This is a genomic window from Aminobacter anthyllidis (assembly GCF_018555685.1).
In the GTDB taxonomy this organism is placed as follows: Bacteria; Pseudomonadota; Alphaproteobacteria; order Rhizobiales; family Rhizobiaceae; genus Aminobacter; species Aminobacter anthyllidis.
Genome location: NZ_JAFLWW010000012.1, coordinates 115,344 through 173,014, shown reverse-complemented (window position 1 = coordinate 173,014; position 57,671 = coordinate 115,344). Strand labels below are relative to the sequence as shown.

General features: G+C 59.0%; 50 protein-coding genes, 6 pseudogenes and 2 riboswitches (2 of these 58 cut by a window edge). Of the genes and pseudogenes, 34 read left to right on the top strand and 22 right to left on the bottom strand.

Annotation, left to right across the window (positions count from 1 at the left end; translation table 11 throughout):
• On the bottom strand, positions 1-648 hold the 5' portion of the coding sequence (locus J1C56_RS29065; protein ID WP_214393417.1) for a porin. The gene continues 516 nt to the left of window position 1, outside the view; the window shows 648 of its 1,164 coding nt (coding positions 1-648); it begins with the start codon at positions 646-648; its stop codon lies beyond the left edge, outside the window.
• A 1,333-nt stretch (positions 649-1,981) separates the two neighbouring features.
• Here J1C56_RS29065 and hemN (J1C56_RS29060) point away from each other — a divergent pair.
• Positions 1,982-3,307 (top strand): oxygen-independent coproporphyrinogen III oxidase, encoded by a 1,326-nt coding sequence (hemN, locus tag J1C56_RS29060; RefSeq protein ID WP_010914012.1) that lies wholly within the window; start codon positions 1,982-1,984, stop codon positions 3,305-3,307.
• Between the two features lies 1 nt (position 3,308).
• Here the strand turns inward: hemN (J1C56_RS29060) and J1C56_RS33150 are convergent, their stop codons facing one another.
• Together J1C56_RS33150 and J1C56_RS33360 are read right to left on the bottom strand one after the other, a co-directional pair.
• The gene (locus J1C56_RS33150; RefSeq protein WP_275945190.1) at positions 3,309-3,578 is read right to left on the bottom strand and encodes a ZinT/AdcA family metal-binding protein; all 270 of its coding nucleotides are present in this window, start codon (positions 3,576-3,578) and stop codon (positions 3,309-3,311) included.
• A 61-nt stretch (positions 3,579-3,639) separates the two neighbouring features.
• Positions 3,640-3,867: pseudogene (locus tag J1C56_RS33360) on the bottom strand (hypothetical protein); the annotation flags it as partial.
• Between the two features lie 34 nt (positions 3,868-3,901).
• Here J1C56_RS33360 and J1C56_RS29045 point away from each other — a divergent pair.
• The 5 genes and pseudogenes from J1C56_RS29045 to J1C56_RS33800 all read left to right on the top strand — a co-directional run.
• Entirely contained in the window at positions 3,902-4,300 is a 399-nt protein-coding gene (locus J1C56_RS29045; protein WP_214393446.1) for a hypothetical protein, read from the top strand.
• Positions 4,291-4,680, top strand: coding sequence for a hypothetical protein (locus J1C56_RS29040; protein WP_214393415.1), 390 nt, complete (start codon positions 4,291-4,293; stop codon positions 4,678-4,680). The genes J1C56_RS29045 and J1C56_RS29040 overlap by 10 nt, the downstream gene beginning before the upstream one ends.
• Positions 4,681-5,144: 464 nt before the next feature.
• A pseudogene (locus J1C56_RS29035) lies at positions 5,145-5,528 on the top strand (TraB/TrbI/VirB10 family type IV secretion system protein); the annotation flags it as partial.
• Between the two features lie 12 nt (positions 5,529-5,540).
• Positions 5,541-5,669, top strand: coding sequence for a DUF2274 domain-containing protein (locus J1C56_RS33805; protein WP_420797439.1), 129 nt, complete (start codon positions 5,541-5,543; stop codon positions 5,667-5,669).
• Positions 5,670-5,682: 13 nt separating this feature from the next.
• Positions 5,683-5,811, top strand: a pseudogene (locus J1C56_RS33800) (DUF2274 domain-containing protein); the annotation flags it as partial.
• 537 nt (positions 5,812-6,348) lie between these two features.
• Here the strand turns inward: J1C56_RS33800 and hemN (J1C56_RS29025) are convergent.
• Positions 6,349-7,698, bottom strand: coding sequence for an oxygen-independent coproporphyrinogen III oxidase (gene hemN, locus J1C56_RS29025; protein WP_097572451.1), 1,350 nt, complete (start codon positions 7,696-7,698; stop codon positions 6,349-6,351).
• Between the two features lie 157 nt (positions 7,699-7,855).
• Here hemN (J1C56_RS29025) and J1C56_RS29020 point away from each other — a divergent pair, with 157 nt between their 5' ends.
• Positions 7,856-8,611, top strand: coding sequence for a Crp/Fnr family transcriptional regulator (locus tag J1C56_RS29020; protein ID WP_136622685.1), 756 nt, complete (start codon positions 7,856-7,858; stop codon positions 8,609-8,611).
• Between the two features lie 3 nt (positions 8,612-8,614).
• On the opposite strand, the gene J1C56_RS29015 is transcribed toward J1C56_RS29020, so the two are convergent.
• Entirely contained in the window at positions 8,615-9,154 is a 540-nt protein-coding gene (locus J1C56_RS29015) for a hemerythrin domain-containing protein (RefSeq protein WP_010914029.1), read from the bottom strand.
• Between the two features lie 129 nt (positions 9,155-9,283).
• Between J1C56_RS29015 and ccoN the strand changes: the two genes are divergently transcribed.
• From ccoN to J1C56_RS28970, 9 genes and pseudogenes are all read left to right on the top strand, one after another.
• Positions 9,284-10,894 (top strand): cytochrome-c oxidase, cbb3-type subunit I, encoded by a 1,611-nt coding sequence (gene ccoN, locus J1C56_RS29010; RefSeq protein ID WP_214393414.1) that lies wholly within the window; start codon positions 9,284-9,286, stop codon positions 10,892-10,894.
• Positions 10,895-10,905: 11 nt separating this feature from the next.
• Positions 10,906-11,637 carry a cytochrome-c oxidase, cbb3-type subunit II gene (gene ccoO, locus J1C56_RS29005; RefSeq protein ID WP_214393413.1) on the top strand — a complete coding sequence of 244 codons (732 nt, stop codon included), beginning with the start codon at positions 10,906-10,908 and terminating at the stop codon, positions 11,635-11,637.
• Positions 11,638-11,647: 10 nt separating this feature from the next.
• Positions 11,648-11,797 carry a cbb3-type cytochrome c oxidase subunit 3 gene (locus tag J1C56_RS29000; protein WP_214393412.1) on the top strand — a complete coding sequence of 50 codons (150 nt, stop codon included), beginning with the start codon at positions 11,648-11,650 and terminating at the stop codon, positions 11,795-11,797.
• 2 nt (positions 11,798-11,799) lie between these two features.
• The gene (gene ccoP, locus J1C56_RS28995) at positions 11,800-12,663 is read left to right on the top strand and encodes a cytochrome-c oxidase, cbb3-type subunit III (RefSeq protein ID WP_019856557.1); all 864 of its coding nucleotides are present in this window, start codon (positions 11,800-11,802) and stop codon (positions 12,661-12,663) included.
• A 203-nt stretch (positions 12,664-12,866) separates the two neighbouring features.
• Positions 12,867-14,432 carry a cytochrome c oxidase accessory protein CcoG gene (gene ccoG / locus J1C56_RS28990; protein ID WP_246592096.1) on the top strand — a complete coding sequence of 522 codons (1,566 nt, stop codon included), beginning with the start codon at positions 12,867-12,869 and terminating at the stop codon, positions 14,430-14,432.
• Positions 14,429-14,926 (top strand): FixH family protein, encoded by a 498-nt coding sequence (locus J1C56_RS28985; protein WP_214393410.1) that lies wholly within the window; start codon positions 14,429-14,431, stop codon positions 14,924-14,926. Before ccoG ends, J1C56_RS28985 begins: the two co-directional genes overlap by 4 nt.
• The gene (locus J1C56_RS28980) at positions 14,923-17,214 is read left to right on the top strand and encodes a cation-translocating P-type ATPase (RefSeq protein ID WP_214393409.1); all 2,292 of its coding nucleotides are present in this window, start codon (positions 14,923-14,925) and stop codon (positions 17,212-17,214) included. The genes J1C56_RS28985 and J1C56_RS28980 overlap by 4 nt, the downstream gene beginning before the upstream one ends.
• Positions 17,211-17,366: a cbb3-type cytochrome oxidase assembly protein CcoS gene (gene ccoS, locus J1C56_RS28975; RefSeq protein WP_136622694.1), complete on the top strand. Its 156-nt coding sequence runs from the start codon at positions 17,211-17,213 to the stop codon at positions 17,364-17,366. Before J1C56_RS28980 ends, ccoS begins: the two co-directional genes overlap by 4 nt.
• A gap of 20 nt (positions 17,367-17,386) precedes the next feature.
• Positions 17,387-17,656 (top strand): annotated as a pseudogene (locus J1C56_RS28970) (alpha-hydroxy-acid oxidizing protein); the annotation flags it as partial.
• 244 nt (positions 17,657-17,900) lie between these two features.
• Here the strand turns inward: J1C56_RS28970 and J1C56_RS28965 are convergent.
• Both J1C56_RS28965 and J1C56_RS28960 read right to left on the bottom strand, forming a co-directional pair.
• A complete protein-coding gene (locus tag J1C56_RS28965) occupies positions 17,901-19,088 on the bottom strand; it encodes a Fic family protein (protein WP_006329252.1) in 1,188 nt (395 codons plus the stop codon).
• 1,262 nt (positions 19,089-20,350) lie between these two features.
• Positions 20,351-20,935, bottom strand: coding sequence for a DinB/UmuC family translesion DNA polymerase (locus tag J1C56_RS28960; RefSeq protein ID WP_338001524.1), 585 nt, complete (start codon positions 20,933-20,935; stop codon positions 20,351-20,353).
• 424 nt (positions 20,936-21,359) lie between these two features.
• Here J1C56_RS28960 and J1C56_RS28955 point away from each other — a divergent pair, with 424 nt between their 5' ends.
• From J1C56_RS28955 to J1C56_RS28910, 10 genes are all read left to right on the top strand, one after another.
• A complete protein-coding gene (locus J1C56_RS28955) occupies positions 21,360-21,815 on the top strand; it encodes an Lrp/AsnC family transcriptional regulator (protein WP_214393408.1) in 456 nt (151 codons plus the stop codon).
• A 302-nt stretch (positions 21,816-22,117) separates the two neighbouring features.
• Entirely contained in the window at positions 22,118-23,077 is a 960-nt protein-coding gene (locus tag J1C56_RS28950; RefSeq protein ID WP_214393443.1) for an aminotransferase class IV, read from the top strand.
• Positions 23,078-23,151: 74 nt separating this feature from the next.
• Positions 23,152-24,339 carry a glycine C-acetyltransferase gene (locus tag J1C56_RS28945; protein WP_214393407.1) on the top strand — a complete coding sequence of 396 codons (1,188 nt, stop codon included), beginning with the start codon at positions 23,152-23,154 and terminating at the stop codon, positions 24,337-24,339.
• 43 nt (positions 24,340-24,382) lie between these two features.
• Positions 24,383-25,162 carry a 3-hydroxybutyrate dehydrogenase gene (locus J1C56_RS28940; protein ID WP_214393406.1) on the top strand — a complete coding sequence of 260 codons (780 nt, stop codon included), beginning with the start codon at positions 24,383-24,385 and terminating at the stop codon, positions 25,160-25,162.
• 553 nt (positions 25,163-25,715) lie between these two features.
• Entirely contained in the window at positions 25,716-26,918 is a 1,203-nt protein-coding gene (locus J1C56_RS28935; RefSeq protein WP_214393405.1) for a M24 family metallopeptidase, read from the top strand.
• 64 nt (positions 26,919-26,982) lie between these two features.
• On the top strand, positions 26,983-28,269 hold the full coding sequence (locus J1C56_RS28930) for a serine hydrolase domain-containing protein (RefSeq protein WP_214393404.1): 1,287 nt from the start codon (positions 26,983-26,985) through the stop codon (positions 28,267-28,269).
• Positions 28,270-28,740: 471 nt separating this feature from the next.
• Positions 28,741-30,003, top strand: coding sequence for a sarcosine oxidase subunit beta family protein (locus tag J1C56_RS28925; RefSeq protein WP_214393403.1), 1,263 nt, complete (start codon positions 28,741-28,743; stop codon positions 30,001-30,003).
• Between the two features lie 10 nt (positions 30,004-30,013).
• A complete protein-coding gene (locus tag J1C56_RS28920; protein ID WP_214393402.1) occupies positions 30,014-30,277 on the top strand; it encodes a sarcosine oxidase subunit delta in 264 nt (87 codons plus the stop codon).
• Positions 30,274-32,982 (top strand): 2Fe-2S iron-sulfur cluster-binding protein, encoded by a 2,709-nt coding sequence (locus J1C56_RS28915; RefSeq protein ID WP_214393401.1) that lies wholly within the window; start codon positions 30,274-30,276, stop codon positions 32,980-32,982. The genes J1C56_RS28920 and J1C56_RS28915 overlap by 4 nt, the downstream gene beginning before the upstream one ends.
• Complete coding sequence (locus J1C56_RS28910) at positions 32,975-33,502, top strand: aminomethyltransferase family protein (protein WP_214393400.1); 528 nt, start codon at positions 32,975-32,977, stop codon at positions 33,500-33,502. The genes J1C56_RS28915 and J1C56_RS28910 overlap by 8 nt, the downstream gene beginning before the upstream one ends.
• 572 nt (positions 33,503-34,074) lie before the next feature.
• Here the strand turns inward: J1C56_RS28910 and J1C56_RS28905 are convergent.
• The 7 genes and pseudogenes from J1C56_RS28905 to ehuB form a co-directional block, all read right to left on the bottom strand.
• A pseudogene (locus J1C56_RS28905) lies at positions 34,075-34,470 on the bottom strand (malate synthase G); the annotation flags it as partial.
• 2 nt (positions 34,471-34,472) lie between these two features.
• Entirely contained in the window at positions 34,473-35,714 is a 1,242-nt protein-coding gene (locus J1C56_RS28900) for a D-amino acid dehydrogenase (protein ID WP_214393399.1), read from the bottom strand.
• Between the two features lie 54 nt (positions 35,715-35,768).
• A riboswitch (glycine riboswitch) is annotated at positions 35,769-35,846 on the bottom strand.
• Positions 35,847-35,848: 2 nt separating this feature from the next.
• A riboswitch (glycine riboswitch) is annotated at positions 35,849-35,938 on the bottom strand.
• A gap of 165 nt (positions 35,939-36,103) precedes the next feature.
• Positions 36,104-37,288: a M24 family metallopeptidase gene (locus tag J1C56_RS28895; protein ID WP_246592094.1), complete on the bottom strand. Its 1,185-nt coding sequence runs from the start codon at positions 37,286-37,288 to the stop codon at positions 36,104-36,106.
• Between the two features lie 265 nt (positions 37,289-37,553).
• The gene (ehuA, locus tag J1C56_RS28890; protein WP_214393440.1) at positions 37,554-38,318 is read right to left on the bottom strand and encodes an ectoine/hydroxyectoine ABC transporter ATP-binding protein EhuA; all 765 of its coding nucleotides are present in this window, start codon (positions 38,316-38,318) and stop codon (positions 37,554-37,556) included.
• Between the two features lie 56 nt (positions 38,319-38,374).
• On the bottom strand, positions 38,375-39,085 hold the full coding sequence (gene ehuD, locus J1C56_RS28885) for an ectoine/hydroxyectoine ABC transporter permease subunit EhuD (protein ID WP_246592092.1): 711 nt from the start codon (positions 39,083-39,085) through the stop codon (positions 38,375-38,377).
• The gene (gene ehuC / locus J1C56_RS28880; RefSeq protein WP_214393398.1) at positions 39,048-39,713 is read right to left on the bottom strand and encodes an ectoine/hydroxyectoine ABC transporter permease subunit EhuC; all 666 of its coding nucleotides are present in this window, start codon (positions 39,711-39,713) and stop codon (positions 39,048-39,050) included. The genes ehuD and ehuC overlap by 38 nt, the downstream gene beginning before the upstream one ends.
• A 111-nt stretch (positions 39,714-39,824) precedes the next feature.
• The gene (ehuB, locus tag J1C56_RS28875) at positions 39,825-40,700 is read right to left on the bottom strand and encodes an ectoine/hydroxyectoine ABC transporter substrate-binding protein EhuB (RefSeq protein WP_214393397.1); all 876 of its coding nucleotides are present in this window, start codon (positions 40,698-40,700) and stop codon (positions 39,825-39,827) included.
• A 748-nt stretch (positions 40,701-41,448) separates the two neighbouring features.
• On the opposite strand from ehuB, the gene J1C56_RS28870 reads away from it, so the two are divergent.
• Positions 41,449-43,419, top strand: coding sequence for an acetoacetate--CoA ligase (locus tag J1C56_RS28870; RefSeq protein ID WP_214393396.1), 1,971 nt, complete (start codon positions 41,449-41,451; stop codon positions 43,417-43,419).
• Between the two features lie 416 nt (positions 43,420-43,835).
• Here J1C56_RS28870 and J1C56_RS28865 read toward each other — a convergent pair whose 3' ends face one another.
• From J1C56_RS28865 to J1C56_RS28850, 4 genes are all read right to left on the bottom strand, one after another.
• A complete protein-coding gene (locus J1C56_RS28865; RefSeq protein ID WP_214393395.1) occupies positions 43,836-45,284 on the bottom strand; it encodes an SMODS domain-containing nucleotidyltransferase in 1,449 nt (482 codons plus the stop codon).
• On the bottom strand, positions 45,281-46,129 hold the full coding sequence (locus tag J1C56_RS28860) for a hypothetical protein (protein WP_214393394.1): 849 nt from the start codon (positions 46,127-46,129) through the stop codon (positions 45,281-45,283). The genes J1C56_RS28865 and J1C56_RS28860 overlap by 4 nt, the downstream gene beginning before the upstream one ends.
• A gap of 351 nt (positions 46,130-46,480) precedes the next feature.
• A complete protein-coding gene (locus J1C56_RS28855) occupies positions 46,481-46,942 on the bottom strand; it encodes a hypothetical protein (protein WP_214393393.1) in 462 nt (153 codons plus the stop codon).
• A 56-nt stretch (positions 46,943-46,998) separates the two neighbouring features.
• The gene (locus J1C56_RS28850; RefSeq protein ID WP_214393392.1) at positions 46,999-47,601 is read right to left on the bottom strand and encodes a hypothetical protein; all 603 of its coding nucleotides are present in this window, start codon (positions 47,599-47,601) and stop codon (positions 46,999-47,001) included.
• Positions 47,602-47,718: 117 nt separating this feature from the next.
• Here J1C56_RS28850 and J1C56_RS28845 point away from each other — a divergent pair, with 117 nt between their 5' ends.
• The gene (locus tag J1C56_RS28845; RefSeq protein WP_338001523.1) at positions 47,719-48,246 is read left to right on the top strand and encodes a helix-turn-helix domain-containing protein; all 528 of its coding nucleotides are present in this window, start codon (positions 47,719-47,721) and stop codon (positions 48,244-48,246) included.
• 123 nt (positions 48,247-48,369) lie between these two features.
• Here J1C56_RS28845 and pmtA read toward each other — a convergent pair.
• Positions 48,370-48,967: pseudogene (gene pmtA / locus J1C56_RS28840) on the bottom strand (phospholipid N-methyltransferase PmtA).
• Positions 48,968-49,277: 310 nt separating this feature from the next.
• Here pmtA and groES point away from each other — a divergent pair.
• The 3 genes from groES to J1C56_RS28825 all read left to right on the top strand — a co-directional run bounded on the left by groES (position 49,278) and on the right by J1C56_RS28825 (position 51,764).
• On the top strand, positions 49,278-49,574 hold the full coding sequence (groES, locus tag J1C56_RS28835; protein ID WP_214393390.1) for a co-chaperone GroES: 297 nt from the start codon (positions 49,278-49,280) through the stop codon (positions 49,572-49,574).
• Between the two features lie 63 nt (positions 49,575-49,637).
• Positions 49,638-51,293 (top strand): chaperonin GroEL, encoded by a 1,656-nt coding sequence (gene groL / locus J1C56_RS28830; protein ID WP_214393389.1) that lies wholly within the window; start codon positions 49,638-49,640, stop codon positions 51,291-51,293.
• A gap of 120 nt (positions 51,294-51,413) precedes the next feature.
• On the top strand, positions 51,414-51,764 hold the full coding sequence (locus J1C56_RS28825) for a hypothetical protein (protein WP_214393388.1): 351 nt from the start codon (positions 51,414-51,416) through the stop codon (positions 51,762-51,764).
• A 172-nt stretch (positions 51,765-51,936) separates the two neighbouring features.
• Here J1C56_RS28825 and J1C56_RS28820 read toward each other — a convergent pair whose 3' ends face one another.
• Positions 51,937-52,674: a helix-turn-helix transcriptional regulator gene (locus J1C56_RS28820; RefSeq protein WP_214393387.1), complete on the bottom strand. Its 738-nt coding sequence runs from the start codon at positions 52,672-52,674 to the stop codon at positions 51,937-51,939.
• A gap of 1,409 nt (positions 52,675-54,083) precedes the next feature.
• Here J1C56_RS28820 and J1C56_RS33145 point away from each other — a divergent pair.
• A complete protein-coding gene (locus J1C56_RS33145) occupies positions 54,084-54,422 on the top strand; it encodes a hypothetical protein (protein ID WP_246592087.1) in 339 nt (112 codons plus the stop codon).
• A 475-nt stretch (positions 54,423-54,897) separates the two neighbouring features.
• Here J1C56_RS33145 and J1C56_RS28810 read toward each other — a convergent pair whose 3' ends face one another.
• Both J1C56_RS28810 and J1C56_RS28805 read right to left on the bottom strand, forming a co-directional pair.
• Complete coding sequence (locus tag J1C56_RS28810; RefSeq protein ID WP_214393386.1) at positions 54,898-55,176, bottom strand: hypothetical protein; 279 nt, start codon at positions 55,174-55,176, stop codon at positions 54,898-54,900.
• Positions 55,173-56,267, bottom strand: a complete 1,095-nt coding sequence (locus J1C56_RS28805) for an acyltransferase family protein (protein WP_214393385.1) — start codon at positions 56,265-56,267, stop codon at positions 55,173-55,175. The genes J1C56_RS28810 and J1C56_RS28805 overlap by 4 nt, the downstream gene beginning before the upstream one ends.
• A gap of 214 nt (positions 56,268-56,481) precedes the next feature.
• Here J1C56_RS28805 and J1C56_RS28800 point away from each other — a divergent pair, with 214 nt between their 5' ends.
• Together J1C56_RS28800 and J1C56_RS28795 are read left to right on the top strand one after the other, a co-directional pair.
• Entirely contained in the window at positions 56,482-56,901 is a 420-nt protein-coding gene (locus tag J1C56_RS28800; protein WP_246592086.1) for a hypothetical protein, read from the top strand.
• A gap of 84 nt (positions 56,902-56,985) precedes the next feature.
• On the top strand, positions 56,986-57,671 hold the 5' portion of the coding sequence (locus tag J1C56_RS28795; protein ID WP_214392401.1) for an IS481 family transposase. It continues 268 nt past the right edge of the window; the window shows 686 of its 954 coding nt (coding positions 1-686); the start codon lies at positions 56,986-56,988; the stop codon falls past the right edge of the window.

Sequence of the window (57,671 nt, the reverse complement as noted above, 5' to 3'; positions counted from 1 at the left end):
GGTGCCGACCAGGCCCGAGCCTTCTTCGAGTGAAACCACAGCCGAAAAGCCGTTACCGGCGTCAAAGTAGTACTGAACCACATTAGTATCGAAGGCGCCGTACGGGATAAGCATCTGATTGAGCACGTCGCCCGCGTAGCCAATAAACATGTCGAAGGCGGACCAGTCCTTGCCAACTCGGAGGCCACCAAGCTGAACCCAGGCAAAAGTCAACGTGATGCCTTGGCTGAAGGCATAGTATCGAGGACTGTCCGAACCGGAATAGGCGGTGTGCTTGCCGTATTTCATGCGGGTCTCGATGTAGGTCTGCAATGTACCGAGTTCGGTCTCTTGCCCGGTCCAAGTTTTGAATGTGAAGCGCGTGTTGTTTTGCCATATGCCCTGGGCCTCGCCAGTCTTCACATCCGTGGTTCTAGCGTGGTCATACGATACGACATCGCCGAGGCCGATGTCGTAACGGACATAGCCGCCGATGCGCAGGCAGGTCTCGGTGCCGGGGATGTAGTAGTAACCAGCGCCGTAAACGTCGCAGATCTTGACGTATTCAACGGGCTCAGGCTCGGCCAGGACGATGGCGTCGGCGGCTCGGGCACAGGAAACGGCGATCAGGGCCGCAGCTGTGCCGAGCAGGAGGCTCCTGATGTTCATTCTTGATCTCCGTTCAAATATTGAAGAAGGGGACGTCAACGAACGAGCCAGCCCTTCCTGTCCCCACAATCGAAAACGATGCACATCGCGCTGCTCCTATCGCAGTGTGACACACGGATCATAATAATTATTCAACAACAGGGGCGATGAAGCTGAATCATACTTTCACACGATAAGTTGTTGTTCTCATATCACCTGCTTGAAATGCCCGGGGAGGAATCAAACACTTCCGAGTCGATCGCCATGATTATCTCCGATAGCTGCGGGCGTACCGTCACAACGGCTTCGAAAATCACCCCGCAAGTGACGTGCCAACCTCACGACCAAGCTACGATTGACACTCAAGTTGCCGTCGGACCTTGGTTTGCGTTTCCTTTTTTGCTCTGAGGGTCAAGCTGAGCACGAAAAGCAAATGTTTCGGACATGGTTCGTCTGTTCGCTTCGCGACAGTATCGTTCAATGGCGATAGCTTTTGTTTGTTTTGAGCCTCGACATTGTTGACATCATGCGAGTGCACCGCTCGGTACGTCAGCCGAGATGCCCCACTGATGCCGACATGCCTAGGCGTAAGCGTCCTCGTTAGGCGAAGGGCCACACCTCGGCGGTGGCGAGGTGCACCAGCTTTCCAGCTAGTCCGGACAAAGTGGTTCCGAAAGGCGGGAAGGTCGAGACGAGCCGTTGTAAGCCCCTCTCTGAATCGGAAGCCGTGCATGGGCCATTTTTGTTTTTACGGAAGCACATGCGAATTCGCTCGATTGTCAGTTGCCAGCGATGCTTGAGTTGCGCTTCACTCCGGCGCTTTGCCGGGCCACAGGAGCGCGATTTGTCGGCGATCATGCGCCTGGCGTAGCGCTACTTTCTAAATTGGTTCATCAGGCTTGCAGCCTTGGCAGGGGCGGACCTGGACGGTCTCCTCGAGCACAATTCCCGCTCTGACAGACGGTGCGCCACAGTGCCGGCAATTAATACGACGAACTCATCGAGATGCCAGGTATCGCTACGTGACGCCGTCTTACGCACCAGCCGGCGAGCAAAAGTCTGGCCCCAACGCCGAATCGACTGGTCGGATGGGGCATGCTGCGTTCCATCGGACGCTGAAGGGAGGGGATAGGATAGGATAGTAGCACCAAACGGTGTGCGGGAAAGTCTCGACGGGAAACCCATGGCGCTTGTCGCTGACCAGCGCGTGCTCATACCATCGCTGTCCAGCCAAGGCTGAATGGGGCTATCGCTGCGAAATAATCGGGCCCAAAGCGGACCGGACTGATATAGCGCAAAGACACAGGAGAGCGCAGTGGTAAGGATGGAAGGCAACAACATGGGACGGTAACTGTTGCAGACCACAAAACATCGCGAAGCCCGCCTGCCTTGGTACACCATCTATCCGACTGTCGCGGAGTTCTCTGGGGCGGTCGGCGCCGACGCTTATGAGGAATGGCTCAGGAACCTACCGGCTAACGATCCGGCGTCACTCTACTTGCACGTTCCGTTCTGCCGATCAAAGTGCTGGTATTGCGGCTTCCCCACCACCATCACCCGCCATGATGCGCCGATCGTTAATTATCTGGCGGCGCTGCGTGACGAGATACGTTTGGTCTCGGAGCACGCGCCGCAGGCGCTGCCCGTGAGCGATGTGCATTTCGGCGGCGGAACGCCAACTCTCATGGGGCCAGTTGAGTTCCTCGCCCTGACGGAATTCCTGCGCCGCCACTTTGCGCTTGCGGAAACAGCTACGATCGCCGTCGAGATCGATCCACGCACGTTCACGGCCGATATGGCCGAAGCCTTGCAAGCAGCCGGCGTGAACCGCGCGAGCCTCGGCGTGCAGAGCTTCGATCCCATTGTTCAAAAAGCGATCAACCGGGTCCAGAGTGAGGCGCAGACGGCGGCTGCCGTCGAAATGCTGCGTCGGCATGGAGTGACAAGCATCAACTTCGACCTCATCTTTGGTCTCCCGCATCAAACGGTGCAGTCTTGCGTCGAGACCACGAGGGCGGCGGTCGCCATGCGCCCCAACCGGCTTGCGGTGTTCGGCTACTCGCACATTCCGTCCTTTATTAAGAATCAGCGCCTCATCGAGGAGGCATCGCTTCCGGGCAGCGCTGCCCGCGCCGAACAGGATGCGGCCATTGCCGTGACGCTGATTGCCGCCGGCTACCGAGAGATCGGGCTCGACCATTTCGCCTTGCCGGACGACGATCTCGCGCTGGCACAGAAAACCGGTCGCCTGCGGCGCAACTCGCTGGGCTACTCGGCCGACACCTGCAAAACCCTGATCGGTTTCGGCGCGTCGGCTATCGGGCGTGTCGGCGAGGGCTACGTCCAGAACGAGGTTACACGGGATTCCTACTGCCGGCACATCGCAGCTGGCCGTCTGGCGACGTCAAAGGGCTACCGTCTCACCGACGAAGACCGCGCGCGAGCCGCAATCATCGAGCGACTAATGTGCGATCTCGAGGCCGATGTGCCGGCAATCTGTGCCGCCCACGGATCTGATCCGATCCATTTTCTCGATTCAGCTGAACGCTTGGCGATGCTTGCCAAGGACGGGATTGTGGACATCGAAAAGGGTTTTGTCCGCGTACGGCGGCAGCATCGCTTTGCGATGCGCGTTGTCGCTGCCGCATTCGACGCTTTTCTCGACCGGGTTGCCCGCTGAGTCAGCCAACCAAGTGTGAGGAGGCCAAGGCGACGCCGAAGCGAAATTTGACGCCCATGCGGTTTCCTTTCTTCGAGGTCAGGATTTCACAGCCGTCGCCGGCGTAGCAGGCCTCAAGCGGCTTCCCGCCCTCGAAGAAAGCCACGGTGTCGCCATCGATCGTGATCCGCTCGAATTGGTGCGATAGCCGATCTCGTAGTAGGCGCGTACTCATCTGCGCTCTGGTCGCCGCTCTCCGCCTTATAAGCCATGACTGGATCGAGGGTTCCATCGTCAGGAAGGGATAGACCAACCGCCAATCCCGGATCCAAATTCGACAGGGCGCGCTGCTTGATCTGGTCGTCCTCAAATGTAGATCGGCTGGACCGCGGGATCGTGGCTATATGCGTGATCTTTCTCAGCTGCTTGATCGTGGATCTTGCCGCTCCCGCCGACGGCCACGATGTGGAAGGGCTTGCCCTCCACGGCGATCTCGCCGTTCCTGGTGAACGATCCCGCCGACACGATATAGGGCTTGAGGGTCGGTCACGACGATGTTGTCCCCTGCCGCGGCGATGCACGGCCGTGCCCGTCCATCGAATAGAGGTCGTGAGCTTGAGCGAGTTGGCGATCTTGCCAGCCACGAAGCTTGGCGTTCTGGCGACGCTCAACAAGGCGACCGCAGCAATGGAACGTGCTGCCAGAGAAGCCGAATCCGTTGAGGCGGGCGGCAAGCTGCGGCCGCGCGTGCAAATCTGTAGGGTCAGGGAACTATTGAAGGGCAGAAAGCCCACGCTTCCACCTGTCTATGACATTATCTCTGCCGCTGCCGCCCGGCAGGTGGCCGCCGCGGTTGCCAACGCGACAGGAAATACGGGACCCGCCGTCCTTCAAATATTCCTTCGCCGGCAGCGGACAGAAAGCCACGAACGATCAGTCGCCGACACCTGTGAACAAGCCGTGTGCGACATTGCAATCATCCATTTATTGGCTCAACTGCCCACATGGCCGTGAATGAACTGGATTTGTTGGTTTTGCAGATGGCAGTGGAAAGCGTCCGCTCACTCTGCTTGAGCTTCAATGACAAAGCGGCGGAGATAGCCGCGAGGAGCCGCGGAAACCTGCTTTTCGATGTGCGGATCGATGATGACGCCGAGGTCCAACGGCTCGCAGCCATCCGATATCGAGGCGGGCAGATTGGTGTGCTGGCGTTGGACAGACAAGGCCTTATTCGCCGCTACTGCGTCGTCGACGGTACCTTCTCCCGCTTCATTGCACCGTTGGAGAATTGGACCAGCATGCCGGTGTCAATGCAGGCCAAAATCGATGTCACTCACCATGCCGGCCTCTTCCTAGGCGCGTTGCGAAATGCCGGTCATATGTTTGGCAACTAGCGCTGGCGGAACGCGTCTGTGGATCTTTGCATCCGCCTGGGCGTTTGAGCCGGCGGCTCATCGAGGTTCTGCAGCGCGCGGATGTGCCACGGCCGGGGTGATAGCCGCCTCTGCCCAACAGATCGCCGGCGAGGGCTTGTCGGACAATGAATGTCGTCAATTCACCGTCCGAGAGATGGTGTCTGGCTCACAAGAAGCACAGCGAATTGAGACTGAAACGCAGTCCAGCTGGGAAACCCAGCGCGAAGGCCGGAAGGTAACTTATCTGCGATAGAGGCAACGGGAAGGCGCCTTCCATATAAGGCAGCGCCCAATATGTCGGTACTCGCCTGAGGAATTTCCATGGCGGGCAGGGCTACCTCGCGATCCGATCTCGATAGGCTTGTTGTACCTCAGACCGGACTCGATGTTCAGAATTTCCTCAGCGGCTTGCCCGCACGCCCCCGCCAGCTCCCCGACCACGTGCTTTTGGGCAGAGGCGCGCATTGCTGGTCTGGCAGCGAATAATCCTGCCCGACGGTTCCTCGATCGAAATCGACAATCTGCCAGCGACGGATACTGCCGGCTATGCCGGGCTTGAGGACAAGGTCGATTTTCACACCTGGCAGCTGATCAAGAGAGTTGCTCTAGCGACGCTACTGGGCGTTGGTACCGAGTTGAGCTTTGGGAAAAACGAAAGCGACCTAGTTAAGGCGATCCGGGAATCCACTCAGCAAAACATCAGTCAAGCCGGCCAGCGCATCACCGAAAAGAACCTGAATATTCAACCCACCATTATCGTCCGCCCCGGTTGGCCCCTACGCGTGATTGTACACAAGGATCTTGTGCTGCGCCCATACCCGACTTGAACAGGAGTAATCATGGCAGATCTGAAACTTGGAAAGCTTCCAGACCGGACACCTTCGAAGATGACCATCCCCGTTAGCGCGGACCTGAACCAAGCACAAGGACTATGCGGCGCTTTACCGCCAGACCTATGGCGAGTCTGAAACGGTAGCGGAACTCATACCTTTCATGCTGGCAGGGTTTCTGGAAGGTGACAGAGCGTTTGCCAAGGCCAGAAAGGAAAGCTTGCCTGCCGCCGGCATGTCAGAGAAATCGCGACGCGTGTCAGGTTCAGATTCCGAGTAATCGAAGCATAAAGTTGGTCAATTGGCGCAGCCGCCCGGGTGCCTAATTTCCCGGCGGTCGCGGCCTACCGATCCGTCATGTAAGGCCTGTGCGCGAACTTCGAGCAGCTGGAGGTCAAGTAAGTGCCTGGGCGGCCCGGAAACCGCGAACAGGCGCAGGGCGTGCTAGCCGCACTGATGCATGGTTTCAGACACGTGGGAACGCCGTTCGGTTGTTACTCAGAATGAGCTCATCTCAAAGGGGCATTCAAGAGCCGCAGCGCTGAGTAGCGGAAGCCGCAATGGGGTGCGTCGCTGACATTCAGTGAAAGACTGGGCCAAACAATCCAACCTGCTTGGGCGGATACGAAGTGGAGCCCTGCCTGCAGGGTTCCGGCGGGTCCCAGCCCTCTGCCATGCGACCCCCTTTGGGAAATACCCGCGTCGTCACAGCATCGTAAAGTGGCGCCATATGCACTATCGAATTGTTAGCTGCTGGTTTCGGCGATTTTGAGGAGGTTCGCGATCGACTGAAGACGGTGACGTTCGTCTGTGGCACTCAGACTGCCACTGAGTGCCTGGCCGTTCCACTTTCGAAATATTTGTCGAACTTCGCTGCAATGCTCCTTACAAAGGGACGACTTTCCGCCGATACGACATAACTGTCACCTTGGAGTTCAAGCGGTCGAGCAGGGTCGCCAATGGCGATGGAGCTTGCTTGGAAAAGAAGCTTTTGTCCGGCTTCCCCGAAGCGTTCCACCAGATCGGCTGCTGAAAAGCCGAAATCGCACATCAAGCGCTCGATGATCCAGCCGCGAACACGGTCATCTTCGGAAAACGCGATGCCGCGGACCGTGGCCAGATGTCCCCCCTCGACCATGCGTCCATATTCGGCTGTCGACGGCATGTTCTGCGAATAGCCCTGTCGAAACCGGCTGATCGATGACGGCCCGAGCCCGATCAGTGTTTCGCAGCGATCCTCGGTGTAGCCCTGGAAATTGCGGCGGATTGTTCCCGCGCGAGCCGAGACTGCAAGCGCATCATCCGGCTTGGCGAAATGGTCTATTCCAATCGCCTCGTATCCGGCGCCCATGATCAGACGGGCGGCAATTTGCCACTGAGCGAACCGTTCGGCCGGACCCGGCAACCATGCCTCGTCGATCATAGTCTGATGCTTCTTGAACCAGGGCACATGCGCGTAGCCGAACAGCGCCATCCGGTCCGGCTCCAGAGTCAGCGCCTGCGCCACGGTGGAACAGACGCTCTCCCTGGTCTGATGCGGCAGGCCGTAAAGCAAATCGAGGTTCACGGACCCTACGCCGCGAGAGCGAATGCCGTCGACAACCGCCTTGGTCTGCAAAAAGCTCTGCTCGCGGTTGATCGCCTTCTGCACCTTCGGATCGAAATCCTGAACGCCGAGGCTCGCCCGCGCCATGCCGATCTCGGCAAGTGTATCAAGGCGGGCTTCGTCCATGTCGTTGGGTTCGATTTCGACGCTGATCTTCGCATCGGCAAGAAAATCGAAGCTATCCCGCAGGACAGTTCCCAAGGCTATCATATCCTCGGGCTTCAGCATGGTCGGCGAGCCGCCGCCGAAATGCACGGCGCGGACATGGGCCTTGCCGCCGACAAGACCGGCGACAGTCGCGATCTCCGCGTGAAGCGAGCGGAGATACGAAGCCACCGGCTCGTAGCGGCGGGTCTGCTTTGTATGGCACGCACAGAACCAGCACAGCCGGTCGCAATAAGGGATGTGCAGGTAGAGCGAGACCTCGTCACCGCTTTCGAGCGCCTTCAACCAGCTTCGATAGACATCAGCGTCGACGCCAGGATGGAAATGCGGCGCGGTCGGGTAACTGGTATAACGCGGGACGTTCTCGCCAAGCCTGGCAGCTAATTCCGGTCTCATTTGGTGGTCCGCCGTTTTTGCCTCGCCGGAAGTCTGGACGCGTCGAAGAGCCAAAGCCCTGATTTCGGTCAGCCTCCAGCACGGACAAACTGCCGCAAGGATTTCTCTGCCATCGCTTGCTATCCTGCCGAAACTTGGGATCGGTAGCGCGAGCGTAATGACAGTACGGCAAGACATTCACAGTTCCGGCATTCCCGTTCTTTGCCTGTCTTGCGCAGCACGACATCGCGGCGTCTGCGGTGCGCTCGATCCAAACCATTTGGTTGGGCTCGCCAAAACTTCGTCGCGGCACAAGCTCGAGCCGGGGGTCGAACTGATCGCCGACGCCGAGGCCGTCGACAGCTATTCAAACTTGCTTTCAGGCGTTGTGAAGCTGACGAAGTGCCTTTCGGACGGCCGCCAGCAGATTGTCGGTCTTCGGTTCGCACCGGATTTTCTGGGACGGCCCTTCAAGGTGAAAAGCACGATCAATGTGGAAGCGGCAACCTCCGTCTCGCTGTGCTCGTTTCCGAAGGCGGCCGTTGAACGGATAATGAAGGAATCACCGGGACTCGAGCATCGCCTGCTCAAGCAGACGCTGGACGAACTCGACGAGGCACTTGAATGGATGGTGACTCTCGGGCGCAAGACCGCACCGGAGAAGGTGGCGAGCTTTCTCCTCATGATCGCCCGGAATATGGATTCCAGTATCGACCCGGCGGCTGGGTCGGCATGCTTCGATCTGCCGCTGACACGTGCCGACATCTCTGATTTCCTTGGACTGACGAACGAGACCGTGAGCCGCCAGCTTACGCGATTGCGGGCTGACGGCGTGATCCGGATCGAGAACAAACGCCATGTAACGGTCGACAGCATGAGCCGGCTGGAGCAGCGCTGCGGCGGCCGAGGCGCGCGGCAACCGGCCTTTGAATGAGACCTAAGCGTCGGGGCCTTCGTCGCTTATTACGATCCGCGGCAGGACATGCTCGCGTTCGAAAGCGATGTGTCGCCGCAAGCCTTCGAAGAAGCCGCGTAGCATGAATCCGACAGCTTCCGCGCTCTCTATCGGATCACCATGACCGATCGCTAGGAGCGTTTCGGCCACCTCGCCAGCGAAGCATTGATCCTCAAGGTGCTCGATGCGCAACCGGCTGGTAGAGGCAAGTTTGGCCTCGGCCGGAGTCAAGTGCGCCTCATACGCAGGGAAAATCACCCTCTCCTCAAACCCATGAATGTCACGGAGCAGCGGAACGATCTTCTTGGCCGTTCCAAGACATTTGAGGCGGTCGACGTTCGGCAGTGCATCGGCAATGCTTTCCAGCGAGAAGCAGAGCTCCAGCTTTTCCCGATGGGCAAGCTTCATGACCTCGCCCGGAATCGCCTCTGTGCCGGCCTGGCGCGAGAAAGCCGCACTTGTCCATGAGCGGGTTGGCCCGTGCTGCGTTTCCTTGTTCAAATCGCCACCTTCTGATTGCACCGAACTCGATGCTGCCCGAAGCAAAATCGTGCGGCTCTGACATGGATCAGGGCGAGCAGGCGGCAACTACGGAATTAATGCACCGCGGATTTGGCGTCCGCGCATTGGAATCCTGGTCGGGGACATGTCATGAAATTCGGCACGGAGATCGTCGTTCTAAGCCTGTTTGCTTTTGCGGCCCTGGTGGCTGCCGGCTTCGGCGTAGAAGGACCTTTTCGCCAGCATATGGGGGTTTTGTTCTTCGCCGTGGCTGGCTTTACCGCGATCCTGCTGCGCAACACAGATTTCAAGCCGGCGGCTCCGATCGACACCTCCGCCTACATGGATGGCCCGATCCGCTACGGAGCCATTGCAACGGTATTCTGGGGCGTCGTCGGCATGCTGGTCGGTGTGGTCATTGCGCTGCAGCTCGCGTACCCCGATCTCAACATCCAGCCCTGGTTCAACTTCGGCCGTTTGCGGCCGCTGCACACATCCGGCGTCGTCTTCGCCTTCGGCGGCAACGCTTTGCTTTGCACGTCTCTCTATGTCGTGCAGCGCACGTGCCGCGCCCGGCTGTTTGGCGGCAAACTTGCCTGGTTTGTGTTCTGGGGTTACCAGCTGTTCATCGTCATGGCCGCGACCGGCTACCTGCTCGGCATCACCGAAGCCCGCGAATACGCCGAACCCGAATGGTATGTGGATCTCTGGCTGACCATCGTCTGGGTCGCCTATCTCATCCTGTTCCTCGGCACGATCCTGAAGCGCAAGGAACCGCATATCTACGTCGCCAACTGGTTCTACCTGTCCTTCATCGTGACAATCGCGATGCTGCATGTGGTCAACAATCTGTCGATGCCGGCCTCCTTCCTCGGCTCGAAGAGCTACTCCGCCTTCTCCGGCGTCCAGGACGCCTTGACGCAATGGTGGTATGGCCACAACGCCGTCGGTTTCTTCCTCACCGCCGGGTTCCTCGGCATGATGTATTATTTCGTGCCCAAGCAGGCGAACCGGCCGGTCTATTCCTACCGCCTGTCGATCGTCCACTTCTGGGCGATCATCTTTCTCTACATCTGGGCCGGCCCGCACCACCTGCATTACACCGCCTTACCCGACTGGGCGCAGACGCTCGGCATGGCGTTCTCGATCATGCTGTGGATGCCGTCATGGGGCGGTATGATCAATGGCCTGATGACGCTGTCTGGCGCCTGGGACAAGCTGCGCACCGATCCGATCATCCGCATGATGGTGATGGCAGTCGCCTTCTACGGCATGTCGACCTTCGAAGGTCCGATTATGTCGATCAGAACGGTCAATTCGCTGTCGCACTACACGGACTGGACCATCGGCCATGTCCATTCCGGCGCGCTCGGCTGGGTTGGCATGATCTCGTTCGGCGCAATCTACTACATGGTGCCGAAACTGTGGAACCGTGAACGTCTCTATTCGCTGCGGCTCGTCACCTGGCACTTCTGGCTGGCGACGCTCGGAATCGTCGTCTACGCCGCGGTGATGTGGGTTTCCGGCATCATGCAGGGCCTGATGTGGCGCGAGTACGACGAGCAGGGTTTCCTCGTCTACTCCTTCGCCGAAACCGTCGCCGCCATGCATCCCTTCTACGTCATGCGTGCCATCGGCGGTGCGATGTACCTCACCGGCGCCCTGCTCATGGCCTGGAACGTGACCATGACCATTCTTGGCCACCAGCGCGAAGAGCAACCAATGCCAGGTTCCGAGCCCGCCCTCCGGCCTGCCGAATAGGGAGCCAGACAATGGGCTTGATGGACAAACACGCGATCATCGAGAAGAACGCCACGCTTCTTCTCGTTGGCTCTCTTCTTGTCGTGACCGTCGGCGGCATCGTCGAGATTGCGCCGCTTTTCTATCTCGACAACACGATCGAGAAAGTCGAAGGCATGCGGCCCTACTCGCCACTGGAACTCGCCGGACGCAACATCTATGTGCGCGAGGGCTGCTACCTCTGCCACAGCCAGATGATCAGGCCTTTCCGGGACGAGGTCGAGCGCTACGGCCACTACAGCCTGGCCGCCGAGTCCATGTACGACCACCCCTTCCAGTGGGGCTCGAAGCGCACCGGCCCTGACCTTGCTCGAGTCGGCAACCGCTATTCCAACGAATGGCACGTTCAGCACCTTATGGATCCACGTTCGGTGGTGCCGGAATCTATCATGCCTCGCTATGCCTTCCTGAAGGACGCGCCGATCGAGGTGAAGGACTTCTCGACGCATCTGGTTGCGAACGCGCGTGTTGGCGTCCCGTACTCCGATGAGATGATCGCGCACGCCAATGCCGATCTGATGGTCCAGGCCGACCCGAATGCCGATGCCTCCGGCGTCGAGAAACGCTATCCGAAAGCCGAAGTCGGTGATCTGGACGGCAATCCGCAGCAGGTGACCGAGATGGATGCCCTCGTCGCCTATCTGCAAATGCTGGGAACACTGGTCGATTTCAAGACCTATGACGATGCAGCCGGCTACCGCTGAGGGGGACGCAATGAGCTATAATTTGATGCGGGAATTCGCGGACAGCTGGGGTCTGTTTGCCATGGCGCTCTTCTTCGTCGGCTGCATTGCCTTTGCCTTGCGTCCCGGCGGCAAAATACAGGCCGATCAAGCCGCCCAGATTCCACTCAAGGACGACTGATCATGAGCAGCGAGCATATCGATGAAGTCTCGGGCATCTCAACGACCGGTCATGAATGGGACGGGATAAGGGAGCTCAACAACCCATTGCCCCGATGGTGGGTGATAACCTTCTACATCACCGTCGCTTGGGCGGTGGCTTATACAATTGCGTATCCGGCTTGGCCGATGCTGTCTTCCGCGACCAAGGGTGTGCTTGGCTATTCCAGCCGCAACGCTGTCAAGATTGAGCTGGCGGCTGCCGAAGCCGCCAAGGGCAAATATGTCGCGGCCATCCAGCAGAAGACCGTATCCGAGATTGCAGCCGACGATGCGCTGCGTGAATTCGCGGTAGCGGCCGGCGGAGCTACCTTCAAGGTCAATTGCGTGCAATGCCACGGCTCGGGCGCCCAAGGGTCGAAGGGCTTTCCAAACCTGAACGACGATGACTGGCTGTGGGGCGGCACGACCGAGCAGATCCAGCAAACGATCGCGCACGGCATCCGTTTCGCATCCGACCCGGATACTCGGCAGTCGGAAATGCCCCCCTTCGGTGACATCATCACGCCCGAACAGATCGCACAGGTCGGGGCCTATGTCGCCAGCCTCTCGGGCAAGGTCCAGGATGCAAGTCTTATCGAGCCCGGCGCCAAGGTATTCGCGGAAAACTGCGTCGCCTGTCATGGCGACAATGCGAAAGGCAACAAAGAGCTCGGCGCGCCCAATCTGACCGATGCGATCTGGCTCTACGCACCCGGCGAGACAGCCATCGCCGTCCAAGTCCGCGCGCCGAAGCACGGTGTCATGCCGGCCTGGATCGGGCGTCTCGGCGAGACCAAGGTTAAGGAACTTGCGGTTTATGTCCATTCGCTTGGCGGCGGAGAATAGGAACGGAAGCCTATTCTCGGCCCTCCCCGCCAAGCGACGGGGCCCGGCACGAGTCGGGCCCCGACACCATTCCGGCATGCGGCGATTGACCTGCAGCAAGGCGGCGCGGCCCACACGGCGAAGCGGGCTCACTGCAGACCGGACGTCTGTCGAAGCAGACAAGTCCGTCGCACAACGATGTCATAGGCCGCGCGCGAGTGGAGATGCACGTGCTGGATAAAACGCAGATGGAGCGGCTCGAGGCAAAAGCGGTCAACTCCGCCAAGACACGACAGCCGCTCTATGCTCCGCGCAAGAAAATCTTCCCTAAACGCGCCTCGGGCAGCTTTCGCCGCTTCAAATGGCTGGTGATGGCGATCACGCTGGGCATCTATTATCTGATGCCCTGGTTGCGCTGGGATCGAGGTCCGTTTGCTCCTGATCAGGCCGTGCTGATCGATCTTGCCAACCGCCGTTTCTACGTCTTCTTCATCGAGATATGGCCGCAGGAATTCTACTATGTCGCCGGCCTTCTGATGATGGCCGGCATCGGCCTCTTCCTGATCACGTCCACCGTCGGCCGCGCCTGGTGCGGCTATACCTGCCCGCAGACGGTATGGGTGGATCTTTTCCTAGTTGTCGAGCGGGGGATCGAAGGCGATCGCAACGCTCGCATGAAGCTCGACGCCGGCCGCTGGACCGCGCGCAAACTGGTGCTGCGTGTGTCGAAACACGCCATCTGGCTGGTCATAGCGGCAGCTACCGGCGGCGCCTGGATCCTCTATTTCGCCGATGCGCCGACGCTGATCGGCGACGTATTCAACGGCACCGCCGCTTCGGTCGCCTACGTCACCATCGCGGTGCTGACGGCGACCACCTACACGTTCGGCGGGCTGATGCGCGAGCAAGTCTGCACCTACATGTGCCCGTGGCCGCGCATCCAGGCTGCCATGCTCGACGAGAATTCGCTCACTGTGACCTACAATGACTGGCGTGGCGAACCTCGTTCGCGGCACGCCAAGAAGGTCCAGGCTGCGGGGCAGCCGGTCGGTGACTGCGTCGACTGCAATGCCTGTGTCGCAGTCTGCCCGATGGGGATCGACATTCGCGACGGCCAGCAACTCGAATGCATCACTTGCGCGCTGTGCCTTGATGCCTGCGACGGCGTCATGAACAAGCTCGGCAAGGAGCGCGGGCTGATCTCCTATGCGACGCTGTCCGACTACAACGCCAACATGGCGGTGGCGACCGCAGGCGGCTCCGGTCCCGTGAACCCTTCACTCGTCAGAACGGCCGACAGCACATTCTCCGCCAGGTTGGCGCATTTCCATATTCGCAAGATCTTCCGGCCGAGGACCTCCTTCTACATGGGCGCGTGGACGGCGGTCGGGCTTGCCTTGATCTATTCGCTGCTGACGCGCGACCGACTCGAGATCAACGTCCTGCACGACCGCAATCCGCAATTCGTGACCCTGTCCGACGGCTCGATCCGCAACGGTTACACCGTCAAGCTGCTTAACATGATCCCCGAGCCAAGGACGATCGTCGTCACGATGCAGGGCTTGCAGGGAGCCGAAATGAGCGTCGTCGGCAGTGATCTGCCGGCAGCTCGCTTCTTCGCCATCGCGGTCGAACCCGACCGGCTGAACATGCTGAAGGTCTTCGTGCGCCAGCCAGCGGATGAGGTTCGGCACGCTGCACAAACCTTCAAGTTCCGCGTCGAGGACAGAGCGAGCTTCGAATCGGACGAATACACCGCCACCTTCAACGCCCCGGAGATCGCCAGATGAGCACCAATACGCAAAAGACGCGTGAGTTCACCGGCAGGCACATGCTGCTCACCATTCTCGGCTTTTTCGGCGTGATCATCGCGGTCAATCTCACGATGGCGACACTCGCCAGCACGACCTGGACCGGCCTTGTCGTCGAGAACACCTATGTGGCCAGCCAGCAATTCAACCGAAAGGCCGAGGAAGGGCGCGCGCAGGCGGCACTCGGCTGGACCGGCAAACTGACGATCGCTCGGGGTGAGGTCCGCTACAGCTTGAGCGATACCACCGGCAAGCCGGTCCCCTTGCATGGCGTCAAGGTGCTGTTTCGCCATCCCGCATACGAGAAAGAGGACAAGTCCGTTACGCTCGCCCTCGCCTCCGGCGAGGAATTCGCGGCGCGGCACATGCCGAAGGACGGCGTCTGGATCGTCGAAGTCGACGCCGATGCCGGCCTGGCGCAACCCTATCGCGACGTCCGCAGGATCATGATTTCGCAAGGAGCGCTGCAATGAGCTGCTGTGCACCCGGCGCGGAACAGGCAATGGATCTGACCGGTACCACATCGGTCCTGCCATCTGGCCAGGAGATCAGGTTGGCGAGCCGCTTGGTTGGCGATGGTCTTCGCCAGACCGACCTTTCAGTACCGACGGTTCATTGCGCAGCCTGCATCCAGGCGATCGAGACGGCGCTGGCAAAGCTCGACAATGTCGAAGACGCGCGTGTCAACTTGTCGACCAAGCGCGTCGCGATCCGGTGGCGAGGCGACGAGGTGCCGCCCTTCGTCGCTGCGCTGAGACGACTGGGCTACGAGGCGCATCTGTTCGCCGCCGAGATCGATGAAAAAGACAAGACGCTTGCCGAGCTGATCCGCGCGGTCGCGGTCGCCGGCTTCGCCGCCGGCAACATCATGCTGCTTTCGGTCTCGGTCTGGTCCGGCGCCGAAGGTGCTACCCGCGACCTGTTTCACTGGGTCTCTGCATTGATCGCCATCCCGGCGCTCACCTTTGCCGGCGGCATCTTCTTCCGCTCGGCCTGGAATGCACTGCGCCACGGCCGCATGAACATGGACGTGCCGATCGCGGTTGGGGTGTCGCTCGCTTATGCCATGAGCCTCTACGAGACGATCAATCATGGCGATCACGCCTATTTCGACGCCTCGGTTTCGTTGCTGTTTTTCCTGTTGATCGGCCGCACCCTGGATCACGTCATGCGCGAACGGGCACGGACCGCCGTGAAAGGCCTGTCCCAGTTGGCCGCACGTGGCGCCATGGTGCTGCGCGGCGATGGCGCGCGCGACTACCTGCCGGTTGGCGAGATCGAACCGGGCATGCACCTTCTGGTCGCCGCAGGCGAAAGGGTCCCTGTCGACGGCCGGATCATTCGGGGCGCCTCGGATCTCGACTGCTCGCTGGTTTCTGGCGAGAGCACACCAAAAACCGTGACGTCCGGGCAACAGGTTCAGGCCGGCACGCTCAACCTTACCGGCCCCCTGACCATCGAAGCGACCGCTGCGGCAAAGGACTCCTTCCTGGCGGAAATGGTCCGGCTGATGGAAGCCGCCGAAGGTGGTCGTGCGCACTATCGGCGGATCGCCGACCGTGTCTCGGCGCTCTATGCGCCGGTGGTCCATCTCACCGCCTTCGTGACGTTCCTTGGCTGGATGGCGGTAACCGGCGACTGGCACCGGGCAGTGACGATCGCGATCGCCGTTCTCATCATCACATGCCCGTGCGCGCTCGGCCTCGCCGTGCCGATCGTGCAGGTGGGGGCGGCGCGGCGCCTGTTCGAAAACGGCATCATGGTCAAGGACGGTTCGGCCATGGAACGCCTGGCCGCGATTGATACGGCGGTGTTCGACAAGACCGGCACACTGACGCTCGGACAGCCCAGGCTGGTCAACGCGTCGACCATCGATCCGGCGATGCTGGCGATCGCAGCCGACATGGCGGCGCACTCCCGTCACCCGTTCTCGAAGGCCATCGCCGTATTCGCGGGTTTTGCCGGCCAGCCGAAGCTGGAAGCCGTCAGCGAGCACCCGGGTCTCGGCATCGAAGCCACGACCGCGGACAGCACCTGGCGTCTTGGTCGGCGCGGCTGGGCCGGATGGAAAGCCCGGACCGGTGGCGAAGGCAAGTATGGCGGCTATGGCGGGACGGTGCTTTCGAAGAATGGGAGGATCGTCGCCTCCTTCACGTTCGAGGACGCTACGCGCGCCGACGCCAAGGCGGCGGTCGGACAATTGAAGGATGCCGGCGTGTCGGTCGAAATGCTGTCGGGCGATACCCCGGACGCTTGTGGCGATGTCGCAAGAATATTGGGCATCGACCGTTTTGTTTCGGCGCTGCTGCCGTCCGAGAAGGCTGAGCGGATCGAAGTGCTGACCAAGGCCGGCCACAAGGTCCTGATGGTGGGCGACGGGCTCAACGACACGCCAGCGCTGGGCGCGGCGCACGGCTCGATCGCTCCAGCCACCGCCGCCGATATCGGCCGCAACGCCGCCGATTTCGTGTTCCTGCGTGAAAGCCTTTCGGCAGTACCCCTTGCGCTGGACGTCTCGCGGAAGGCAGGGCGGCTGATCCGCCAGAACATAGCCATCGCGATCATCTACAACGCTGTTGCCGTGCCGATCGCCATTCTGGGGCATGTCACGCCGTTGATCGCCGCGATCGCGATGTCGGCCTCATCACTGCTTGTCATTGGCAATGCATCGAGGCTGCAAAGTTTTGTGCCAGACGAGCCAAGGAGAACTGCTCCGCCAGACAGGCGCCCCCACACTGGCACATTGGCGCAACCCTCATGACAATCCTGGTTTATCTCATACCTGTTGCTCTGTTGGCGGGCGGGCTTGGACTGTCTGGCTTCCTGTGGGCCTTGAGGTCTGGTCAATACGAGGATCTCGACGGAGCGGCCGAGCGTATCCTCATTGACCGGAACGAGCGGCCGGAACGCTGATTCAAGCCGCGTGCAGACGGTTACGTCGGGCACTGCCAACTGTGAAGCTGATCGCGTCGGGCGGGATCCGCGACGGCGTCGATGTGGCCAAGGCCATCCGCCTGGGCGCGGACATCGCCGGGCAGGCGGCCGGCGTGCCGCGCGCGGCGACGGTGTCCACCGAGGCGGTTGTCGCGCATTTCGAGATCGTCATCCGCCAGTTGGCCGTCGCCTGCTTCTGCACCGGCTCGGCTGATCTGGCGGCGTTGCGTCAGGCGCGCTTGTTGCCCTCGGCGGCCCTCAGAGGCGGAATCCGATCCGAGAAGATTTCGCTTTGTTTCCAAATAGTTGTGATTTGCGCAGCGGCAGCGCTAACCAACATAGGTACCAAAATATTTCTGCGGATTGTTTCGGTTCCCAATATCTATCCATCCTGCGCCCAATCGAACGGAGGTTTAAGCTTGCGGACCACGAACTCACCGAGCGCCCGAGCCGCGGCTGGACTCGCTGGAGAGACAAGGGCATCGGCAACACTATAGGCGCAGTTATGCGACGCTAAGTTTCCGGAAATAGCTTAGGAAACAGTTCGTCCAACGTGTCGACCGGGAAGCGTAGCGATACCGGTCCTTTCGGGGTATCGGACGCAAGCAGGCCAAGCTCGAGCACCTCGGTAAACACGCGGCGGGCCGTACGTTCCGGCAAGCCAGCGATACGTGAGGCCTCACCGCGATCGAACTCGCCGCGCAGAAGCGCCTCCTCGAGCAGCCGGAAAGCTTCTGGCTTCAGGTCGTAGCGTTGAACGAACCGCTGCAGACGCCGGGCAAGTTGGTTCAAATCGAACAGGCTGGACATGAAACTGACCTGATCGATGCATACGCGTAGAAACCATAAGGTAAAATCCGCCAGCGCCCGCATAGAAAGATTACCGCGGCCGTCGCGATCGCCTTGGCGTGGCATGTCGGCGTGATCCATCATGCGTTTATAGTCGCCGCGGCTTTCCAGACCCCGCGCCAGGCCTCGGGAAATCGACCACAGCCCGTGCGCGGCGATTCCTGCCTCATGGGCCATGGCGTGACTCATCAAGCGGCTGACGCGTCCATTGCCGTCTGGGAAGGGATGAATGTAATTGAACCGATGATGCGCGGCCGGAATCGCCAATATCCTAGCCGCTTTGCCCGTACGTTGGAAGCGGTACCGGCTAGCGAAATGCTCCATGAACGCTTCGACGCGATCGCTTGACGGCGGCTGGTGGCGGCCGACAGTGACATCATGTTCGGGCTGTGATCGCCACCGACCCGGAACCATCAAGAATTCTCTGTCTGCGCCGCGAATGCGCAACATCGCCTCATCGGCGTCACGGTAGAATTCCGCATGCAGCCAGCGCAAAAAATCAAGCGAAGCCGGTTCTGGGAGCTGACCCTCTGCGGCCAGGCGATCGATTTCCCCCTGCAGTCGAACATGGGCCGCGGCTTCCACCTGCAGGTTGCGTCGTTCCTGGTCTTTGTCGAATTCGCCGGCGAGGGCGCGTTCGATGTCGCGGGGGCGCGTGTTGTGACCCTCGATCAGGTTGCTGTAATAGGTGTTCATGATGCGCACGAGATCCGCCAGGTTCGCGGCCGTGCGCGGATGCAGCTTGGCGCCGAGAACCGCCGAGCTTGCTGACAGCTCAGCCAGCGCGTCGGAGATAGGCTCCGCAACGTCTTCCAGGCGCGCCGGCTCGATGCGCTGTACGGTCTCTTCCATAATTGGCCGATGTTAGATCGCGCTAAGTACGTATATGTCAACAGAAATTTTAGCTGAGCGCCCATAACTGGCCGATCATTTGGCCGATGTTTAGCGCTACCTCAGCTTCACCGAGACGGTTGATCGACGACGCCAATGCCAATGCCGATGATGGCCGATATTCGCTATGCTTAGCGCATTGATAGCATGTACAAATTTGCGATCGGTAGGTCGATTTGGCCGATCGCTTGGCCGAACTTCGCCGGTCGCGCTGACTAGGATATACGACCAGGAAAATATAGGCGACTCCAAATGATTCTCCAGAGACTGCGGAAGCACGCGACGCTGCGACCAGGCTGCGCGAGGACTCGAACGAGGCAGCCCAATATCTGCTGAGCTCTGCGAGCGCGTGTGGAAACCCGATGCGGGCCGCCAGGTTCTCACGTTTGCGTTTGAGCGCGATCCATTCGCTCTCAAATCGCAACTGGCGTCTTTGACGCTGGATTTGAACCCACAATAGGTACGCGCCGACAAGAGCAAATACGCCTGTAAGCAACGTCTGCCAGTCATAGGCGCGCCGATGAACGGATTATGGAATTTCGGTAGCGGCTCCGCGCAGCGCTCGAACAGGCTCTGAGCAAGCGCGTTTTCGCAAGTTCGGCAGATTCACGCTATACAACCTCTGTCTTCTGCTCACGCGATACAGCTAGGCAGCGTGGGCAGTTCAGTCACCAATTCTGCGAAGCGTCAGACATGCGACGGCTCGCCGGCAATATATTCACCGGCGTTGGATGCCGGCTGGCGTAGCTCCGTTGCGTCGGACCACCAGGCTTGATCTCCGGTCTCTGCCTCCAGCAACCTGAGCAAAGCGCGATTGGCGGGATCGCGCAGAAACACCCGATAGCCTTCGGCAATCTCCGTAGGCAATCGGGTCGCGTTAGCGAGGCTGAGCAAAAGGGCCGAGCTGACGCGGATCGTAGCTGCAGACCGGATTGTCCGATGTGAGGAAAGGCGTGCTTGTCCTGTTGTGGAGCACCAACCACCTCATTCAACGCTGCGAATGCGTCGACGAAGCAGTTTCCTTCCGGAAAAAAGGCAGCGAATGTGTCGACCACACAGACGCCAAACTGCAACAGATTTGGAAACTGCCTCTAAGTTCCATAAGATATGTTATGCGACTTTTATCAGTAATAATATGCTATTTCTTGGAATTATAAAGTATTACTGTATAGATGTGCAGGCGCGGAGACCTTGAGTGAGGCCATCAGGCACACTAAGGCGGCTCAGCGCCGATCGATGTAGTCGTCAACGCTTTCGAGGAAGGGTGATGTCTCTGAGATATCCACGACAAATCCTTTTCCTGATATGTGTCCATGCCTTCCAAAGATGACAGTGTCCCACCCCAGCAAGCGGATGCCTTTCGCGGTCGGGAACAGGTCGGCGAGCATGGTCTGTGCCACCTCAAGCATTTCATTGGCGCCCAGCAAGAGCCTTGGAAGGGTTCGGCTGCGTGTGACCTGCTGGAAATCGGTGAACTTCACCTTCAGCGTCACCGTCCTGCCGGAAAGGTGCTTGGCTTCGCAATGGCGCCAAACCCTTTCGGCCAGCGGTGCCAGCTCGGCGCGCGCCGCATCAAGGGCAAAGATACCGACCGCAAAGGTATCTTCGGCGCCGACCGATTTCCGTGGACGGTCGGGCTGAACCGACCGCTCATCGATTCCCCGGACGATCTGATAATACCAGTTTCCCGACTTGCCGAAATGTTGCTGCAAGAAAGCTAGCGGCTTCTCGCGCAGATCGGCGACGGTCTGGATGCCCAACTTCTCCAATTTTGGTAGCGCGTCCATGTCGGCGCGCAGACCGATCACCGGCCCGGCGCCATGTCGCCCTCTGATAAGTGCAACGATCCCAGTCTCGGCAATGCCGAACTCATTTCAGTGATGGCCGAAGGAAGTGAGCTTCTCGCGGACATAGCGCGCCGTCTCGTTACCAGCGAACCCCAGTTCGGGGAACTCATGCAGATGGCGACGCCACTCGGTGGCCGAGGGTGCCGTTAACTTCGATGAGATCCACTTTGACTCCCCTGGATGCTTCGAACCCTCACTCTGTCGAGAGTGCCCGTACGAGATGACGCACATCCCGCAAAATCACTGGAGATGTGAAACGTTTCGATCTCAAACTGAGGATCAATGGCATGTATCAGCAGGCAGGACGGTTATTCTCTTACGGTCCAACACTTGTCACCGGCCCGGGGAGTAGCTATCGCTCATGAGCAAGGGAGCATACTTTCCGATGCTTGATGATCTCGATCGGCGCCTCGTGGCCGCCCTCCAGAAGAACAACCGGCTCTCTTTCGCGGAGCTAGCCGACCTCGTTGGCTCTTCCGCAGCCTCTTGCATGCGGCGCGTTAACAAGCTCCGCGCGGACGGCGTGATCATCGCCGACATCTCACTTGTTGACCCGAAGGCGTTGGGAAAGTCCCTAACCGTGGTACTGACCGTCGAATTGGACAGGGAACGGCTGGACCTCGTCGACGATTTTAAGCGCGCCATGCGCGCAGCCAAAGAGGTCACCCAGTGCTACATGGTGACGGGAGACGCGGACTTCGTGTTGATAGTCGCCGTCGAGGACGTGGAGGCGTTCGACGTGTTCGTGAAAACCAAGCTCTACACGAACCCGAACGTTCGGAAGTTTCGCAGCATGATCACTCTGGACCGAGTGAAGTTCGAACCACGAGTCCTAGTCTGAAGCGTGACTTCCGCAGCTTTTCCTACATGCCCGCACACTTTTTGAGGTGAGCATTGCGTCTGCTTCGGCAGATTGCTCATTTCTCCCCACCAATTCCTGCGATCAAATGTGTGGTCGGCGGCGTGCCGGGCTGGGGTGGCTCTGCCCTCAACCCGTACGCCGCAGTCGACGGCCGCCGGCTCTACCGGCCAAAGCCGCCAATCGACGAAACATCCGCGGTGGCGCGAGGTGTCTTTGCTGCGCGCTTAGAAGTGGGCGGGCAAGGGATGCTCGATCAGCAGGGGTTCGAAGGAAGGACAATCATGACAATCGCCAACATCAAGCCAGCGGCAGACTTGCCGGCAGTTGACACCGAGCATACAGATCCACGCAGTTATCCTCACGGCGTGGCATATATGGACGGTCAGTACTTGCCGATGTCCGAAGCCAAGATATCGGTGCTGGACTGGGGCTTTCTCCATTCGGACGCCACATACGACACCGTGCACGTCTGGGAAGGGCGCTTCTTCCGCCTCGACCTTCACCTCGACAGGTTTTGGGGTGGCATGCAGCGTCTGCGCATGAAGATACCTTACTCCCGAGAGCAGGTGACGGACATTCTGCACAACTGCGTGGCACTTTCCGGCCACAAGTCTGCTTATGTCGAGATGATCTGCACCCGTGGTGGATCTCCGACGTTCAGTCGCGATCCTCGGCAATCTGAGAACCGCTTCATCGCCTTCGCCGTCCCATTCGGCTCAGTCGCGAACAAAGAGCAGCTCGAACGAGGACTGCATGTATCTGTCAGCGAGATCGTCCGCATCTCGCCGAAGTCCGTCGATCCGGAGGTGAAAAACTATCATTGGCTCGATCTCGTGAAGGGTCTTTTCGATGCCTACGACGCGGGCGGAGAGACTGCCCTTGTCCTTGACGAGAATGGAAATATTGCCGAAGGCCCAGGCTTCAACGTGTTCGTCGTCAAGGACGGTGGGCTGCGTACGCCGGCATTCGGTGTCTTGCCGGGTATCACACGTCGTAGCGTCTTCGATCTTGCCGCGGAAATCAATCTCAAAGCGGTCGCCGAAGACGTTTCCCGGTCCGATCTGTCCGGAGCAGACGAGGTATTCATCACCTCGACCGCTGGCGGCATCATGCCCGTGACCAAAGTAGACGGCACGCCGATCTCGGACGGGTCGGTCGGACCAGTTACGAGGCGCTTGATGGATCATTATTGGAAGAAGCATTCAGATCCGGCCTGGTCGACGGAAATCACATATCCCTAGACTCGCAAAGCAACCCCTGGCGCCTCGGTTCGATTAACCGGTTGAGGCGCTTTCAATTGAACGGCCGCCCTGCAATGACCAGTGCTTTTATTTCCCATATCTCGGGCGAACTTCAGGGGCTTAAACAAGCTGGGCTTTACAAATCCGAGCGGGTCATCTCCTCGATGCAGTCGGCGGAGATCGAAGTCGGCGGCGAGAAGGTGTTGAATTTCTGCGCGAACAACTATCTCGGCCTTGCCGACAATGAGGGTCTGCGCGACGCCGCCAAGCATGCGCTCGATCGCTATGGCTACGGCATGGCTTCGGTGCGCTTCATCTGCGGCACGCAAGAGGAGCACAAGCAACTCGAAGCCACGATCTCGTCCTTCCTCGGCATGGATGACACTATCCTCTACGGCTCCTGCTTCGACGCCAATGGCGGCCTGTTCGAGACGCTGCTCGGCGAGGAGGACGCCATCATCTCGGATGCGCTCAACCACGCTTCGATCATCGATGGTGTGCGGCTCTCCAAGGCCAAGCGCTTCCGCTACGCCAACAACGACATGGCCGACCTCGAAGCGCGGTTGAAGGAAGCCAAGAACTGCCGCTTCCGCCTGATCGCCACCGACGGCGTGTTTTCCATGGACGGCATCATCGCCAATCTGAAAGGCGTCTGCGATCTCGCGGAAAAATACGACGCCATGGTCATGGTCGACGACAGCCATGCCGTCGGCTTTGTCGGCAAAAACGGCCGCGGCTCGGCCGAGCATTGCGGCGTCGAGGGCAGGGTTGACATCATCACCGGGACCCTCGGCAAAGCTCTCGGCGGCGCGTCGGGTGGTTATACCTCAGGCAAGCGTGAAGTAGTCGAGTGGCTGCGCCAGCGCTCGAGACCCTATCTGTTCTCAAACACGCTGATGCCTGCAATCGCGGCCGCCTCGCTGAAGGCGTTCGACCTGATCGACGACGGCAACGCCTTGCGTGAAAAGCTCTACGCAAATGCGAACCGCTTCCGGTCCAAGATGACCAAGGCGGGCTTCACGCTCGCCGGAGCCGACCATCCTATCATTCCGGTGATGCTCGGCGACGCGTCGCTCGCTCAGGCAATGGCCGAAAGGATGCTGGCGCGGGGCATTTACGTCATCGGCTTTTCGTTCCCAGTCGTGCCAAAGGGCCAGGCGCGGATCAGGACGCAGATGTCCGCCGCGCACTCCGACGCCGACATTGATCGCTGCGTCCAGGCCTTCACCGAGGTCGGGAGTGAGCTGGGTCTGCTGGGCTAGCCGGACTTCCCATCCAACGTCCAACTTCCGGGTCGATCGCTCGATGACGAACAGAAGAACTGCAATTATAACCGGATCGACGAGCGGTATCGGTCTCGGAGTGACCCAGGCTCTCGCCGCCTCTGGCGTGAACGTGACCCTGAATGGCTTCGGCGACGCGGCAGAGATTGAAGAAGTACGGTCGGATACTGCGCGTCGGTTTTCCGTAGAGCTCCGGTATTCCCCGGCCGACATGAGCAAGCCAGCAGACATCGCCAGGATGGTACAGGAAGCAGAGGCCGCTCTAGGGCCGACCGACATCCTAATAAACAACGCAGGCATCCAATTCGTGGCCCCGATCGGCGAGTTCCCGGTCGAAAAATGGAACGCCATAGTCGCGGTAAACCTGTCTTCGGCGTTCCATACGACCCAGGCAATAGTTTCGGGAATGAAGGCGAGAGGCTTCGGCCGGATCATAAATATCGCATCCGGCCACGCGCTCGTGGCATCACCCTTCAAGTCGGCCTACGTCGCCTCTAAGCATGGGGTTGCGGGACTGACGAAGACGACCGCACTCGAACTGGCTGCTCACGGCATCACCGTAAATGCGATCTGTCCCGGCTATGTCTGGACTCCGCTCGTGGCAAAGCAGATCCCGGATCAGGCCAAAACCCGCGGTGTCAGCGAGGAAGAGGCCAAGCTTGCTCTGCTTGCAACGCAGCCGACGAGAGGGTTCGTGGAAATCGATGAGGTGTCGTCACTCGCTCTGTATCTCGTAGGCGACATTGCACGGTCGATCACAGGAACCTGCATATCGATAGACCGCGGTTGGACCGCGCAGTGAGGCAATCTCGCCGAAGAACTTCGCGGCGATGTTCTTTCAACAGCTAGTGTCGCGCCTAGATCTTCATCCGGAAGCTTAGTGGAGAGGTATCACCTTGATGGCCCGTTCAGCCGAAAATCCAGATCCGGTAGACGTGCGAGCGGGGAAGGAGTCCGATCCAACAGATTTGGGCTGGATGCAGGGATTCGCGCCAACCCCTGACAAGAGGATTCTTTCCTCACACGCGGCACCAGGCGAAGCTCCCGTTCGCTGACATGTCGCGCTTATGGATCGTGGTCTATCTGTTTCAGATACGCGTGGAGTTTGCGGATAATATTGCACCACCCTGAAGGCAATGATCGAAATAGCATGGCGACGATCTTATAAAAATGTCGTCTGCAGGGAAATGGAGGGTCTGGCAACTGAGGCCGACAAAGCCATTCTCAAACGAAGTGTCAGGAGAGCGCCACAGTGCCGCCAACCAATCCATAGAGCGGCAAAGGTCGCTATTGATTCAGACTAGTACTATCTGGGATCGCTGGCGTCTAGGACGGCCGTGAAGGGAAGGAAAAGCATGAACTACGATCAGTACATTGAAGAACTCGCAACACAGGTTTTTGAAAAAGAACTAAGTTTTTCAGAGTCCGAGTATCGTCTTCGACTCGAAAGGGTGCGAAATATTATGGACGAGAAGGGTTTGGATGTCCTTCTCGTCACATTCACTCCCAACTTGAGTTATCTGAGCGGATACCAAAGCTTCGGTTCGGGTTGGTATAAATGCATGGTACTGCCCCGCGAGGGTGAACCCATACTGCATATGCATCAGTTGGAGGTAGGTCCCGCCCTGCTCACCAGTTGGGTAAAAGACATCCGAAGTGTCCCTTGGACCGATAGCGATGGGATGGCGACCGGTCTTGCAGATATCCTAAAAGAACGGCGACAGGAGAGAAAGCGAATTGGTCTTGAGATTAAGAAGATGGGCCTTGGCGTCGAACTTTACGAGGGATTGAAACGCGCGCTGCCGAATGCCGTTCTCGTTGATGCGTCCGATGTAGTTGCGCAACCACGGATGGTCAAATCGTCAGCCGAAGTCGACTACATGCGTAGTTCGGCCGGTATCACAATAAAGGCGCTTGATACTGTTTTGCCGATGATCAAGGCCGGCGTCACTGATAACCAGATTGCGGCCGTGATCTATCAAACGCTCGTAAATGAGGGAAGTGAGTATTTCAGTACCCAGCCCATTGTGTCTGCGGGTCAACGCAATTGGTTCGGCCACACCACGTTTAGGCGCACCGCCCTTCAGGAGGGTGACACGGCAGCGCTGGAGTTTGGCGCTGCTTACCAACGCTACACTAGCGCGGTCTTTCACACGGTCTCCATCGGTAAACCGTCTCCGCTAGTGGAGAAACGGGCCAAGGTTATTAATGAGACTCTCGACCTGTTGTTTCAGGTAGTTAAGCCAGGCCGTTCCGCTCACGATGTAGCGAGAGAGATTGGTGCCGGGATGGATGAAATAAGCCCTGTACCGAGTTCTTCGCGCATATACGGGTATTCGATTGGACTGGGGTTCCCTCCCACGTGGGGAGAAGAACTATATTTTATCCGTGAGGGCGCTGAGTTGGAGTTGAAGGCTGGGATGACCTTTCATTCGCCGTTGGTGGTCGATAAGCCGGGTACGCCGGCTGTAGGTTTCAGCGAGACATGGGTCGTCACGGAAACAGGATGCGAAATCCTTACAGTGCATGACCGAGAACTGACTGTCGTCGAAGAGTGAGGGCTACAGGCGCTGGCCCGGCACAATCCGTACCAGATCGCATATCCTTGATGAGGGGATTTCAATGATTAGAGACGTTTCCTCTGGAATAAATCCCCTTGGTCTTCCCGATAGTCAGACCTATCTCAACGCTGTGGAATCCGATCCTCGATTGCTTGGATGGATGCAGGGACTTCCACCTCAGCCGGACAAGCGGATTACGTTCGAGAGTGATCAATTCCTCGACTTTCCGCAGATAAGGTGGGCACTTTCGCATATGCGCGAACTCGCACCGACCGTGAACGTACGGCGCGGAAGTGCTCCGATATCTCAGATTGAAAGAGATGATAGGTCTCATGATATCGATGGACTGACATTCGATGCCCTAGATGGGCGGACAATGCGATTTGAGGATGCGCTGTATGCTACCTATACCGATGGCATTGTCGTGGTCCATCGTGGTCGCATAGTTTATGAACGGTATTTCGGGGCGCTGGAGCCACATCTTCCTCACGCTCTGCATTCGGTGACGAAGGTTTATGTTGGAACATTAGCCGCTGATCTTGTTAGCAAAGGTATTCTGGACGAAACGAAAGAGGTCCCTCACTACATTCCCGAACTGCGCGGGACCGCATGGGGTGATGCGACACTTCGCCAAGTAATGGATATGCAAATCGGCGTTGACTACACAGAAGACTACGAGAATCCGCAATCCGGAGTTAGAGCCTACATGCGCGCTTGCGGGATGCGCCCTCGTTCTGGAAATTCGTACGTCCCCGATACGCTTTTTGACTATTTGCGTACGTTGCGTAAGGAGGGTGAGCATGGCGTCGCCTACGCTTACAAAACTGTGAGCAGCGAGGTTATGGCCTGGGTGATGGCGAAGGTAACCGGACTGAATCTCGCTGAATATCTTCACGATAGGATCTGGTCGCGCCTCGGATGCGAGGAAGACGGTTATATGCTAGTTGACCCCGTAGGCACGCCCATGGCCGGAGGCGGTTTGTCAGCGACACTTCGCGATATGGCACGGTTTGGCGAACTCATTCGACGTGAGGGCGACTGGCATGGAAACCAGTTAATCCCTGCCTCTGTCATTGATGAAGTTCGTCGCGGAGACGATCCCGAGAAATTTGCCAAGACTGGGTCAGATTTGCTGCGTGGCTATTCCTATCGCGCCATGTGGTATGTTTCACATAATGAAATAGGCGCCGTGGAAGGTAAGGGTATGAATGGGCAGCGACTCTACATTGCCCCTGACGCGGAAATGGTCGTGGCGCGCTTCGCTTCGCATCCGGTGGGATCGAGCATAGGTAACGATCCGATCACCGTGCCGCAATTGCTTGCCCTTGGCCGAATGCTGAGGGAGTAAGATTGTCGACAATTTGCATATTGATGTCTGTCTGAGCGGCAGCGGTTTTTTGCAGCCTCGAAAAACAAACATGTGTTCCTAGCCGCGCATGGTTAGTGCTTCCGATTTGGGACGCAAGCTTCGGGTCGGAAACGGGAGGTTTATGGACCATATCCCCCGCCCACCGGTTCTGGGAACTCGCTCGTTTGTGGGCCCAGCTGAGTCTTCGCGGAAGTTTGATAGAGGCTCGCGCGAGCGCGGTTGCGTGGCGTGGTCGCTTGAGAAGGATCATTCTACCTCATGAGCTTCGGGCTGATGAGATTGGCAGATCAGTTTTTCACATTTCAGTTCTGTTGGTTTATTGGCGTTGACATTTCAACATCAGGGTAGGTTTGAAATAACAGCCGCACAGAAGCGCTTATAATAAGCTGATTGTTGGGTTGGCCTTGACCGCCTCCGGCTGCACGCGGAGCGGGGTATGGATATGATATAATGCGCCGAAATCGGAGCCGCTATTCCGCACTTTCCCTTATTCGGGAAGGTCTCACCGGCCAAACAGGCTGGACGGCGGCTTGGGCCTCACCTGAGCCAAAACCTACATATGAGGCGATAATTGTGGGCGGAGGAGGTCATGGACTTGCTACTGCTTACTATCTTGCAAAGAATCATGGCATCAGCAATGTCGCAATTCTGGAAAAAGGTTGGATAGGCGGCGGCAACACAGGCAGGAACACTACCGCTGTCAGGTCCAACTACTTCTATCCCGAGAGCGTGGCACTCTATGAGTTCTCCTTGCAGCTCTATGAGCGGCTCTCCAAGGAGTTGAACTACAACATCATGCTGTCCCAGCGAGGCGGACTGAACGTCGCGCATAGCGAGATGGACATGGAGATCGCAGCGCGTCTCGTGAATGCGATGCAGATCAATGGCATCGACGCCGAGTTGTTCGACCGTCGGCAGGTGTTGAAGGTCGTTCCGCTGCTGAATACCGGCCCAAACGCACGGTACCCTGTTTTCGGCGGGGTCTGGCAGGGCAGGGCTGGCATTTGCCGGCACGACGCGGTCGCGTGGGGTTACGCCAGAGCCGCCAGCCATCTGGGTGTCGACATTATCCAGAACTGCGAAGTGCTCGATTTCATCATTGAAGGCGGAGCATGCAGAGGTGTTTCGACTTCACGGGGCGAAATACGTTCGGATCGCGTTGCCATGGCGGTTGCGGGCCATTCATCGATGCTGTCGGCCAAGGCAGGCTTCTCGCTTCCGATCCAGTCCTATTCCTTGCAGGCGATGGTCAGCGAGCCAGTCAAGCCCGTGCTTGATACCGCGCTGCTTTCCATTGGAACAGGAACGTATGCCAACCAATCCGACAAGGGCGAGATCGTCTTCGGTGGCGGGCTGGATCGAATTCCCTCCTATGCGCAACGAGGGAACCCGCCAGCACACGACCACACGATCTCGGGGCTGATCGAGATGTTTCCCGCGTTTGGCCAACTCAAGATCCTGCGGCAGTGGGCGGGCATAGTGGATGTGACGCCGGACTCGTCTCCGATCATCGGTCCATCGCCCATTCCGGGATTGTACCTGGACTGCGGATGGGGCACGGGCGGCTTCAAGGCCATTCCGGCCGGAGGATGGCTTCTCGCCCATCTTATGGCGACCGGCTCGCATCATGAGATCAGCAAGCCCTTCGATCTCGACCGCTTCACAACCGGCCGCCTCATCGACGAAGCCGCTGGTTCGGGCATTGCTCACTAGAGGACGCATCATGCATTTGATCTGCTGCCCGTTCTGCGGGAACCGTGACGAAACAGAATTCCGATTCGCGGTCGAAGCCGGAAAGCGTCGCGGCTCGGTAAGTTCATCGCCGGACGAATGGGCCAAGTACCTTTATTTCCAGAACAACGTCAAAGGCGACACGCGCGAGGTCTGGATGCATCTGACGTGCGGAGAACTATTCATCCTGTCCCGCAACAGCGTCACGCACAGCATTCACGGTTCTGAGCCGGTGCGGAAAGCGGCTGAAGCATGAGACTGCCTAGCGGAGGAACGGGGATCACCCGGGAGAAGGAGCTTTCGTTCGCATTCGACGGGAAGCCGCATCGCGGCTTTGAGGGCGACACGGTAGCGTCCGCGCTGCTCGCAGCCGGGGTGCGCACCGTAGGCAGAAGCTTCAAGTATCACAGGCCCCGCGGCATTTGGGGTCACGGTGTCGAAGAACCGAATGCCATTTTCGACGTGAAACTCGCTGGTTTCCACGAGCCAAATGCACGAGGGACCACGACACCGCTGGCCGATGGACTGGTCGTCCGTTCAATCAACGCAAGGCCGGACGCGTCGCGCGACAGGTTCGGATTCCTGGACAGGTTCGCGAAATTCATCCCCGCCGGCTTTTACTACAAGACGTTCATGTGGCCAAGCTGGGAACGGTTCGAACCGAGGATCCGCGCGATGGCGGGACTTGGCGAAATCGACAGGGAGTGGGCACCGAAAGCGTTTTCCTCGCACGTGCATGACACCTGTGATGTGTTGGTTGTCGGCGCAGGTAATTCCGGTCTGCGGGCAGCTCTCGCGGCCGCCCGTGACGGGCGCTCGGTGACGGTGGTTGATGAAGGGTTCGCACCCGGCGGGCAGCTCCTGTACCGTTCCCGCACCGCGGATGGGGAGCACGCGGAAGAGTGGCTGGCATCGACACTTGCAGAGTTGTCCCGGCTCGGTGTCACGATCATGTCCCGTTCGACCGCCTACGGGATCTACGACCATAATCTCGTCTGTGTCGCCGAACTCAAAAAAGCGACGAATCCGCCTATCTCACACCGGATACGACCGAAACAGATAGTTTTGGCAACAGGCGCCATTGAGCGCCCCCTCGTTTTTCCCAATAACGACAGACCCGGCATCATGTCCGCCGCGTCGGCACTCTTCTACCTTCGACGGCACGGCGTGCGGGTCGGCGAAAGGATCGTTATCGCCAGCAATAACGACAGCACCGCCGAAGTTGCAGAAGCGTTCCGGGTCGTGGGGGCCAACGTGACTGAGGTCTCGTCGGTCGCGAACGTGCGGGGCAAGAACCGCGTAGAAGCAGTCATCGACGAAAATGGGCGGTCCATACCTGCCGACGCGCTCCTCGTGTCTGGCGGCTACTCGCCTACGGTGCATCTCTTCTGCCAGGCAAAGGGCAAGCTCGCGTGGTCTGACGAACGCGCTGCCTTCGTACCCAAGGATGAGGTCCAAGGCGTCAAGGTGATCGGCTCGGCGAACGGAGACTTCCGTTGGCGTGTTCAAGCGTCATGGCCAACCAAGCCTACCAAGGAGCGTGCTTGGATTGATTTCCAGAACGACGTCACTTCAAAAGACGTCGCGTTGGCGGCCCGGGAGAATTTCCGTTCGGTCGAGCACCTGAAAAGGTACACGACTCTCGGCATGGCTACCGATCAGGGAAAAACCTCGAACGTCAACGGCCTCGCCGCCTTGGCCGCGTTTACCGGGCGCAGCATAGCAGAGACGGGAACGACGACGTTCCGCCCTCCTTACACTCCGGTCTCGATGATGGCCTTCACGGGATACAGGCATGGACAGCTGTTCAACCCCGTTCGCCGCCTGGCTCTGGAGACCGAGCACCGGGCGGCAGGCGCCATATTCGGCGAGTACGGCGGATGGCTGCGACCCGCGGCATATGACAGGGACATCCAGTCCGAGGCGCTGCGTGCGCGGGAGGGCGTGGGGATCTTCGATGCAAGTCCGCTCGGCAAGGTTGAGGTCATCGGGCCGGACGCAGGACTGCTCCTCGACTTCAACGGATACGGAAAGGTCTCAACGCTCAAGCCCGGAAGGATTCGATACGGCCTGACGCTCAACGAGAACGGAAGCGTGTATGATGATGGTGTCATTGCCCGGCTCGATGAAACGCGTTTCCTCGTGTCCTGCTCCAGTTCACACGTGACAGGTGTCCATCTCAGGCTGGAGGACATACGCCAGGATCTTTTCGACCCTACCAGATTGTCCATCCATAACGCCACAAGCCGCTGGGCGACCCTTACCGTCACTGGGCCGAAGTCGCGTTCCCTACTCGATTCGTTGAGCCTGGGCCTGGATCTCGGCAACGAGGCGTTCCCTCACATGTCTTGGCGAATGGCCACATTCGAAGGCGGCCCCGTACGCCTGGCGCGCGTAAGCTTCTCAGGCGACCTGTCGTTCGAGGTTTCGGTTCCGCAGTCAAAAGCGGCGTCCCTGTTCTGTGCCCTGAGGGAGGCCGGCGCACGGTTCAACGCCACGATGCTCGGGTTGGAGGCGTTGATGATCCTGCGCGCTGAAAAGGGATACATCGTGATCGGCAAGGACACGGACGGCCTGACGTTGCCGCATGACCTCGGCATCGTTGGACCGCGCGATAAGCGTACGGACGAATTCGTCGGCCGGCGGTCGCTGTTCACCGAATGGGCTCAGGAAAAGAAGCGCCGCCAGTTTACTGGCCTCTCGATCACCGACGGTGGCGGACCGCTCGCGACGGGAGCTCACGCAATCGAGCGTGTTACGGGAAAATCGCGCTCGATCGGGTTTGTGACGTCCAGTTATTTCAGTCCAACGATTGGGAAGCCGATCGCGCTCGGATTGATAGAGAATGCGATGGAGCGCCAAGGAGAGATCATAGAAATGCAGCACCTGGGAGCAGTCAGAAAGGCGAGGGTATCGGCGGCCTGTGCTTTCGATCCCGAAGGAGCGCGGCTAAATGCTTGATTTCGGCCAGAAGTGGGAGCCTGCGTCGTTTGATGAAACTGGCTTCGCCAACACCGATACTCTGAACTTGGTGCGCGCACCAAGCCGACAGATCTTGATGGTGAGTGGGAACGTGGGGCGCGGGCTCGCGTCGCTTGGCATAACGACCCACCCGCTAGGAGCCACCGACGTAATCGTCGAGGAGCCGTATGCAGTTGCCTTGGCGCGAGACAAATGCCTCGCCGTCGTCCCGTCAGCAACCTCGGTTGAAGAAGGATGGCATCCGGATGGCTATGCCGTCACAGATGCTACTGACGGTTACATCGGGTTCGACATCTCGGGAGCAGGGCTGAGCGGGCTTCTCAAAAGGGCTACGGCATTGGACTGGTCGCAGCCGACCCGCTCCAGCGCGATTTCATTCGGCCATGCGACGGTCGTGACGGCTTTTCTTCGTGACAGGGATTCGATTCGCCTTCTGATCGAGACGCCGATGGTGCCATCCATTCTGCTGTGGATCAAAACGACCATCGAGAACCGTTAAAGGCGATCGTCGTCTCACCCCTACGAACGTTCTGAAAATTCGAACGCAGCTCAAACCCGGCGAAGCTGCGCTCAGTGCCTCGAGCAGATAAGCCGCCTTCTGGCCCGCAACGTAGGTTTCATGGCGACACGAACAATGGTGGAGGACCGCACCGCAGACCCGATGTTTGGCCCCAACCATCACAGAGATCGGTTTAGGTACTCCTATCACGGATACGCTTCAGTCCGCGTGATACTTCCCCATCGGTCAAGGACACATCGCTCTGCTCGCTCATAGCCGCGCCCGAACTCATGCTTCGCGCGAAAGACCTCGCTATGATGTCGTTCCTGCCGATGCACCTGTTCGTGCTGGCCGCAGGCATCTATTTCGTCTTGGCATGGCCCAACGCGACACGCGCACGTAGTGTGAAATGCCCCTGTCCTCGGCGGATGGGGGCACCTAAGCTGGGCGTAGGAAATCATCCATCGCTTGGCCGCAGTGTCTCGCGACGAGCGATATCATTTCTTATTGGCGAGTGACTCAATCGCAGACTGGGATCAGGCCTGACGAATGGATTGCCGCAACGGCAGTCAGTAGCGCGCGTTGATCACCGGCACGACGAGCTGCGGCCCGGCGATCGTTGCGATCTCAGGATCGACATTTGTCGTCGAGATAGTGAAATCCTCGCCTTCAGGCACGATGTAACCCATCTCGCGCAGGAACGATTTGTATGCGTCGAGGTCGACGGGTGTGCCGTTCTCGCGGTGCCAGCTATCGATCCTGCTCTGCATCAGCTCGCGGAGTGCGAGCAAATCGCGGTTAGTCGGTGCAAGATCATGGACGATTGAAGAGAATGCCGCCCAAAAGGCTTCAGGCGTGATACCAGTACCTGGAAGGGCCTCCTCCCGGATGAAGTCGCGCAGTTCGCGCGCCACCTTCAGTCCAGCAAGTTCGATGGGAAGGCCGCCAGCCGCAAATATGTCAGTCATCTTCATGCGGCCACTCTCAGGTCGACCGGGATTTCCCCGCCTATGACCTCGGCAAGCGCCGCCGAGGTTGCTGCCGAGAGCGTCCAGCCCAGATGACCGTGGCCCGTATTGTAAAAGACTCCAGGGATCTTTCCCTTGCCGACCTTTGGCATCATGTTCGGCATCATGGGCCGTAACCCTGCCCACGGGATGACCTTACTGGTGGCAACTCCTGGGAAGAGCGTACGCGTCCATTCCACGAGGGGCCTGACACGGTCGTCCCTTATATCCCGGTTCGCGCCGTTGAATTCAGCGGTCCCGGCAACGCGGAACCGGGATGTTCCCAACCTGCTGGTCACGATCTTCGCCCGGTCGTCAAGGATACTGACCCACGGAGCCGAAGCTTGGGACAGTTCGTCAGCGAGATCGACTGTGATCGAGTAGCCCTTGACCGGATAGATGTTGATCCGGTCGCCCAGCATTGCGCCTATGGTGCGGCTATGGACACCTGCACAAACGACGACAGCGTCTGCCTGAAGCTCATCCTTGATGCCACCCTTCGTCGAGAAGGCGATGCGGAACCCGTCACGCTTGGTGATCGAGGTCACGTCGGCATCGTAGGTGAAGCGCGCGCCCCTGCTCTCACAGACCTGAGCGAGTCCGCCTGTGTACTTGTGGATGTCGCCGGTTGAATCCGACGGCGTGTAGAAGCCACCGTGAAACTTGCCGGAAAGCACCGGCTCGATCTCGGCGATTTCCTTGGGGGTGACCGGATGGCGGTCCAGTCCGCCCTCGACAAGCATCTCGTTCACCTTCGACGCATGATCGTACCCTGCCTTGTCGTAATGGACGTGAAGGATTCCCTTGCGCACGTGGTCGAAGTCGATCCCTTCCCGCTCAGCGATGCCGAACATGTGGTGCCTGGCGGAAATCGCCAGCCGCGTGGTAGCGATCGTGTTCTCCCGGTAGCGGCCGATGTTCGCCATGAATTCCGCCAGCCAGCTGTACTTATGCCAGGATGGAGAAGGGTTCATCAGGAGCGGGGCGTCCCTTCGCGCCATCCACTTGATACCCTTGATGACGGTCGACCAATGGTTCCAGACTTCGGCGTTGCAGGCGGAGAGCTGCCCTCCGTTAGCAAATGATGTCTCCATCGCCGCGTAGCGCTGCTTTTCGAGCACGGTGACTTCGTATCCCCGTTCCAACAGGGCATAGGCTGTCGACACTCCGGTGATACCGGCGCCGATCACGACAATTCTGGGCATTTGAGGAACTCCAATGGATCAACGGTTGCAGGCGTGAACCTGCGGCGATCCCCAAATCTGTCTCGGTACCTGAGAGCTTGACCGGATTCCGGCGTTCCCCTTCGGTGGGCGCGAGGCGCCTCTCTCCAGATTGTCCGGCACGAACGGTCACTGGTGCCTGAGAGTTTCCTTGGGGGGTTGCTCCGTCGGCGCCGGCTCTCGCCGATCTCTCCCGTTCCACCTTGTGGACACGGCATTAGTACCGCAGACAGGCGGAGTTTTAGTGCGAAATGTCCGGAGCAACGAAATGTGCCCGGCAAAATGTGCCCGGCAACGAAACGAACCTTTAAGTTAGCGTGGACACTTCATGCCTTCGGGAAAGAGAACGCATGAGGCGATCGCTTGATATCTTAGTAGATCCGAGGCAGTTGGCGTGAGGCCCGCTTGGTCAACAACTCCATGCCGCCTTCGGTCACCAGCACCGTTTCCTCGTGAAGAACGATCTTGCCGGGTTCGTACTCGAGCCCGGGCTCGATGCACAACACCATCCCGGCCTGCAGCACCGTTTGGTCCTCAACTTTGACGGACGGCGGCTCCGTGACCCGCAGGCCCAGGCCGTGGCCCATACGCCCGTTGCTGTTCAGGTCTTCCTCGCCAGAGGAGAGGACTTTCGCCATTGCCTGGAAGACGGAGGCAGCGGAAACCCCGGCACGGACTGACTTCAACCCGATCTCGTTTGCCTGCCAGACCTTTTCGTGCGCCTGCAGTAGCGCATCGGTTGCGTCGCCGACTTGGTAATTTCGATCATAATCGCAGTAGTAACCGTCGAACGTGGTTCCGGTGTCGATGAAGAGAAGGTCACCGTCGGCGATCTTGCGGTCGCGCGGGCCGCCGGTGATCTCGAAAGGACCGCCGATGTCCGAGCGGCAGATCACAACCGGGATCGAACTGGCGCCGCTTGAGTTCAGGCGAGCCCGGAACTCACGCTGGATGCGTTTTTCAGTGTCACCGATGCGAACGAAATCTGGAACCGTATCGTATACGCCCCCGGCGATATCGATGGCCGTCCTGATCCTCGCGACTTCGGCTTCGCTTTTGATCATACGAAGCTGCCATATCGCTTTCGATCCGTCGACCAGTTCGACACCCTGAAGCCCCTTCATAATATCCAGAACCTGGCTCACCGGCATGCCAACGCGCAACTCCATTCCGAGCTCAGCACCGACACGTCCAAAGCGGCGTGGCAACTCCGAGACCGCCTGGATCACGAGCGATGTGCCATCGTCGTCTCGCCGTGGTGACGGCCACGAGCGAATCTCCTTCACCCAAAGCGTTTCCATAATCGAACGGCCGATCTCGGGAACTATGGCGATCGGATCGCCTTCAGCCCGTACGAGAACGAACCAAGGTCTGGCGTAGCTCTCCCAAAAAGTGGAATCGATCCCAGTGAAATATCGGATGTTGTCCATGGACGACACGAGCAGCCCGTCGAGCTGGTGCTCCCTCATCGCCTGTTGAGCCCGCGAAACGCGAGATTGGAATTCTGATACTGTAAAACGCTCCACCTTTGCAATATCTTCCATGTTCTTCACCATGCGCGGCTGACTGAGGAGTACGATTATTCATTCTTGGATTTTGAAAGTAGGCAGTTTGCTTCACTCGGTTCCGATCGATGCCACCGCTCAGAATCAGGGAGGATCGCTTTTCCGCCCTCCGGTCATGCAGAGGATTCGCAGGGCGGCCGGCGCCTTGAAACGAAGCGTTGGTCCTCCACGTCTAGCTTCGACATTTCCATGAAAGCGAAATCTTCGGATGTTCTTCGAGGTCGACACGAGCCAGATCAGTGTGTCAACGACTTCACTAAACGGCTTCGCGGACCGCACTGAGAAACTGCTGAGTCCGCTCTTTCTTCGGGTCGCCGAAGAGTTCGTCGGGAGTTCCCTGCTCTTCGATCCGACCCTTGTAGAAGAAGCTCACCCGATCGGAGATTTGTCGCGCAAAGCCCATCTGGTGCGTGACCATCAACATCGTCAGGTTGTGCTCCGATACCAGCTTTTTGATCACTCCGGTAACCTCCCCGATCACCTCTGGATCCAGCGCCGACGTCACTTCATCGAACAGCATCACCTTGGGGCGCATAGCCAAGGCGCGCGCAATAGCAACGCGCTGTTGCTGGCCGCCGGACAGGCGCGAAGGATGCTGATCCCGCTTGTCGGCCATCCCGACCATCCGCAGGAGCTCTTCCGAGCGCTCGCGGGCTTCCTTTTTGGACAGGCCCAGAACATTGACCGGGCCCTCCATGCAATTTTCCAGTGCTGTCATGTGCGGAAAGAGGTGAAAGTGTTGGAAGCACATCCCGATCTTCGACCGCATCTTACGCAGGTGCCGCTGATTTGCGGGGACGAGTTTCGTGCCGTCGGACATGTGGGTTAGCGGCTCGCCGTCCACGTAAATCACGCCGTCGTTGATCGAATCCAGTGTCATCAAGGTACGGAGAACCGTCGTTTTTCCAGATCCCGAAGGGCCGATGATGGTGACCATTTCTCCTTCGGCGACGTCCAGATCAAGCGAGTCCAGAACGACGAGGCTCCCGTATCGCTTCGTGACCTTTCTGAAGCTGACCATGGGCACGTTGGCGCCTTCGAGGCGAAGCGGAAAAGATGCGTGGGTTTCATCGGTCATCAGGTTAGTCCCAATTTTCTTCGCATCCAGCCTTCGAATGCTCTGATCAACGCAGCGGTCGGCAGCGATATCGCAAGGAAAATGATGCCGACCAGTGTGTAAGGTTCAAGAAACCGGTACGTTTCCGCACCGATGGAGTTCGCTGCGTGCATCAGCTCGGCAACGCCGATGACTGATAGGATCGGAGTATCCTTGAAGATGCCGACTAGATAATTCCCCATCCCAGCGAGTGATGGCGGCAGAGCCTGAGGTATGACGATGCGGAAATACGTCCTGGTCGTAGAGAGGTTCAGAGATGTTGCGGCTTCCCACTGACCCTTTGGTACGGAGTCGATACCGCCTCTATATACTTCCGACAGGTAGGCCGCGTAGTGAACGCCGATAGAAAGCATTCCGGCAACCCATGGCGATAACGTGATGCCGAATTGAGGGGCGACGTAAAAGACGAAGAATACCTGCAGAACCAATGGCGTCGAGCGGACGAACTCGATGATTTCTCGTACGCTGGCAGTGAAGATGGGTGACCGCGTTCGCTGAAGAAGGGCCAGGACGAGGCCTAGGACAACGGCTATCGCGTAGCCAAGCCCAGCCGCAAGTATCGTGTTGACTGTGGCTGATAGCAACCTTGGTAGGATCGTCCAGGTGAAATCCCAATCCCAATTCAGCACGGCCTCACGCCTCTCCCATCTTGCGCGCCATGAACCGTTCAAGCCATCTCATCGAGGGCGTGATCAGGAAGCGAGCGACGACATAGTAGATGATCAGGGCGGTCCCGAAGCTTTGCGCCGAGAGGAAAGTCGAGGAGTTGATCTGTTTTGCCTGAAACGTCAGATCCGCCACGGCAATCAGTGCGACCAGGGCGGTGCTTTTCAATAGCTCAATCATGAGATTGCCCCAGGGAGGGAGCATGATCAGGAGAGCTTGAGGAAGTATAATGCGACGCATGCGCTGTACGCCTGACATGTTGAGTGCAAGCGCGGCTTCCCACTGACCGCGGGCAACCGATAGAATTGCCCCGCGCACCAATTCCGATCCGTAAGCGCCGAGGTTCAAGCCGACCGCGATGAAACCAGCCGTGAATTTTTCAAGAGTGAACCCGAAGAGCGGCAGAACAAAGAAAATCCAGTAGAGCTGCACGAGCAGGGAGGTGCCTCGAAAAATTTCGACATACACGGCCGCGACACTGCGGACGAAGCGATTTGGCGATAAACGCATTAAGCCAGCAATGAGCGCAATCGAAACAGCCAAGGCGGCCGCGATGATCGTCAATATGATCGTGATGAGTGTCCCGCTCAGAATGCGTTCGCCATACTGGCTGATGAACTCAAAATATGACATGCCGCTAGAGCTTTCCCTCCAGCGCCGTTCAACTGGAGCGTTCGCCCGTGAGGGCATTTGCTACCAAATAGGCGCGGCGAACCTAACACTAGGTTCGCCGCATGAGATTGACTACCTGTTTGCGCAGATCCAGTCAGCTTTTTCGTCCCCGGGCAGCAGGGTCTTGCTATAGCCGTACTCAGCTACAGCCTTCATCATCTCGTCAGAACCGAGATATTCCTTAAGAGCCTTGTTGAAAGCCGGGATGAAATCGGCGTCTTCCTTCCGGAAGCCAATCGCGCCCCAGTTGAAAAGTTCCTTCGGCATCGCCGAGGGATCAGTTGCTTCGAGCTCTCCATTCGTGCTGGACGCAAGTTGCTCCACTACGACGGATGTGCTCGCTCCAACGTCCGCACGCCCTGCCTTGACCGCAGCAAGAAGCTCAACGGGGCTCGGCACTTCCATTATCTTGGCAGGATCAACGCCAGCGGCCTTGGCATTTTCAATGTTGGCCGTACCGGTCGCGGCAACAATTGTGGCCCCGCTCTTCTTCACGTCATCGTAGTTGCGAAGACCCTTCGGGTTGCCCTTCGGAACAATAAATGCATCTGACATTTTGAAGATAGGCTCGGAGAAGGCCACATTCTTGCATCGCGAGGCGAGGATGAACATGCCACCGGTGATGATATCGGATCGCCCAGCTTGCAAGGCTGGTATCAGTCCACCCCATTCGGTCTGCACCGACTCGATATTGGTGTACCCCATCTTCTTCAGGATGCCCAAAGTCATTATGTTGACGAAGCCGGTGGGCTTACCATCCTTGCCGAGGTATGCGCCGGGTACTTCATCGGAAAAACCGAGCCGGATCGGCTCGCCCTTCGCTATCCTTTGGGAAAGCGGACCGGGATTGGTTTGAGCTGATGCAAAGTTCGCCTGAAGGGCGATAACCCCCACGGCTATTGCGGAGGCTGCTTGGATGAGGAGTCTGCGGGTAATGATGATCGACATGATATTCCCCTTTTTGATCCCGCTTTTGGCGGGTTTCAGCTTACGCACCGCGTAGCGTTCTTAACGCCCCGGTCGCCTTAACACTGACACCAGATGCTGTAAGTTTTCCTCCAAAAACGAGATCGGGATGCAACGCCTGGCGCAGTTCGCTCCAGTCGGTGAAACATACTGCTCTATCAGCAGCGGAACTTTGTCGCCAGCTATAGGGAGCATCGCGTATTGATAAGTAGGCGCTTCGGGGCAGATGGTCGCCAAATCATCGCCCGTCGCGCAAACGGTAGGCGATTGGTCGGCATTTCACTTTCCGCCGCTGAATGGGGCATTTGTTTCACAATGGCGGCCCTTTTGCGCAAAACGCCCTATCGAACGGCTGTAGCCTTTCTAATGTTAGCTTAGCGAGCTGGTCATTCCCGAAGGGTGCGCGGATCAGGCTGGAGAGCGTTGGCAATGCCATTGAGCAGGCGGAGCGTGCCGGCTATGACGATAGTCGGCAAGGAAAAGCCGTACAAGCCGGCAAATCCCCCCTGAGATTGTTGGCGATCCCGAAATCGATCTCAAGACCTTGCTTGCAGGCTGAGGTCACGGGATCAAGCGGATCAAGCCCACCACTACTGGGTAATTTGACCGACTTGCTCCGTGACCAGGGGGCTCGCCGACCCGCGGGCCAGACAGGCTTTTGTTCGCCCGCGATCTCTAACGTCGGTCAAATCCCGTGCAATTGTTCTCGTAATATTGAGCTGGCTAAACGATGATATCGACTGAAGAAGCACAGGCGCCACTTTGGGCTCCGAAGTCCTGCCAGATCGAGCAGAGCCCACTATCCAGCTTCGCAGCCCAGGCTTCTTCTCGCTTCGACCTCTCTTTGGGGTCGTATTTTACGCTCCATCGCTGGTCGATCGACGACCGCGAGGCGTTCTGGAGCCTTGTCTGGGACTCCTGCGAGCTTGTCGGCCACAAGGGCGAGCGCGTACTTGTCGATGGCGAAAAGATGCCGGGTGCCTCGTTCTTTCCCGACGCGACCCTGAACTTCGCAGAGAATCTCTTGAAGAAGACCGGGGCCGGGGAGGCCATCGTCTTTCGCGGCGAGGACAAGGTCGAGCGCCGGCTCTCCTGGAATGAGCTCCATGCGCTGACCTCGCGCCTGCAGCAGCTGTTCGTGTCGCTCGGGGTCAAAGAAGGCGACCGCATCGCCGCGATGATGCCCAATATGCCTGAGACCGTCGCCGCCATGCTGGCCGCGGCCTCGATCGGCGCCGTCTGGTCGTCCTGCTCGCCCGATTTCGGCGAGCAGGGCGTGCTCGACCGCTTCGGCCAGATTGAGCCGGTCGTCTTCATCGCACCGGATGGCTATTGGTATAGTGGCAAGGCGATCGAGGTCGCCGACAAGGTGCGCGCCGTGGCCGAGAAGCTCGCGAGCGTGCGCAAGGTGCTCATCGTCGACTATCTCGGCACGTCAAGCGATGTCGCCGCCACCATCGACAAGGCGGCCGCGCTCGAAGAGGCGCTCTCGTCCTTCGCCGCCAGGACGGTCAGCTTCGAGCGGCTGCCCTTCGCCCATCCGCTCTACATCCTGTTCTCCTCGGGCACGACCGGCATTCCCAAATGCATCGTCCACTCGGCCGGCGGAACGCTGATCCAGCATGTCAAGGAACACCGGCTGCATGCCGGTCTCCTCGACGGCGATCGCTTCTTCTACTTCACCACTTGCGGCTGGATGATGTGGAACTGGCTGGTCTCGGGCCTCGCCTCCGGCGCGACGCTTCTGCTCTACGACGGCTCGCCCTTCTATCCCGATGGCAATGCGCTGTTCGATTTCGCCGACGCCGAGGAAATGACCTTCTTCGGCACCTCGGCCAAGTTCATCGATTCCGTGCGTAAGGCCGGTCTCAAGCCGATCCGCACGCATGATCTGTCCACGGTGCGCGCCATCTCCTCCACGGGGTCGCCGCTGTCGCCGGAGGATTTTCGCTTCGTCTATGACGGCATCAAGAAGGACGTGCATCTGGCCTCGGTTTCCGGCGGCACCGACATCGTCTCCTGCTTTGTGCTCGGCGTGCCGACCCTGCCGGTCTGGACCGGCGAGATCCAGGGGCCGGGCCTCGGCCTCGCCGTCGATGTCTGGGACGATGACGGCAAATCAATCCGCCAGGAAAAGGGCGAACTGGTCTGCACCAAGGCGTTCCCGTCGATGCCGATCGGCTTCTGGAACGACCCTGACGGCAAGAAATACCAGGCGGCGTATTTCGAGCGGTTCGACAATGTCTGGTGCCATGGCGACTTCGCCGAATGGACGGCCCATGGGGGCATGATCATCCATGGCCGCTCGGATGCGACTCTCAATCCGGGCGGGGTCCGGATCGGCACGGCCGAAATCTACAATCAGGTCGAGCAGATGCCGGAAATCCTCGAGGCGCTCTGCATCGGCCAGGATTTCGACAATGACGTCCGCGTCGTGCTGTTCGTGCGCCTAGCCGCCGGCGTTAGCCTGGACGAGGCTCTGGAAAAGCGCATCTGCGCCAGGATTCGCACCGGCGCCAGCCCGCGTCATGTGCCGGCCAGGATCGTCGCGGTCACCGACATTCCGCGCACCAAGTCCGGCAAGATCACCGAGCTGGCGGTGCGCGACGTGGTTCACGGCCGTGCCGTGAAGAACAAGGAAGCGCTCGCCAACCCCGAGGCGCTGCAGCTGTTCAGGAACCTGCCGCAGCTGGCGGTCTGAGTGTGTGAAACCAGTCCGTACCAAACCCCGATGAATGCCTTACGCGCCGACGAAGGGCGCCGGAACGCCTCGCCACAGACACGAACCTTTGCGAGGCCGGGTGTCGCGAACGCCACGCGGTACCATTGCTCTGAAGGACTTGGCCGGCACCCCATCCGGCCTGCGCATTATCAAGCGCAGAAGCGGCTCCCCTTCTATCGTAATCGGGCGGACCGTTACTACCAGTTCTCTCGATCAAGCGTTTCAGGCGTCCGCACTGAGCGCGTTCCGCCACATGGCTGGGCTGCTAAAATAGGTGTTATATTTCAATGTGTTAGGAAAGTTCCATAACTAATATTATGCAACTTTAGCGTGTCGCAATTCATACATCAACCTGAACTTGTTAGGTTCCAGAGGTGGAAGAATGGCCTGCCGCCCTATTCAATCGCCACATAGAACGGCTTGCTGACTCCCACGAGAGACCTGTCCTGCTTTCTGATCACAAAGGCCTCAGCAATGTGAACGCCTCGATATTGCAGAGTTTCCCAGCGTTGGCCGTGGGTGTCGGAGCTTTCAAAGCCACCTCGCAGCTGACCCCTTTGTCTTGCTTCCTCATCGGTGTTAGTGACGCGCCACTGCACGTCAAAGTCTGTGGGGAACGGGAGACCCGTTGCCGTCACAGCTCGAAACTCGATCGCACGACCCGCCGGCAGCAATTCGAGCGACTGAACATCTCGGATCCTATTGTAGCCCTTGGATTGATAAAGGGACGCCTTGATGTTTACGGCTATGCCCTGTCCGGGCGACCGTCGCCATTTGGGCTGCCGCATATAGGGTAGATGCGGAAAGTCCGGGGTGATCACCCTCCCCCCATAACGCTTCAGCAGGGCAATCAAATCGCCCGCCACGTCGGCCAGTGCGCCTGCAGATTCCGTAATGATATTTGCTGCGGCTTTGGATACGGACACTGCCGCCTCGGTGTCGACGTTCTTCGCAAACTTGTCGCCAAAGACTCGGCGCCATTTGCTGATGCTCTCATTCTGGTTCGGCTCGTCGTAAGCTTCGTCGACCCACTGCCGGTAGGTGTGAATTTTGTCCCGGAGATTTGTCCACTGTTCTTGGGCCAGGCCGGCTGCGAAGTCCTCATTCCACAGGTATGGGTTGCGAACGGCAGGTTTGGTCGCGTTGATCTGAAGCCAATCGTCCCAGCGGCCGAATATTGTCTTCAGCGCGGTCGGGACGTCGGCCACATAGGCCTGGCCGCTGTCCTGGCTTGTCACCCGCTCGCCGAGCATGGTGGTCAACAGCACCGACGAGCAGGTAAATCGGGTCTTGATGTCCCGCATGTACTTGATCAGCCTGGTGACCTTCCTGAACGTGTTCGATCCCGTCCACCCGTTCCGCTCGATCAGCCAGGCCGTGTATTGCTGCGGCTCCGTTCGCTCGAAAACGTTTGCATCACGATTGCAGACTTCAAGCTGGCCGTTGACGAGCCGGCCGACCACGCACGGGGCGACATCGATCTTCTTGTCGTTGGCATAGGTTACTGTGACGCAGTGCGACCACCGCCTGACCATTTCTCGGTAGGTGTCGCTGGCGCGGAACTGGGCATAGAGATCGTTGATGTAATCTTTGGCCTCCCACCCTTCGACAGGATTTACATAAACGAGAAGGTCAGCGTCGAACTCACCTTTGTCGACGGGCTTGATGATGGTCTTGTGCGCCCAGGATCCTTGCGGCACCCAGTCAACGATAATGTCGGCCCACTCGGATCCGTCGATATAGGCCTCGATCGCGTCGATGCTGGTTTCGAGGCTTCCGATGCGTGTCTGGTTGAGGTTGACTTCATCTTTCAGGAAGTCGCCGAAATGATTGAGCAACTTCATGCGTGCACTACGACCTGATGGACGTTGGCGATATATTCGTCCCACATGCGGTTGAGCTTCGGGGCTGAGAGGTCATAAGCCCAAGGGACGACTTCCGGGGCGCTTCCGACGGCCGCATTGTAGTCCCCCATGATCATCATCACGTCGTGCAGGGGATAATTGTCCTTGCGCGCGATCTGCAGCCTGGTCTTGACGCGCTCGATCTCGGCGGCGGCGCTACGGTGAGCGAGGCAGGCGCCCAGAACGTCCGTGGACATCCAGAACACCATCAGCGCGAGGAAAATCCGCATGATGATGAGGGCCGTAGCATGTTCGACATACGGCAGAGCCGCGAATGCAACCGCTGCGAAGGCCACGACAAGCACGACAAACAGGGCCATCATCGCGAATGCGCTGATTTTCTGCAGTGCGGCTGTGTAGAATGCCGACTCGTGAAGCATTTCGGCGAGGCGCGCGGGACCCGCCGGGATCCGGGTATTGTAATAGTCGGCCTTGATCGACGCTTCGGCTTCTTCCTCGCTGATCGTCATCTTAGCCCGGAACGCGAGGGTTTCGTCGGCCGACATTTTGTACCCAAGGCCACCAACGAGCAGGGCCGTTCGCCTCGCGGTCTCGGCCGCGTCCCGAGTACGCTGGTAGCGGCTGTAAGCCAGCCACCATATCACCAACAGGACCACGGCACCGATGGTCAGGAAATAGGTCAATGTCTCGTCGATTGTGATGACCGAGATAGCGCCCGGCAAAGCCACAAGCAGTTGCAGCCAAAACAAGAACACACGGTGGCTCGCGGCACTCTTATATTCTTTGCGCAGGTATCCGACGAGTATTTCGGGCGAAAGCGACATTGTTTCCCTCGGCAATAAAAAAATCAATGCCGAAGATTTGGTGGTCGCTTTGAAAGAATGTAAGGGTAAAAAAGATGTTTACACAAAAAAATTTGCTCTTCGGTCCTGCAGGGCGAAACATCGCATCAAACTGAGAGCGGAGCGAGGGGTCGGCTGCTCCACGTCGCGTAGGCCGTCCACGGCCTGCTGCATTCAACAAGCGTCCATATCGGACCGCCGTGCAGTCCGATCCCGATCGACCATGTCCGCGCACTTCGCCAGCTCGCACCCATGAGGCGCTCAACCGCCTCGCAGTGCCTGCCGCTCGAGGCCGGACCATACCGGCCTCGCTCCCCTGCCCTCTCGGCGCACTCACTTACGCGGCATGCAATAGACACCCTCGGATTCCATCAGTACCGCGCCACCCTTCAACTCGCTCAGTGCGCCGACCCACGCTTCGGAATAAGTGCGGCTGGCATCCACGGCCGTCAGCCAGAGTACGCGATTGTCGGCCAGTTCGACTTTGACTTCCTGCTGCAAAGGGCTTGCCTGCACGGTCTGTTGATAGTGGCGTTTGATCCTGACATTGCTGGCCGGGAACTCAGCTTCGTTGCTGCCGTAGTTCAGCACAAATCCAGTGTGGTCCTCAGCCACCGAGCAACTGCCATCACGCTCACACACGATTTTGGCGGCGGTCTTGCAATCCCATTTCAGTGAAGCGGGCCACATAGGATTGTCCACGCCTGAGCGCGGCTTGTCGCTCTGACTAGCCGCCGCCGTCAACACTGGGCCTGTGTTCAAAATCACCGTGGACAGGAGAAGCGCCTTGAACACTACAAACCTCCCTGAATTGCGACCCCATCGTGCATCGTCCTGCGTGATCGCCCGGCTCATGGCATGTTGAGATTGAACCAGCTTTCCTGGCGCACGCCGTTCGCGTCATCATACTCGATGAACCAGGGCTTTCCGCGCATCGGTCGAGGGATGGCGTAGTAGGTGGGGCCATTACCAAGGGAATGCCCTCGATCATTCCCCGCGGTCTGGATTGTTGCCGTCACCACCTTACCGTCGATTTCGACTTGGACCTGACGTGATCCGTCTCCATGATGCCCGCCGAGGGCGTTGTTTTTGAAAACGACGGGCAGGGAGAGCCTATCGGCCGCGATGCGGCAGATGTTCCGTTCTTGACCTAAGCCCGGCCGATCGGATTCGGAGCTGGCAACTGCTTGCCAGCCAGACGGACAATCCTCATACTTCTCAAATCTCGCCGCGCTGGAGTTGGCTTGCGGACAGGTCGGCCAATTAAAACCCGGGGCTTCCATCGCCGCAATCAACTTGTAAATTGGCGGGTGGCACGAGGGGGTGCCTTGCCAGTCGCCGGAAAGACATAGGAGTACCTGACAGCCCCATTCCGACGCTTTTGATTGGGATGGAAGAGCTGCGGCGCCCGCGATGGCGACGGCACCCCCCAGCAGGAATTTTAGTATGGTCATAGCCTTTTCCTCGCTGCAGATTTGACAGTTTACTATGGATGATCCGCGCGAAAAAGGACAGGTCAAAAAGGCAGGTTTGTGCGACTACATCGATTTATGAAACGAGACGACGGAGGCGTGGTCAACAACCCGTTGCGCGTCAACATTGCTCTGATGCTTGAGCGGGAGAGAGCCAAACGCGGCCTATCCCATATGCATATGGCCGAGCTGTTTCGGACCGCCGACGGCGAGAAACTCGCCTACCGAACCTATATTCAGACTGTGCGTCAGAAAAATAATGTCACATTGACGACGCTGCAGATTATGGCAAACGGCTTGCAAGTGTCTGTTGCAGGACTGCTCGCCGGCCGTAAGAAAGTTCCGGAATGGGCGCATCGGTTGGACGAAAATGCGATCCGCAAACGACTGGCGCGCATCATTGATTTTGAGCGACAACGACGTACTTTGCACCGCTATGAGATGGCCGAACTCATCGGCGTGGCGGAGGCGACGTTCACGAAACTGCAACGGGCAAGCGGCAACATCAGCGTGGACACGATTGCCGCGATCGCCAAGGCGTTGAAACTTGGTCCAGTGACCTTCCTCTTTTCCGAAAAGATCCCGCCAACCGCTGATCTAGCTGTTTTCGACAAAGTGGAGAAGTAGGCTTCTATTCGAGAGCCGATCCAGCATAGACCCAGCAAAAATGAAAGCGCACTGATGGCAATTTCACATGGGGCCTGATTGCATACACCTCCGCGCGGTCGGCCCTTCGGGTGCCGGATTTGGCTAGACTGCTCGTCGATAGGTCCAGAGCTGTGCCGGTGGTATGTTACGGACGACGAAGTCATAGTGAGAAACCACGTAGCGGTCGGGCATCTTGATCACCGGCGACAGAGGCCCATAGGTGATTTGAATTACCGGCCGTCCGGCAGGAATGCGGGCAAGCAGATCCTCAATCAGGGCAACGCGCTGTTCCATAGGAAAGCTCAACAGCGGGACTGCACTGACCACGCAATCGAATTGTTCACCCCTGCGCTCACCCAGAACTTCATTCAGCGCAAATGCGTTGCCCAATCTGAAGTCCACGCCCGGGAAGCGTTGCACCAGGCCGTCGTAGAAATTCCTAGAGTTTTCGACCGACACCAACTGATGCGGTTTGATGCCCCTCTCCAGGATTGCCATTGGTGATGACGCCGGTTCCCGCGCCAAGCTCTAGGATCGGCATTCCGGACCGCGGGTTGATGACGCTTGCCATCCGGCGCGCCGCATAAATCGAAGTGGGGATGAGGGCTCCTACGCCCTTCTTGTCCTTCTGCCAGGCTTTGAAGAATTGCACTTCTTCATCAAACCTCTTGCCGAGCAGCTCCTTCAGTCGGAAAACCATATCCACTCCTTGCTTGCGCCCTCACCCTAGGTCATCTGGCAAAGCGCGTTGTGGCCAAGCTCTGCGATATTTGCAAGCCCGTTACGACTTGCTTGCGGTTAGAGCCCGGTACTGGCAGTCACGAACAGCGAGGGCCTCTTGCGGTCGCATGGCAGCGCGATTTTCGTCTTCGCCCGTGCCCCTCTTCCTTCTTGACTAGGATGAGCCGGTAGCCTATCTCACAGCCGCGTTAGCACTCGACACCTCTGAGTGCTAACAACGCTCCGGCAACCGACGACCTCTCAATCTCCGCACCAGGGAAATCCAAAAAATGGCAAAGTCGAAGTTCCGCCCGCTTCATGACCGCGTGGTCGTTCGCCGGGTCGAATCCGAAGCGAAGACCGCCGGCGGGATCATCATCCCCGATACGGCAAAGGAAAAGCCGCAGGAAGGCGAGATCATCGCCGTCGGCTCCGGCGCTCGTGACGAAGCGGGCAAGCTCGTGCCCCTGGACGTCAAGGCTGGCGACCGCATCCTGTTCGGCAAGTGGTCGGGCACCGAAGTCAAGCTCAATGGCGAAGACCTTCTGATCATGAAGGAATCCGACATCATGGGCATCATCGGCTGATTATCGGCCTCACCGTCAACTGAATTTCGGGCTTGATCCCAAGCCCCTGCCAGGAGCTAAAACATGGCTGCCAAAGACGTAAAATTCTCCCGCGACGCCCGCGAGCGCATGCTGCGCGGCATCAATATCCTCGCCGATGCGGTCAAGGTCACGCTCGGTCCCAAGGGCCGCAACGTCGTCATCGACAAGTCGTTCGGCGCCCCGCGCATCACCAAGGACGGCGTCACCGTCGCCAAGGAAATCGAGCTTGAAGACAAGTTCGAGAACATGGGCGCGCAGATGATCCGCGAAGTCGCTTCGAAGACCAACGACATCGCCGGCGACGGCACCACGACCGCGACCGTTCTGGCGCAGTCGATCGTCCAGGAAGGCCACAAGGCGGTTGCCGCCGGCATGAACCCGATGGACCTGAAGCGCGGCATCGATCTGGCCGTGACCGAAGTCGTCGCTCACCTCGTGAAGAACGCCAAGAAGATCAAGACCTCGGAAGAGGTTGCCCAGGTCGGCACCATCGCCGGCAATGGCGACGAGTCGGTCGGCAAGATGATCGCCAAAGCGATGCAGAAGGTCGGCAATGAGGGCGTCATCACGGTCGAGGAAGCCAAGACCGCCGAGACCGAACTCGAAGTCGTCGAAGGCATGCAGTTCGACCGCGGCTACCTGTCGCCCTACTTCGTCACCAACGCCGACAAGATGGTTGCGGATCTGGAAGACGTTTACATTCTCCTCCACGAGAAGAAGCTCTCCAACCTGCAGGCCATGCTGCCGATCCTCGAGGCTGTCGTGCAGACCTCGAAGCCGCTGGTCATCATCTCGGAAGACGTCGAAGGCGAGGCTCTGGCCACGCTCGTCGTCAACAAGCTGCGTGGCGGCCTGAAGATCGCCGCCGTCAAGGCGCCGGGCTTCGGTGATCGCCGCAAGGCCATGCTGGAGGACATCGCGATCCTCACCGGTGGCCAGGTCATTTCGGAAGACCTCGGCATCAAGCTCGAGAATGTCGGCCTCAACATGCTCGGCCGCGCCAAGAAGGTGTCGATCTCCAAGGAGAACACCACCATCGTCGACGGCGCCGGCAAGAAGGCCGAGATCCAGGGCCGCGTTGCCCAGATCAAGCAGCAGATCGAGGAGACCACCTCGGACTACGACAAGGAGAAGCTGCAGGAACGTCTGGCCAAGTTGGCCGGCGGCGTTGCCGTGATCCGCGTCGGCGGTGCGACCGAGATCGAAGTCAAGGAAAAGAAGGACCGCGTCGATGACGCCCTCAACGCGACCCGTGCGGCCGTCGAAGAAGGCATCGTTCCCGGCGGCGGCGTCGCTCTGCTGCGCGCTTCGCTGAGCATCAAGGCTGTCGGCGCCAATTCCGACCAGACCGCTGGCATCGCCATCGTTCGTCGTGCGCTGCAGGCTCCGGCCCGCCAGATCGCGGCCAACGCCGGTGCGGAAGCATCGATCGTTGCCGGCAAGATCCTCGACAACAAGGACGCGACCTTCGGCTACAACGCCCAGACCGGCGAATATGGCGACATGATCGCCATGGGTATCGTCGATCCGGTCAAGGTCGTTCGCACGGCTCTCCAGGACGCGGCTTCGGTCGCCGGCCTGCTCGTCACCACCGAAGCCATGATCGCCGAAGCTCCAAAGAAGGAAGCGGCTGGCGGCGGCATGCCTGGCGGCATGGGCGGCGGCGGCATGGGCGGTATGGGTGGCATGGGCTTTTAAAGGTCCAGGCATCTCGACAATTTCGAAAGGGCGGCAAGCAATGCCGCCCTTTCTTCGTGCCCTTGCGCCGGTTGTCGGCGACCCGCAAGCCGGGGTATTCGCCCGCCAAGGGTTATGCTTATGTTTGGACGGATACTGCCTTTTTTCCTGGGGCTGGCGTTACTGTTGGGCAGCGGCTGCGCGCACAGCGATGATGGTACGGTGATTATTCCGAGATCGCTTGATGCCAGGCGATTCTTTGACAAAGAACCGCCACGCCTGCAGCAGCCGCAGATCGAAGCCAGCGTGTTTCCGGTTGCGCCGCAGGAGCCGGCGAGACTCGAACCGCGCCGTTCGGCAAGTCAAAAGACATCAAAGAGAGTCATTTGGCGGGCCGCAAGTCCGCCGCTCTCCTCTTCCGAGCCGCACAAGGTGCTTGTCTGCAAGAACGTCAGCGAGCCAGGCAAGCGGTACCGTATGGTTTGCGAATAAGGCACTTGGTTTGGCCAGCATTCTACCCTCAGAGCGTCGCGGTGCCTTTCCGGATCAGATTGTCCAGATACGCCTCCCTTCTTTCCCCATGATCCAGTCGTTCTAGCATTCCCAGCTTCACGAAACGGAACGAGTTTTGCCGCCGGCTTCTCGCGGAGCGCTTGGCTACCGATCAGAACAGTCTTTGAAAGAAAAGGCCGCGCTCTGCCGCGATCGCAACCGCATGGGCCAAGCTTTTGGCACCAAGCTTGGCCCGTGCCAGATCAAGATGAAATCGCACCGTGCGCGGGGATAGCGACAGTATCTCTGCGGTCCGTTTGACCTTCTCTCCCCTCGCGTACCATTTCAGGCATTCGATCTCTCTATCGGAGCAGACCGCCTGATGGCGTGGCCTTCCTTGGATTCGACCGATAGCATTGTGAAATTCGCCGGAGAGATGCTGGAAGTCGCGAACCTCGGATTTGAGAAACGCCTGCCACGCCGCTGCGTTCTCGTTGCTCGTCAGGCTCAGAATGCCGCGGTCGCCGTTGACACCCCTAACCGGGAACGTGATGCCATGCTTCCCGACACCATGTTCCCTCGCTTCACCAAAGAACGTGCGCACGGCCTTGTCCGATAGGTCGATCTCCTTCCAATCAACCAATGTCACAGCACGCAGCCCATAGCGAAGCACGGGATCGATGTCGAAAAAATCCTTCTCGATGTAGCGTTTCACCCAGTCAGGCGAATAGGTGGTCACATAGAAGGGCTTGCTCGGTTCCTCGTAAACCGGCCTGACGGTAAGAAAGGCCGCCGTCTCAAGGCCGTAACTTTCGACGATTGTGTTCAGAAGGTCCGCTGCCTCCGCAGGAGAGGCAACTGCTCGAATACCCTCCGTCATGTCGTGAAAATTTGAGTCAAATTTCGCCATATCCAGCTTACCTCCTTACTATCGACGCGCCTCTCCAGGCCATTCGCGCGGCTATCGAACTAGGTTGCTCCTCGCTGGATTCAAGCGTCTCACGACCTGTCAAAAGTGACAGGCAAAGCCGCCAGTATACATAGGTTGCAACCCGCATTATTCCAGATTGGATGACCACAACCCGGCGTGGAGGTAACGCCTTGGATACGATTTTACTTTCGTCAAACGATGTGGCTCGGCAGACTAACTCCACACGTGGCAACCGCCGTGCATCACATCAGCGTTCCGCAACGGACGACCACGAAATTTGCCGTCTCTGCTCGGAGCTAAAACAATTAGACGCTGATCGGGAAGCTCTTTTCGCTTTCTTCCCCCCGCCTGCGCCGGGCAACCCTGCGCAGAGCAGGCAGTTTTTTACAAAGCTGAACTCGATTACGGCTCGCTATTTAGCGCTCGAACAGCGGCTTCGAAAGGCTCGCAGCGATATCAGGCAAGGCCGCCCACGAAGCCGCTGAGTTCGTCCAGCGGATGCCGCTGCGACCGCCGCGGCATAGCGCGCATTCAGAGTATCGATTGCCTGATGGCCCCGCGTCAACTCGACACCGAGGCCCTACCCGGCCCATCGGGCGCGGATCCGGATACGAGCACCGTCCTCCCCTCGCGGGATATGAGTCAGAGACACTTGCACAGCGATTCGCAAGATAGTTTACTGACTCAATGAATCTGAAGAGGAGTGATCCATGGGGACCAGCAATCAACTTTTGCTTCGTGCACCTATCGCGGCGTCGACGGCTGCGACCTGGGCCAGACCGCGACGCTGGGAAAGCAGGCGTTGCCTTGTGGCGTTGTCGCCATGGCATGGCTCGTAACCGCCACCTTGAAAAAACGGCTTGTCTGCTTGCCGGTCCGGAAAGACGCAGCTGTCATCGTCGCGCGTTGTGCAACCAGCGAAATGGCCGACGTCGCCGGCGAAAGGCTGAAAGCAGGCGTAGCCGTCACCCTCCCCGATGATCTCGATCGTCGCATCCCCTTCACGCCCAGATCGAGCGTCAGTCTCGCAAAACCCATCGCGGCATTTGGGCCAGCACCTTCCAGATGCCTTGACTTCGCCGGAAATTCTCACCTGCAAACCCATGACCCCCGAGCACGATATGCGTTCTTTTCGTCACATCCTCCACCTCGTCGCATCCGCGGCCTTGCTCGCCGGTTGCGCCGAGCGAGTGACGGATGCTTCACATTCGGCCGGCCCCGTTTCGGCTACGGACTCCTATTGGAAGCCTGATCGGGTCAGTCGCAGCCGGCAAGAATATGCGCCAGACTGGGGGCGCTTCCCGCCGGTCATTACCCGACGAGCCGGCTACCCAACCGAAGCTCAGGCGAATAACGCCTTGCGCCGCTCGCATTGGAGCTCCGTGCCTGTGCGCACGCTCATCACCAAGGAAGGCGTCAAGACGATCTCCGTCCCCGCGGAAGCCCCGGACACGATCGCTGCAGGCGTTCGCGTCTTTGCCTGCCGGCCCGGAGCGCTCAACGGCTATACTGGCCGCGTGCAATTTTACGACGGCCCCGTCGTCGCCTGCGCTTCCGACCTCCTGTCTGCCGATGGTCGCGTGCTCGCCCGAGTACCCCTCAATTTCTACTACTGGCAGAAGGCTTGGCGCGTCCAAGACCCGAGGCCGTCCTACAAGTCTGTCCCGTGGGCTTACCAGGAACCCTCGCCGCCCAAGAGCAAGGGATGGTTCGGCGACCGCTACTAAGCGGCGGCCGTCACACTGCCGCGTGTCGGCTGGCCAGATGCGTACAGAAGCCGACGGCCAAACCAACGGCGCCGGCGTCGGCAAGATTGTCCGCGGGCGTATGAGAGATACGCTGCGAGGGGCTTTTACGACGGTCCGGATGTGTCCTCACGCAGCGTGCCAATTCACCACCGCGTCTCTTCGTGCAGATCCCAGTTCGAAGATTGCGCCGACCGTCTTCGGCGACTTCGAGCGTATTGCGTGTGGTCGCGCCAGCAGTCATGGCGACCTTCACGCATGGAAGCCGCATCGCTCACCTCCGGCCGAAAAATCATGCTTCCATATGCGAGATCGATCCTGTCGTTCGGCCAAAGCGTTTCGCAAGGCTTTAGTTCAATTTCTTTCCTGGCGAAATCAGTGTCAGTGCATGGCATTGCTGACGGTCGCCCACGAAGATCAAACTGCGGATATCGTGCATCCAGCATTCCGGGGTAAGTCATCTACCGGTCAGGTTCTGCTCTTCTGCTGGGAGCTCGCTTCGCACGAACACGTCCAGCACTTGCGCGATATCGACCCCTGACGGCGATCCGTTGCGGACCATACCCCTCGATACGGCCGAGCGCATGGCTCCAATGACGCAGCATGCCGCGACGAGCGCTGCCACGGCATCGCCGTCGGTCTCGGTCAATAGCTGCTCCGCCAGCGCCCTCGCTCCTCGCGGAATTTGATCGACATCTTCACCACCAAGCGACCACTGACGATTTTCTTCCGTCACGGCGACACCTCCCGGACTGTTCGATTTGACCATTGGCGGCCGAGCTGGCGGAGCGGATCTCCGATTGCCACCGTCAGCCCATGAGACAGCCCGATCGCGACCGCGATCGAGAGCGTTGCCGTCGCCGGAGCGTCCAGGAATTGGCCAAGCGACCAGTTGAACAGCGCCAGCACCGGCAGATGGATCAGATAGAGGGCATAGGAGATGCCTCCCAAGCGGCGCAGCATCCGCCCCTGCCAGTTCACAGAACCATTCCGCAAGGTCGCCCTTGTCACGAGCCACCCGCACATCAGCGCCAGTGCGGCAGTCGCCACGCCATGTGTCGCCGGCGGTAAGATCGCCAGCATGAAGGCCCCGACCGTCATCCAGAACGCCGCTTCGATGTTGCCGATCGCCCGCAGGTGTTCCGTCAGACGCGGCCATGCGCTCGTCCCCATGATTGCGCCGATCGCCAGCCCGACCGCGACTGCATCGATACGAAACGTCCAAAGCGTCCCGCCCCATGGCCGCAGCGTGAACACCCCTACCACGAGGACGAGCCCGGCCAGCGCGACAAGCGCACGCCGGGGTAGCAGGAACACCAGGAGCGGAGCCAGCAGATAGAATTGCACCTCGGCGGCGACCGACCAGAATGGCGCGAACGCAAAGGCGTTCCCGCACCCTGCGGCGCCCCCGAAACAGGGCGCCCAATGCGCATTCGAGATGAAGGCGAATGCCGCCTTCGCGTCTGCAGGCTCAACGCCGCTTCCCGGGATGATCAACCCGATCGAGAGGATGGCGCCGACGCACCAGGCCAGCGGCACGATCCGCATGGCACGCCTGACATAGAAGGCGGAGGCCGCCTCGAGCGCACCGCGCTCATGCCGCAGGCTTCGCAATGAGCGTTCCACCACCAGGCCGGAAATCACAAAGAACAGGTCGACCCCGACGCTCCACGCCGGCGCAAACAGCAGAGCGGCGACCGTCCCGCCTTCTCCGAAGACCGGCCCGACATGCGACAGCACCACCAGCCCGATCGCCAGGCCTCGCAATTCATCCAGGCCCGATAGGCGGGCTTTTTGTCCCATCCAAATATCACGCTCGACAATCATCACAACATTGATTTAATCATAGGGCACAGAAGCGAGGCAAGGAATGCATGCACGCCTGACATTTGTCGCAGTCGCGGCTGCCCTTACATTGGCGCCCCACGCTTCGGCCCAGTCGCTCACGCATGATCCGAATGCCTGGCGCGCCGTCGCCTATGCCGATCTCGAGCTCCCGAACTCGGAAGCGGTGCCCTACGCCGCCCTATGGGCCGACCGATTGAAGAAGAACAACGACGCCTACGTGGCCAAAGGCGATACGCGCTTTGCGGTCGCCAACGCGCCGGCTTCCGAGAGTCACATCGTCGTTCGCAGCCCGACCAAAACCGTCGTCCTCTCGGTCCTGCACACGCTCACCGGCTGCTCGCCGATCCGCACCGATCCTGTCGGCAATGCCACACTGAAGCGATGCCCCATGCGCTTGGCGATCTATCAGAATGGCCGATCCACGGTCGCTGACGCCGGCTCCGGCTGTTTCATCGAATATGGCGCGCAACCGAACAACGTCCGCCCCGACCTCACTCGGAATGGTGCGATGGGTGCATATGATGTTCAGGCCAAAAGCATTCGCGCCGGCATCGTATTCCAAGGTGAAATCGCCCAGGAATGCCAATTCCGGGTCCCTGTCCCGCAACCCTAGATGTGAGCTTTCAGGAGGTTGTCCATTCGGACCGAACCGAGGAGACTGGAGTTACCAGGCTTCAGCACTCAGCGGAGGGTCCGAATGAACATCCACAAGAATGCCCGTCTCACGCCGCTGCGTCGAGAGGAGATGGCGCTGGCGGTGATAGAAGGCGGTTTTTCCAAAGCCCATGCGGCGCGGATGTATGGCGTGTCGGCCAAGATCGTGGCGCGTTGGACCGAGCGCTACAAGGCCGCAGGTCGTGACGGCATGGCCGACCGTTCGTCACGGCCCAACGTCATGCCGGACATGACCGAACAGGCAGTGGCCGAGCGCATCGTCGCCTTGCGCCGCCTACGGCTGACCGGCAAGCACATCGCCATGGAGGTCGGCGTCTCGCCTGCCACCGTAAGCCGGGTTCTCAGGCGTGCCGGGCTGTCGCGGCTCAGGGATATCGAGCCGGCCGAACCGATCCGACGCTATGAGCGCGAGCATCCCGGCGAGATGATCCATATCGACATCAAGAAGCTCGGACGTTTCAGCCAAGTCGGCCATCGCATCACCGGCGATCCGCAAAAGGGCAAGTCGCGCGGCGCTGGCTGGGAGTTCGTCCATGTCTGCATCGACGATGCTTCCCGTATCGCTTTCTCGCAAATCCTGCCCGACGAGAAAAAGGAGAGCGCCATCGCTTTCCTCAAGGCGGCGGTGGCCTATTACGCCAGCCTCGGCGTCACCATAGCCCGCGTCATGACCGACAACGGCTCCTGCTACAGATCGAAGGCTTTCGC

Excerpts from the sequence above, each read along its gene's own strand:
- J1C56_RS33150 (WP_275945190.1), bottom strand. The coding sequence starts at position 3,578 with ATGGAACCCTCGATCCAGTCATGGCTTATAAGGCGGAGAGCGGCGACC.
- J1C56_RS29040 (WP_214393415.1), top strand. The coding sequence starts at position 4,291 with ATGGCCGTGAATGAACTGGATTTGTTGGTTTTGCAGATGGCAGTGGAA.
- J1C56_RS33805 (WP_420797439.1), top strand. The coding sequence starts at position 5,541 with ATGGCAGATCTGAAACTTGGAAAGCTTCCAGACCGGACACCTTCGAAG.
- hemN (WP_097572451.1), bottom strand. The coding sequence starts at position 7,698 with ATGAGACCGGAATTAGCTGCCAGGCTTGGCGAGAACGTCCCGCGTTAT.
- J1C56_RS29020 (WP_136622685.1), top strand. The coding sequence starts at position 7,856 with ATGACAGTACGGCAAGACATTCACAGTTCCGGCATTCCCGTTCTTTGC.
- ccoN (WP_214393414.1), top strand. The coding sequence starts at position 9,284 with ATGAAATTCGGCACGGAGATCGTCGTTCTAAGCCTGTTTGCTTTTGCG.
- ccoO (WP_214393413.1), top strand. The coding sequence starts at position 10,906 with ATGGGCTTGATGGACAAACACGCGATCATCGAGAAGAACGCCACGCTT.
- J1C56_RS29000 (WP_214393412.1), top strand. The coding sequence starts at position 11,648 with ATGAGCTATAATTTGATGCGGGAATTCGCGGACAGCTGGGGTCTGTTT.
- ccoP (WP_019856557.1), top strand. The coding sequence starts at position 11,800 with ATGAGCAGCGAGCATATCGATGAAGTCTCGGGCATCTCAACGACCGGT.
- ccoG (WP_246592096.1), top strand. The coding sequence starts at position 12,867 with ATGCACGTGCTGGATAAAACGCAGATGGAGCGGCTCGAGGCAAAAGCG.
- J1C56_RS28985 (WP_214393410.1), top strand. The coding sequence starts at position 14,429 with ATGAGCACCAATACGCAAAAGACGCGTGAGTTCACCGGCAGGCACATG.
- J1C56_RS28980 (WP_214393409.1), top strand. The coding sequence starts at position 14,923 with ATGAGCTGCTGTGCACCCGGCGCGGAACAGGCAATGGATCTGACCGGT.
- ccoS (WP_136622694.1), top strand. The coding sequence starts at position 17,211 with ATGACAATCCTGGTTTATCTCATACCTGTTGCTCTGTTGGCGGGCGGG.
- J1C56_RS28965 (WP_006329252.1), bottom strand. The coding sequence starts at position 19,088 with ATGGAAGAGACCGTACAGCGCATCGAGCCGGCGCGCCTGGAAGACGTT.
- J1C56_RS28955 (WP_214393408.1), top strand. The coding sequence starts at position 21,360 with ATGCTTGATGATCTCGATCGGCGCCTCGTGGCCGCCCTCCAGAAGAAC.
- J1C56_RS28950 (WP_214393443.1), top strand. The coding sequence starts at position 22,118 with ATGACAATCGCCAACATCAAGCCAGCGGCAGACTTGCCGGCAGTTGAC.
- J1C56_RS28945 (WP_214393407.1), top strand. The coding sequence starts at position 23,152 with ATGACCAGTGCTTTTATTTCCCATATCTCGGGCGAACTTCAGGGGCTT.
- J1C56_RS28940 (WP_214393406.1), top strand. The coding sequence starts at position 24,383 with ATGACGAACAGAAGAACTGCAATTATAACCGGATCGACGAGCGGTATC.
- J1C56_RS28935 (WP_214393405.1), top strand. The coding sequence starts at position 25,716 with ATGAACTACGATCAGTACATTGAAGAACTCGCAACACAGGTTTTTGAA.
- J1C56_RS28930 (WP_214393404.1), top strand. The coding sequence starts at position 26,983 with ATGATTAGAGACGTTTCCTCTGGAATAAATCCCCTTGGTCTTCCCGAT.
- J1C56_RS28925 (WP_214393403.1), top strand. The coding sequence starts at position 28,741 with ATGCGCCGAAATCGGAGCCGCTATTCCGCACTTTCCCTTATTCGGGAA.
- J1C56_RS28920 (WP_214393402.1), top strand. The coding sequence starts at position 30,014 with ATGCATTTGATCTGCTGCCCGTTCTGCGGGAACCGTGACGAAACAGAA.
- J1C56_RS28915 (WP_214393401.1), top strand. The coding sequence starts at position 30,274 with ATGAGACTGCCTAGCGGAGGAACGGGGATCACCCGGGAGAAGGAGCTT.
- J1C56_RS28910 (WP_214393400.1), top strand. The coding sequence starts at position 32,975 with ATGCTTGATTTCGGCCAGAAGTGGGAGCCTGCGTCGTTTGATGAAACT.
- J1C56_RS28900 (WP_214393399.1), bottom strand. The coding sequence starts at position 35,714 with ATGCCCAGAATTGTCGTGATCGGCGCCGGTATCACCGGAGTGTCGACA.
- J1C56_RS28895 (WP_246592094.1), bottom strand. The coding sequence starts at position 37,288 with ATGGTGAAGAACATGGAAGATATTGCAAAGGTGGAGCGTTTTACAGTA.
- ehuA (WP_214393440.1), bottom strand. The coding sequence starts at position 38,318 with ATGGTCAGCTTCAGAAAGGTCACGAAGCGATACGGGAGCCTCGTCGTT.
- ehuC (WP_214393398.1), bottom strand. The coding sequence starts at position 39,713 with ATGTCATATTTTGAGTTCATCAGCCAGTATGGCGAACGCATTCTGAGC.
- ehuB (WP_214393397.1), bottom strand. The coding sequence starts at position 40,700 with ATGTCGATCATCATTACCCGCAGACTCCTCATCCAAGCAGCCTCCGCA.
- J1C56_RS28870 (WP_214393396.1), top strand. The coding sequence starts at position 41,449 with ATGATATCGACTGAAGAAGCACAGGCGCCACTTTGGGCTCCGAAGTCC.
- J1C56_RS28865 (WP_214393395.1), bottom strand. The coding sequence starts at position 45,284 with ATGAAGTTGCTCAATCATTTCGGCGACTTCCTGAAAGATGAAGTCAAC.
- J1C56_RS28860 (WP_214393394.1), bottom strand. The coding sequence starts at position 46,129 with ATGTCGCTTTCGCCCGAAATACTCGTCGGATACCTGCGCAAAGAATAT.
- J1C56_RS28850 (WP_214393392.1), bottom strand. The coding sequence starts at position 47,601 with ATGACCATACTAAAATTCCTGCTGGGGGGTGCCGTCGCCATCGCGGGC.
- groES (WP_214393390.1), top strand. The coding sequence starts at position 49,278 with ATGGCAAAGTCGAAGTTCCGCCCGCTTCATGACCGCGTGGTCGTTCGC.
- groL (WP_214393389.1), top strand. The coding sequence starts at position 49,638 with ATGGCTGCCAAAGACGTAAAATTCTCCCGCGACGCCCGCGAGCGCATG.
- J1C56_RS28825 (WP_214393388.1), top strand. The coding sequence starts at position 51,414 with ATGTTTGGACGGATACTGCCTTTTTTCCTGGGGCTGGCGTTACTGTTG.
- J1C56_RS28820 (WP_214393387.1), bottom strand. The coding sequence starts at position 52,674 with ATGGCGAAATTTGACTCAAATTTTCACGACATGACGGAGGGTATTCGA.
- J1C56_RS28805 (WP_214393385.1), bottom strand. The coding sequence starts at position 56,267 with ATGATTGTCGAGCGTGATATTTGGATGGGACAAAAAGCCCGCCTATCG.